Here is a 56,097-nt window from a genome sequence, read left to right on the forward strand (position 1 = left end):
CTTCGAACTCGTCGTCACTGATCTCGTCGCTGGCGGCCGGTGTCTCGGCGGCGGGAGCCGGAGCCGCCTTGGCGGGCTCCTTGGCGCCGGCGCTGAACTGGCCCTTGCCGTGCAGCTGGTCAAGCAGCGCTTCGAACTCGTCATCGGTGATGTCGTCGCCACCGCCACCAACCGGCGCGGCGGGTGTATCGGCAGCGGGTTCGAGGGCATCCATCAGTTGCTCGAACTCGGCGTCGGTGATGTCGCCATACGCCGCAGGAGCCGCCGGGGCCTCTGGCGCAACGGGTTCGGCAACGACCGGGGCGGGAGCCGGAGCTTCGGCGGGAGCAGCGTTCGGGTCAGCCAGACGCGACAGCGCGGCCAACAGCTCGGGAGTGGCCGGGGTCGGCTCCTGCGCGTCACGCACCTGCTGGAACATGACGTTGACGGTATCCAGCGCCTGCAGCATCACGTCCATCAGCTCGGCATCCACGCGGCGTTCGCCCTTGCGCAGCATGTCGAAGACGTTCTCGGCGATGTGGCAGCACTCCACCAGCGCGTTCAGCTGGAGGAAGCCCGCCCCACCCTTGACGGTGTGGAAGCCACGGAAGATGGCATTGAGCAGGTCCATGTCTTCCGGGCGGCTTTCCAGCTCGACCAGTTGTTCGGACAGTAGCTCGAGGATCTCGCCGGCCTCCACCAGGAAGTCCTGGAGGATTTCGTCATCGGCGTCGAAGCTCATTCGGGTGCTCCCTCTACAGCGTCAGCGGACGCTTAAAAACCAAGGCTGGACAACAGATCGTCGACATCGTCCTGACCGGACACGACGTCCTTTCTTGTATCGGCAGCAATCTGCGGACCTTCACCCTTGGACGATCTTTCTTTTTCCACCGCGTCGCGCATGCCGTCGTGGTCATGCTCGATGCCGGCGTAGCGATCGACCTGCCCCGCCATCCAGACCAGCTTGACCAGGTTCGATTCGACCTCGGTCACCAGCTTGGTGACGCGCTTGATCACCTGCCCGGTAAGGTCCTGGAAGTCCTGCGCCAGCAGGATGTCGTTCAGGTGCGCGGAAAGCTTGCGGCTGTCCTGGGCGCTGAGGTAGAGGAACTGCTCGACGCGCTTGGCCAGGTCACGGAAGGCCTCGGGGCCCAGCTCGCGGCGCATGAAGCGCGACCAGTCTTCCTGCAGCTCCTTGGCCTGGGTCTCGATGTGCATCACCACCGGCGTGCACTCTTCCACCAGATCCATGGTGCGATTGGCCGCTTTCTCGGTCATCGTCACCACGTAGGACAGGCGATCAGTCGCGTCAGCGATCTGCGAAACTTCCTGGGCGCGGGGGGAACTGGGGTCGATCTGGAAGTTGACGATGGCGTTGTGCAGCTCACGGGTGAGCTTGCCCACTTCCTGGTAAAGACCGCGATCGCGCGCCTGGTTGAGCTCGGAGATCAGTTGCACGGCAGTCTGGACTTCGCCGCGTTCGAGGCAGTCGACCAATTCGCGCGCGTGTTTTTTCAGGGTCGACTCGAAGTCACCCGCGGATTCGTTGAAATCCATGACGCCCTCTTGGCCAGCCTCAGCTGCCGACCCGCTCGAAAATCTTCTCGATCTTTTCTTTCAGCACCTGGGCGGTGAAAGGCTTGACCACATAGCCGTTGACCCCGGCCTGGGCAGCTTCGATGATCTGGTCGCGCTTGGCTTCGGCGGTGACCATCAGAACCGGCAGGTGCTTCAGGCGCTCGTCGGCGCGGACCGCACGCAGCAGGTCGATGCCGGTCATGCCGGGCATGTTCCAGTCGGTCACGAGGAAGTCGAAGTTGCCGCTGTGCAGCATCGGCAGCGCAGTGGTGCCGTCATCGGCTTCTGCGGTGTTGGTGAACCCCAGGTCCCGCAGGAGGTTCTTGATGATGCGCCTCATCGTGGAAAAGTCGTCCACGATGAGAATTTTCATGTTCTTGTCCAAACCTGCCTCCATCGATACCAAACGCGCCCTGGCGGGCGTGCCGTCAATTCATTGAACGCCGAGCGCTCTTTGCTGTGGGCGCGTCAAGGGAACGTCACCCAAAAAATTCGTAAGCCTCTAACTTGCCGAAGGAAAATACCTTCAGCCTTTTCGCTAGGAACAAGCAGGCGCGAAACTACCCGATGCTCAGCGAGCGCGCCACTCCGCCAGTCGCGAACGCAGGCGCGCGGCGCACTGGCTGTGCAGCTGGCTGACGCGCGATTCGCTGACGCCCAGCACCTCGCCGATCTCCTTGAGGTTGAGTTCCTCGTCGTAGTACAGGGCCAGCACCAGCCGCTCGCGCTCGGGCAGCTTGGTGATGGCATCGGCCAGGGCCGCCTGGAAGCGTTCATCTTCCAGCCCGTGGGACGGCTCGTTGTCGTGGTGCGAAGCGTCTTCGGCAAGGCCGCTACCCTGTTCACCGTCCTGCAACATGTCATCGAAGCTGTACAGACGGCTGCCCTGGGTGTCGCTGAGGATGCCGTAATAATCTTCGAGGCTCATATTGAGTTCGGCAGCAACCTCCTGATCTTTAGCGTCGCGTCCGGTGCGCGCCTCGACGGCACGGATGGCGTCACTGACCATGCGGGTGTTGCGGTGCACCGAACGCGGGGCCCAGTCGCCCTTGCGCACTTCGTCGAGCATGGCGCCGCGGATGCGGATGCCGGCGTAGGTTTCGAAGCTCGCGCCCTTGCCCGAATCGTATTTCTTCGCTGCCTCCAGCAGGCCGATCATGCCGGCCTGCATCAGGTCCTCCACCTGCACGCTGGCCGGCAGGCGGCCCAGCAGGTGGTAGGCGATGCGCTTGACCAGCGGGGCGTGTCGCTGGATCAGCAGTTCCTGGGAGTTGTGCGCCTGTGCCTTGCTGTACATACGCGCTCCGGAGGCCGCGATCATACGGCCGAACCCGTGGGATGTTGCACCAGGCGCTCGACGAAGAACTCCAGGTGCCCTCGTGGGTTGGCCGGCAGCGGCCAGCTGTCGACCTTCTGCGCCACCGCACGGAAGGCCAGGGACGCCTTGCTGCGCGGGAACGCCTCATACACCGAGCGCTGCTTCTGCACCGCCTTGCGCACCGACTCGTCGTAGGGGATGGCGCCGACGTACTGCAGCGCCACGTCGAGGAAGCGGTCGGTGACCTTGGTCAGCTTGGCGAACAGGTTGCGCCCCTCCTGGGGGCTGTGCGCCATGTTTGCCAGTACGCGGAAACGGGTCATGCCGTAGTCGCGATTGAGCAGCTTGATCAAAGCGTAGGCATCGGTGATGGACGTGGGTTCATCACAGACGACCAGCAGCACTTCCTGGGCAGCGCGGACGAAGCTCACCACCGAGTCGCCGATGCCGGCGGCGGTGTCCACCACCAGCACGTCGATGTTGTCGCTGATGTCGCTGAACGCCTGGATCAGCCCGGCATGCTGCATCGGCGTGAGGTGCACCATGCTCTGGGTGCCCGAGGCCGCGGGGACGATGCGGATGCCGCCGGGCCCCTGGAGGATCACGTCGCGCAGGTCGCATTCGCCTTCGATCACGTCGGCCAGCGTGCGCTTGGGCGACAGACCCAGCAGCACGTCGACGTTGGCCAGGCCCAGGTCGGCGTCCAGCAGCATGACGCGGCGGCCCAGATCGGCCAGCGCCAGCGACAGATTCACCGACACATTGGTCTTGCCCACGCCACCCTTGCCACCGGTGACTGCGATTACCTGAACCGGATGCATACCCATATCAATACCTTGTCTCGTCGTTCGACCGTTGCGCATCAAACGCTTCGGCTAATCCGGCTGCGGTGCTCCACCGCCTCCGGTGCTCGCGGATCGTCTAGCAGAGCATCCGCATCGCTTGGGCGGCTCAACCGGCCACCCCACGCCCCACCCGGGGCTCACAATCTTCAGCTGGCGCGACGCACCGGCTGCTGGTAAAGGCCGGCGAACATGTCGGCCATGGCGTCTTCACTGGGCTCTTCCGGCGACTGCAGGCTCACCGCACGGCTGACCAGTTGGTGCGCGCGTGCCACTTGCAGGTCATCCGGAATCTTCGGTCCATCAGCCAGATAGGCTACCGGGAGATGCTGGCTGATAGCCAGAGCCAGAGCTTCGCCGAGGCTTCCCGCTTCGTCCAGCTTGGTCAGGATGCACCCGGCCAGCCCACAGGAACGATAGTTCTGCCAGGCGGCCTTGAGCACCTGGGCCTGGCTGGTCGCGGCCAGCACCAGGTAATTCTTCACGTTCAGGCTCAGCGACGACAGCGCTTCGAGCTGCATGCGCAGCGCCGGATCGGTGGCCGGCAGGCCTGCGGTGTCGATCAGCACCAGACGCTTGCGCGCCAGCGGGGCCATGGCCTGGATCAGCGACTGGCCCGGATCGACCAGGGTCACCGGCACGTTGAGGATACGGCCCAGGGTCTTGATCTGCTCCTGCGCGCCGATGCGGAAGCTGTCCATCGACACCAGGGCGATGCTCTGCGCGCCGTACTTCAGCACGTAGCGGGCGGCGAGCTTGGCCAGGGTGGTGGTCTTGCCCATGCCGGCCGGGCCGACCAGGGCAATCACGCCGCCCTGCTCCAGCAGGTCGGTTTCCGGGGTGTTGATCGAGCGCGCCAGGTGCGCCAGCAGCATGCGCCAGGCCTGCTTCGGATCGGCGATGGAGGCCACGCGCTCCAGCAGGCTGCGCGACAGGTCGGCCGGCAGGCCCATGCGCTGCAGGCGACGCCACAGGTTGGCCTGTTTCGGACGCTGGTTCTGCAATTGGTTCCAGGCGATCGAGCCAAGCTGCACTTCGATCAGCTCGCGCAGGCCGTTGAGTTCGAAGCGCATGGCTTCCAGGGCCTGCTGGCCGACACTGGCCGCCGCCGGGGCGACGGGCGCGGCCATGGCTTCGGCCAGGGTCTCGGCAGCGCTGCGCCGTGGCTTCTCGGTGCCGTACATTTGACGGTCCTTGCGCACGCCATCGCTCGCGCGGGTCGGTGCCGACAGATCGGCCTTGGCCTGGGCGATCTTCGCCTGGGTCTTGCGCAGCTCGGCTTCCAGCGCCGGGTTCGGCTTGCTGGCCGCCACCGGGGCCTGGTAATCCAGCGCCGCGGTCAGCTCCACGCCGCCGGCGACACGGCGATTGCCGATGATCGCGGCGTCCGGGCCCAGCTCGTCACGCACCAGTTTCATGGCCTGACGCATATCAGCGGCGAAGAAGCGTTTTACCTGCATGGCCTGCGACCTCAATCAATTCTGCCCAACGGTGGCAACAATCGTGACTTGTTTGTTGTCCGGGATTTCCTGGTACGCCAGCACGTGCATGGTGGGGACCGCCATCCGCGCGAATCGGGACATCATCGCGCGGACCGGGCCGGCCACCAGCAGGATCGCCGGCTTGCCAAGCATCTCCTGGCGCTGCGCCGCTTCGATCATCGAGCGTTGCAGCTTTTCGGCCATTCCGGGCTCCAGCAACATACCGTCTTCGGAGCCCTGTCCGGCCTTCTGAAGACTATTGAGCAATATCTGTTCCAACCTCGGTTCCAGAGTGATCACAGGCAGCTCCGGCTCTAGTCCCACAATGGTTTGCACGATTGCGCGGGACAGCGCGACGCGTACCGCCGCCACCATTGCGGCGGGATCTTGACTCTTCACCGCGACGTTGGCGATGGCTTCGGCGATGGTACGGATGTCACGCACCGGCACCTGCTCCTGCAGCAGCGCCTGCAGCACCTTGAGCAGGGTCGACAGGGAAATCATCCCCGGCACCAGCTCCTCGGCGAGCTTGGGCGAGGTCTTGGCCAGCAGTTGCATCAACTGCTGGACTTCCTCGTGGCCGAGCAGCTCGTGGGCATGCTTGTGCAGCACCTGGTTCAGATGGGTGGCGACCACGGTACTGGCGTCCACCACGGTGTAGCCCAGGGACTGCGCCTGATCACGCTGCGAGGCCTCGATCCAGACGGCTTCCAGACCGAACGCCGGGTCCTTGCCGGCGATGCCGTTGAGGGTGCCGAACACCTGGCCGGGGTTGATGGCGAGGTCGCGGTCCGGGTAGATCTCGGCTTCCGCCACGCTGACGCCCATGAGCGTCAGGCGATAGGCGTTGGGCAGCAGGTCGAGGTTGTCGCGGATGTGCACCGACGGCATGAGGAAGCCCAGATCCTGGGACAGCTTCTTGCGTACGCCCTTGATCCGCGCCAGCAACTGGCCGCCCTGGTTGCGGTCCACCAGCGGAATCAGGCGGTAGCCGACTTCCAGGCCGACCATGTCGACCGGTGTCACGTCGTCCCAGCCCAGCTCCTTGGTCTGCTCGGCGCGCTGCGCCGGCAGCAGCTCCTGCTGGCTCTGCGCTTCCTGCTCGGCCTTCTGGCTGGCCTGGCGCTGGCGGTGCCAGATCAGGTAGGCGCCGGCGGCAGCCAGGCCACCCAGGCCGATGAAGGAGACGTGCGGCATGCCGGGGACCAGGCCCATGGCGATCAGGATGGCCGCGGAAATCGCCAGCGCCTTGGGCGAGGCGAACATCTGGCGGTTGACCTGGGCGCCCATGTCCTCGGAGCTGGAGACGCGGGTCACCATGATCGCAGCGGCAGTGGACAGCAGCAACGAGGGCAACTGCGCCACCAGGCCGTCACCGATGGTCAGCAGGGCGTAGACCTTGCCGGCGTCGGCGAAGCTCATCGAGTGCTGGATCATGCCGATGGCCACGCCACCGATGAGGTTGATGAAGAGGATCAGCAGGCCGGCGACGGCGTCACCGCGGACGAACTTGCTGGCACCGTCCATGGAGCCGTAGAAGTCGGCTTCCTGGGCCACTTCGGCGCGGCGCTTCTTCGCCTCGCCCTGCTCGATCAGGCCGGCATTGAGGTCGGCGTCGATGGCCATCTGCTTGCCGGGCATGGCGTCGAGGGTGAACCGCGCGCTCACCTCGGAGATACGCCCGGCGCCCTTGGTGACCACCACGAAGTTGATGATCATGAGGATCGCGAAGACCACGATACCGACCACGTAGTTGCCGCCGATCACCACCTCGCCGAAGGCCTGGATCACCTTGCCCGCGGCCGCATGGCCGTCGTGGCCGTGGAGCAGCACGACGCGGGTGGACGCGACGTTCAGCGCCAGGCGCAACAGGGTGGCGACCAGCAGGATGGTCGGGAACACGGCGAAGTCCAGCGGGCGCAGGGCGTACACGCTGACCAGCAGGACGACGATGGACAGGGCGATGTTGAAGGTGAACAGCACATCCAGCAGGAACGGCGGGATCGGCAGGGTCATCATCGCCAGCATGGCCAGCAACAGCAGCGGCACGCCGAGGTTGCCCCGGCTGAGCCCTACCAGATTGCTGCGAACAGTGCCGATCAGTTGCGTACGATCCACCCGAAATCCCCTGCAAATGAGTGACCGAGGCGGCCACCGGATCAAACTTTTGACGCCCAACGGGCATCCGCACAGGGTTTTGCAGGAAGCGTTCCAACTTTTTCGAAGTGGCGCAAATGGCCGTTGCAGAGAGTCCCGATCACCAGCGCCCGGAGGCGCCGCCACCCCCGCTGGAACCACCACCGCCGGAATAACTGCTGCCACCACCGGACGACGATCCGCCGCCCGAGGTCCCGGAACCGGAGCCAGAACCACCGCCGCTCATGAAGGCGATCAGGAACGGGAAATACAGCATGGGAATCAGCGCCAGCGAATCGGGAAGCTCCCAGGGCCGCTGCAGGACTCCCGTCGAATAGATAACGAAACCGGCAATCCCCGTGGCTAACGCCAGGCGCACGAAGAATTCCACGCGGCTGCGCTTCCAGGCACCGTAGGCGAGAAAGAACGGCAGGCACAGAAATACCAAGCCGATAGCCGCGGCAAAGGGCAGCGCCAGGCCAAACAGCGGAACATCGCTGCCGAATTGCGCCGCGCCCAGCGCGATGGCGGTCAGGTAAAGGACTATCCCGCCCACTTTCATCGCCGCCTTGCCCGATGACGCCGCCAAGGCGCCGACACCGCCACCCATCAGCAGGCAGAACGACAGGGCAAACAACATCGCCGGAGCGCTCTGCAGGCCACAACCGAGCGCCAGCACCAGCGCCACACCCGCAGCGCCCGGAGTGACTATCTTCACGCCAAGCCAGCGGCGGCGCAGTGCGGCTCCCGCCAGTGCGCCGACTCCCAGGCCGATCAACAGCGCCCAGCCCTCCGCCGTCAGATGGAAATCGCGACTTTCTTCCGGGAGGGTCTCGCCGTCGATCAGCCGCTCCAGCACATCCACCGCATTCTCGAGGCCGCCGGAGAAGTCACCGTTACGGAAGGCCGGAACCATCTCTTCCCGGATGATGCGCCCGGCGATCACATCGGGAATCGCCCCTTCCAGGCCGTAGCCGACTTCGATGCGCATGCTCCGGTCGTCCTTCGCCACCAGCACCAGCACACCGTCATCCACGCCCTGGCGCCCCAGGCGCCATTGTTCGAAGACGCGGGTGGCGTACTGCTCGATGCTGTCCTCGCCGGTGCTGGGCACCATCAGGATGGCGAGCTGCGAGCCCTTGCGCTGCTGCAATGCCAGCAGCCGCTGCTGCATGGCCGCGATCCAGTCGCTGCCGAGGGTGCCGGTGAGGTCGGTGACCGGGCTCTTCAGCTCCGGCACCTCGAGGGATTGTGCAGGCTCGCCTTCGGCATCCGCGTCATAGGGCACAGCTACCAGCCCGTCCTGGGCAGGGCGGACTGCATCAGTCGGAACCTCTGCCCGCACACCAACCGAGCCGAGCAAGAGGAAGACGTACAGAGCGCAATGAATCCAGAGGGTCATGCCTTCTTTCCCTGAAGGTGTGGGCTTGGCAGCCAGGCGAGTCAAGGGATTATGCCGTCACCAGCTCCCTGACGCACCGCCGCCGCCACTGGAGCCGCCGCCACCGGAAAATCCACCACCGCCCGAACTGCCGCCGGACGAACCACCGCCCGAGCCAGAGCTCCCTGCCGAACCGCCCTGCCCTGCGGCGAACACCAGCAAGCCCGGCAGGCACATGAAGGGCAGCACCAGCAGCCAGTTCAAGGGAGCCTTCGGCGCCCCGACGAAGAAGCCGACCAGCAGGTACAGGCCGAAGAGGATCAGCAGTCGCGCGTAGAAACCCTTGCGACCAGGCTTAGCCATGTTCGCCTTGCGCCCTTTCCGACCTTTGCGGGCCTTGCGTTCGCCACGCCACGCATCGCGCATCATCGAGATCAGCAACCACCACAGGCCGATGATGGCCAACACCGCGACCGGCGCGGCCAGCGCATACAACCAGAGGATGGCGCCGAAGCGTGGCGTCAGGAGGCCGAGCAGAACGCAGTAGGCGATCAGCCCGAGCACGCTGTAGAACACCGCTCGAACCGTCCACAGCGCGCCGAAGGTAGCGCCGCCGATCAGCAGGCAGAGCGGCGCGATGGCTATGGTCGCCAGGCGGTCCGTGCCGCTGGCCAGTAGCGCTACCAGCGCGACGCCCACTGCGCCCAGCGCCAGTGCGCCACGCCAACCGATGCGCCGCGCCGCGAGCAGCACACCGCCCACACCGCCGGCGACGAACGAGGCCAGCAGCAACCAGGCTTCCAGCGGAATATTCAACGGCTCAGGCGCCGGCTCCGGCAACGCCTCACCATCGACCAGGGCGATCAGCGCATCCACCGCCGACTCGATACCGCCGGCATAGTCGCCCGCACGGAACGCCGGCGCCATGCGCTCACGGATAATGCGCCCGGCGACGACATCGGGAATCACCCCTTCGAGGCCATAGCCAACCTCGATGCGCATCCGATGGTCATCCTTGGCCACCACCAGCAGTACGCCGTCGTCCACGCCCTTGCGGCCGAGCTTCCAGAGGTTGAAGAGCTTCTCGGAGAACGCCTCGATACCCATCGGCCCCACAGTGGGCAGCATCACCACGGCGATCTGCGCGCCGCGCCGGTCTTCCAGGGCCTTGAGCTTGCCGATCAGGCGTTCCCTGGCGGAGGAGTCGAGGGTGCCGGTGACGTCCACCACGCGCTCACCCAGCGGCAGCAGCACTCCGCCATCAGAGGCCGGAGCCGCCCAGACGTGCTGGACGCAGAGCAGGCAGAGCAGTAACCAGAGCGCAGAGCACCATCCGGTGGAGAATCCAAAGAACATCGGGCAGTCCCTTCGCTTTCCGTGCAGTTGAGGTCTTGTACGTTGTCATTAACAAGACAATCTTACTGCGCCGGCAAAAGCCTCACAAAGCGAAGGCTCTCCACGATCATCTACCCAATCGCGCCCCGTAACGACTGGAGGGTTTCAACTGTGGCGAGCAAGCACTCAAACGTTCCCAACGAGCAGGCCAATACACGAAATCTGGCAGTGTATTGAGTGAGGAGCACTGAAACGATACAGCCTGATCCGAGGACCTACATTCTTTTCATACACCAGAAACTACTAACTTCTGCAACTTTTCCCCTGTTTTTACACCTGACTAAGCACAGGCCATCCGGACTTTTCCGACAGCCTCAAATCATGCCTATTGATAGGGTCACCTCTCGCCTGAGTTTCTGGCGACAGGGAATCAACGCCACCATCAATCAGGAATAGAAGATGAGCAATGTATATGACATGGGCAGCACGACTGTCGTTGCAACGGATCACGGACAATACTCTTTCTATACACCACCAAAAACATCCAACAATCCATTTCCCATTTATATCCTGCGCCCACCGATTACCAGCTTCGAGCTCCCCCCCGGCTCCAGCATCAAAGATGCCATTCGCCGTTATGGTTACGAACAAGCCGCCCCTCAGATCACCTTCATAGTCAAGGTTGCACAGGAAGAAACTAAAAAATCAGTTAATGCAGCATTGGAAAATGTCGTCAACATCATAGACAGCGGCATATACAGCAGTCTCAACCAAAAATTACTGACCATCGACCCTGCGCAAGTTACCCCTCTGGTAACGGCCAGCCTTGAGAAGACAGCGACCCTCGAAACACTTGCCGCCAAAAGGAACGAGTTAGCCAATGCACACAGCATTGCAAACTCTTACTTCGGCAAATCGCCACTCAACGTAAACCATGTCGAGGTCACTAACGATCTTTATCGCCGCTCAGGTGACAAAGACGTCAATTTCGCAAACTGGTCAAAATCATACTCTGCCGCACAGAACATACGTCTCATCGAGGCGGAAATTGTATATTTGGAGAATAGACTCAAAGGACTCGATGCAAAGATCGCTGAACTAGCCAGTATCCAGCAGGCGCAGGAAGCACAGCGCGCCGTCATGGCCGAGCAGGACCGAAAAGCGGAAGAACAACGTTTGGCCGAAGAGCGAAAAAGGTCAGAGGAGGCCCGCCGACGGGAACAGGAAGAGGCTCAACGAATAGCGCGTGAAGCACTAATCGCCGAGGCCCAGCGACGTCTTGAAGAGGCACTTAAACGACAGCAAGAGGTTAATAAGCTGCTCGAGGAGGCGCTAAAATCCGAAGAGGCAGCCCGCCGCGCAGAAGAAGTCTACGCTCGTATCGCCGACCTTGATCAGCCCAGCCAAGTGGCCCCAACCCCTGTCCCCACTAATCCCGGCTCCGGCACTGTACCTAACTTCGAACCAACAACCCCAACCGTCACTCCGCCCATCGAGCGTGACACGGACCTGCCAGTGACCCCGCCCATTCGGGATTTCACCATTCCCGACCAGCAACCCGCCCCAAGTGCACCGGGCATCTCGGATATTCCGTCCACCCCTGGCGTCAGCCTCCCCGTATTTCCAGGCTTCCCGGGCTTCAACAAGCCCGCCGTTCTTGCCAGCGCCCGTGCAGGCGCCACAGTTACGGCGAACCTGCAGACGGCAGTGAGGTTGTTTGAGGTTTATCGCAAATCGCCGACTGCACTGATCGGACAAGCCATCGCGGTCTTCGGTCTACTGGGAATATCCGCATTACTGCCGAAGCTGAAGAACGGCGAGTTACAGCCGATGTTTGGCATTCCCGTTTCAGAACTCGACCCGCCAAAGAACATCGACTGGCAAGCCCTGGCTGCCTCAGGGGGCAGCGTCAATCTCCCGCTGCGACTGGGAACCTCAAAGTCCGGTCAATACATGCAGATCGGCGCAATGCCTACCGAGACGTGGAACTCGGCAGTACCGGTCAGGCCACTAACCTTCGACGCGGCCACGGGGAACTACCAGTACGTCAACACCGGCCCGGGAGGAGGCACCATCCTGATCAGCCCGGACAGTGCCCCCGGAGCCGGCAATCCCTCGTCTGAAACACCCGCCACACCGGTCCTTCCCTTGATCCTGAGCGGAGGCAACCTGATTCCGCGAGCTCCCATGATCGAGTCCTACCCGGACATGGGGGAGAGAAGCGTCAATGACGGGATTTATGTCTTCCCCTCGGAAACTGGCTTACCGCCTATCTATATTGTCTACCGAGACAGGCGCGATGATCCTGGGGTCGCATCGGGGTATGGGCAACCGATCAGTGGGCAATGGCTTGGGGGCAATCATGGGGAAAGCGGTGCTCCGATCCCGAGCCAGATAGCCGATAAACTGAGAGGCAAGGAGTTCAAGTCCTGGAGAGATTTTCGTGAGCAATTTTGGACGGCAGTTTCAAACGATCCAGAGCTACTCGCCCAATTCCGCACTCAAAGCCAAACCCGAATTAAAGCTGGTTATGCACCATGGCCCCCTGCACACGAGCATGTGGGAGGTCTGAACAAATATGAAATACATCACATAGAATACATATCTAATGGAGGTTCCGTTTACGACATAGAGAACCTTCGAATAATGACCCCAAAACAGCACAAAGAAACACACCAGCAAAATTAAAACAGGAGAATTACATGTTTCCTTTTACTGTAAAAAACAGCATCAGCGAATACACAGAACAAGAGTTCCTAGAAATCGCCAAGGAAGTGTGCGCTGCAGATTATGGGAGTGAGCAAGTCGCAGACCAAGCAGTAGTTGAATTTGTTCGCCTCGCTGAACACCCTGACAAGTCAGATATTTTATTCTATCCACCGGAAGGGTCTGACGATAGCCCAGAAGGAATTGTAAAACGAATTAAAGACTGGCGAGCCGCTAACGGGTTACCAGGATTTAAAAAGGAATAACCAACAGAAAGAAAGGGACTCTCTCTAGGAGTCCCTTCCCACAAGCGGAATGCGGACCAAACCAAATCCTATAAAGGATCATTTAGGCCATGTTTCCCTTCACGACAAAAACAGCATCAGTGAATACACAGAAGCAGAATTCCTAGAAATTGCTCGAGATGTATGCACGGCAAACTTCAAACCTGAAGAGCTCTGCAGACTTGCAGCCAGAGAATTCGTTAGACTATCTGAACATCCAGACGGCACAGATATTATATTTTACCCACCCAAAGGATCAGCACATGATCCCGAAGCAATTATAAATAAAATCAAAGAATGGCGAGCCGCTAACGGACTGCCTGGATTTAAAGCATCTTGAATAACAACATCACGATAAAAATCCCAATCGCTCTTTTTTGTGGATCGCAGTGCCCGTCAGAGCCGTCATTCCAGTGCAACTTAGCAGTATTAAACTTTCCACCGATACAGGCCTGCGGTCGACCGTACCGCTCTTCGCTACCACGACAACCTCACTCGTCGCGGCGCAAATCCGGCGGGATCGGCAGATCCGGCATCGGTCCCGGGCGCTTGCCCTTGCCGGCGCGGTATTGCTTGAGCTGGTAGACGTAGGCCAGTACCTGGGCCACGGCGAGGTATAGGCCGGCAGGAATCTCGTGGTCCAGTTCGGTGGAGTAGTAGACCGCCCGCGCCAGCGCTGGCGATTCGAGCACCGTGACCTTGTGCTCCTGGGCGATCTCGCGAATCTTCAGGGCCATGAAGTCGTTACCCTTGGCCAGCAGCTTGGGCGCGCCGGTGGCGGCCGGGTCGTACTGCAGGGCCACGGCGAAGTGGGTCGGGTTGGTGATGACCACATCGGCCTGGGGCACCGCCTGCATCATCCGCCGGTTGGCCATCTCGCGCTGCATCTGGCGCACCTTGGCCTTGACCTCCGGCTTGCCCTCGGAGTCCTTGTACTCGTCCTTGACCTCCTGCTTGGTCATCATCAGCTTCTGGCGGTTGTCCCAGAGCTGGTAGGGCACGTCGAAGGCGGCAATCAGCATCAGGCTGCAGGCCAGCCAGAAGGCGCTCCAGCCCACCACCCTGGCGCAGTGGATCAGCGCCTGCTCCATGGGTTCATGGGACATCGCCAGCAGGTCGTCCTGGTCGGACCTGAGCACCAGGATCGCCACCGCCAGCACGACCGCGAACTTCACCAGCGCCTTGGACAGCTCCACCACCGAGCGCACGGAGAACATGCGCTTGAGCCCTTCCAGCGGATTCATCCGGCTGAACTTGGGCGCCAGCGCTTCGGCCGAGAACAGCCAGCCGCCCAACGATACCGGCCCGATCAGCGCTGCCGCGAGCAGCACGGCGAGGATTGGCCAGACACCATCCCCGGCGATTTTCGCGGCGGCCACCAGCAGGTTGAGCATGCTCTCGCTGTTCATCACCGTGGCGCGGTCCAGCTCGAAGCTGCCGCGCATCAGGCGCATCAGCGCATCGGCCAGGCTGGCGCCGTACATCAGCAGCGCGCCGGCGCCGGCCACGAGCACGGCCAGGGTGTTCAGCTCCTTGGATCGCGGCAGCTGCCCTTTCTCGCGCGCCTCTCGGCGCCGTTTCTCTGTGGGTTCCTCTGACTTGTCTTCGCTGCTGTCGTTCTCGGCCATCAGCGGGCCCTCACGAGTTCGCGAAGCAGTTGCAGCCCCTCGCTGGCGAGCGACTGGTACTGCGACAGGATGTCGGCGCTGCCGATCCAGACGATGATGAAGCCCATCACCAGGGTCAGCGGGAAGCCGATGGAGAAGATGTTCAGCTGCGGCGCGGCGCGGGTCATGGCGCCGAAGGCAAGGTTGACCACCAGCAGCGCGGTGACCGCCGGCAGCGCCAGGATCAGCCCGGCGCCGATCACCCAGCCGAGCTTGCCGGCGACGGTGATCAGGTGGTTGCCCGACAGCCCCTCCCCCACCGGCAGGGTGACGAAGCTCTCGGCGAGCACCTCGAACACCACCAGGTGGCCATTCATGGAGAGGAACAGCAAGGTCACCAGCATGGTGAAGAACTGCCCCAGCACCGGCACCGAAATGCCGTTGGTGGGGTCGATCATCGAGGCGAAGCCCAGGCCCATCTGCATCGAGATGATCTGCCCGGCGATGACGTAGGCGTGGAACATCAACTGCAGGGTGAAGCCGAGCATGGCGCCAATGAGGATCTGCTCGCCGACCAGGAACATGGCCTTCATGCTCAGCGCATCGACCTGCGGCATCGGCGGCAGGCCGGGCACCAGCACCACGGCGATTGCCAGGGACAGGTAGAGGCGCACGCGGGTGGGCACCAGCTGGGTGCCGAAGATCGGCATGACCATCAACAGGCTGGCGACACGGAACAGCGGGAACAGGAAGGACCCGATCCAGCTGCCGATCTGCGCATTGCTGAGCTCGAGCATCAGCCGATCAGCGTGGGAATGCTGGTGATCAGGTTCTGGGTGTACTCCATCAGCTGCCGCAGCAGCCAGGGGCCCAGGACGATGAGCGTGACCAGCACCACCAGCAGGCGCGGCAGAAAGCTCAGGGTCTGTTCGTTGATCTGCGTGGCGGCCTGGAACATCGCCACCACCAGCCCCACCAGCAGGCTCGGCACGACCAGGATGCCAACGATCATGGCGGTCAGCCAGAGCGCTTCACGAAACAGGTCCAGCGCGACTTCGGGGGTCATGGTGACTCCGTTCTTTCAGGCTTGGGCAGGAGCGAGGGGGACGCCCAGTCCTTGCTCGCGAACCGCAGCCGCTCAAGAGCTTCGCGAGCAAGCTCGCTCCTACAGGGAAAATGAACCATCGCTAGACCGTCCCGAAACTGCCGGCGAGCGTGCCGATGATCAGCGCCCAGCCGTCCACCAGGACGAACAGCATGATCTTGAAGGGCAATGAAATGATCAGCGGCGAAAGCATCATCATGCCCATCGCCATCAGCACGCTGGACACCACCAGGTCGATGATCAGGAACGGAATGAAGATCATGAAACCGATCTGGAACGCGGTCTTCAACTCCGAGGTGACGAACGCCGGGACCAGGATGGTCAGGGGCGTGGCGTCGGCGCTCGGGATGTCGGTGCGCTTGGACAGGCGCACGAACAGCTCCAGGTCCGACTGCCGGGTCTGCGCCAGCATGAAGGCCTTCATCGGCCCTTCGGCGCGACTGATCGCTTCCTGGGCGGGAATCTGCTCATTCAGGTAAGGCTGCAGTGCCGTGCTGTTGATCTTGTCGAACACCGGCGCCATCACGAACATCGTCAGGAACAGCGCCAGCCCCACCAGAATCTGGTTCGACGGCGTGCTCTGCAGGCCCAGCGCCTGGCGCAGGATCGAGAAGACGATGATGATCCGGGTGAAACTGGTCATCAGCATGACGAACGCCGGGATGAAGCTCAGCGCGGTCATGATCAGCAGGATCTGCAGGCTGACCGAATACTCCTGCTGCCCCTGCGGGTTGGTGGTCACCGTGATCGCCGTCAGCTGCGTCGGATCGGCGGCGAAGGCCTGCGGCGCCATCAGCGCCAGCAGGGCCAGTAGCAGCGGCGCGCAACGCTTGAGCGCGCCGAGCAGAACGGAAGTCGTCGGCGAACGGGTCACTGCGGGCGGCCCTTGTCCTTGTTCAGCAATTCCAGCAGGCGCTGGGCGAATTCCGGCTGTGCCGGCTCCGACTCGGCGGCATGCACCGGCTGGCGCATGACGTGCAGCGGGGTGATGCGGCCGGGGGTCAGGCCCAGCAGCACCTGCTCTTCGCCCACCTGCACCAGTACCAGACGGTCACGCGGGCCGAGGGCCTGGCTGGAAATCAGGCGGATCGCCTGGTTGCTTCGCGGGCTCACCTGCTGCACGCGGCGTACCAGCCAGGCGAGCAGGAAGATCAGGCCGACCACCAGCACCAGGCCCAGCAGCAGCTGCATCAGCTGTGCGCCGGCGCTGCCGGTGATGATGCTCGGCGTGGAGCTGGCGTGGACGATGGCCGGGTTCGACGCCGGCGCCTTGGCCTCCTCGCCCAGGGCGAAGAAGGACAGCCCCAGCAGCGGCAGGGCACAGAGATGTGCGAGCAGGCGGGCCATGTCAGCGCAGCTTCTTGATGCGTTCGCTGGGGCTGATCACGTCGGTGAGGCGGATGCCGAACTTCTCGTTCACCACCACCACTTCACCGTGGGCGATCAGGGTGCCGTTGACCAGCACGTCGAGCGGCTCGCCGGCCAGGCGATCGAGCTCGATCACCGACCCCTGGTTGAGCTGCAGCAGGTTGCGGATGCTGATGTCGGTGTGGCCGACCTCCATGGAAATGGTCACCGGAATATCCAGGATCACGTCCAGGTTCGGCCCTTCCAGGCCAGCGATGGTCGGCGCCTTGGGCGCCATGCCGAACTCTTCCATCGGCGCGCGCGGTGCCGCCGGGGCCACCGGCGTGGCGCCGCCCTGGGCCATCAGCGCGTCGATATCGTCCTGGCTGGCATCTCCCGATTCGGAGAGCGCCGCGGCCCACTCGTCGGCCAGCGCCTGTTCTTCGGGGGTCACGTTTTCTTCATCTGACATGGTGGGTCCTCTTGGGATTCGCTCAGCGCGGACGCACGAGCGGATCGAGAATCTGCAAGGCCAGGTTGCCCTTGTGCGAACCCAGCTTGACCTTGAAGGAAGGCACGCCGTTGGCGCGCATGATCATGTGCTCCGGCAGCTCCACCGGAATCACGTCGCCCGGCTGCATGTGCAGGATGTCGCGCAGCTTGAGCTGGCGACGCACGACGGTGGCGCCCAGCGGAACGTTGACGTCGAGGATGTCCTCGCGCAGGGCGTTGATCCAGCGCTCGTCCTGGTCGTCCACGTCGGACTGGAAGCCGGCATCGAGCATCTCGCGGATCGGCTCGATCATCGCGTAAGGCAGGGTGATGTGCAGGTCGCCGCCGCCGCCGTCCAGTTCGATGTGGAAGGTGGAGACCACCACCACTTCGCTGGGGCTGACGATGTTGGCCATCGCCGGGTTCACTTCCGAGTTGACGTACTCGAAGGTGATCGGCATCACCGCGTGCCAGGCCTCGGCGAGGTCAACGAAGGCCTGCTCGATGACCATGCGCACCACGCGCAACTCGGTCGGAGTGAACTCGCGGCCTTCGATCTTGGCGTGGCGTCCGTCACCGCCGAAGAAGTTGTCCACCAGCTTGAACACCAGCTTGGCGTCGAGGATGAACAGCGCGGTACCGCGCAGCGGCTTCATTTTCACCAGGTTGAGGCTGGTGGGCACGTACAGCGAGTGCACGTATTCACCGAACTTCATCACCTGCACGCCGCCCACGGCGACATCCGCCGAGCGGCGCAGCAGGTTGAACATGCTGATGCGGGTGTAGCGCGCGAAACGCTCGTTGATCATCTCCAGGGTCGGCATGCGGCCCCGGACGATGCGGTCCTGACTGGTCAGGTCGTAGGACTTGATCGCCCCCGGCTCGACGTCGGACTCGGTTTCCACCAGGCCGTCGTCGACGCCGTGCAACAGCGCGTCGATCTCGTCCTGGGAAAGTAGATCCTGCATGGCCATGGCGGGTACCTACTGCAATACGAAATTGGTGAAAAGCACTTGCTCCACGGTCAACTGACCGGTCGCCTTCTTCGCCAGTTCCTGAAGGCTGCTGGTCGCCTGCTGGCGGAGCATCTCCTTGCCGACCGGCGTCACCAGGGTGTCGAAATTCTGGCTGGAGAACAGCATCACCAACTGGTTGCGCACCAGCGGCATCTGTTCACGCAGGGCATCCATCTGCGCCTGGTCGCGGCCCATCAGCGCAACGGCGACCTGGAGGTAACGCTGGCGGCCGTTCTGGTTGAAGTTGACCACGAAGGACGGCGCGAGAATCTCGTACACCGCCTGCTTCTTCGTCGGCTCGGCGTGTTCCGCGGCCTTGGCCTCGGCTTCTTCAGGCTTGGCGTTCTTGTGCAGGAAGAACCAGGTCCCGCCCACCGACGCGCCCACCGCCAGCAGGAAGGCCAGCGCGATGATGATGATGAGCTTCAGCTTGCCCTTGCCGGGCGCCTGGCCATCAGGGAGAGAAGGCGTCTGTTCTTTCTTGGCCATGCCAATAATCCGTCACTATTGCGGCGTAAAGCGCTGATACAGAGAGTGTCAGCAAGGGCTGTGCCAGTTCCACTGGCGCCGCCGCGGATATTACAGGCTAGACGGAGGATGTCACGGGGGGCGTAAGAATTTTCCTGTGAGCCAGGGAGATCAAGCGTCGGGACGGTTCGCGAGCAAGCTCGCTCCTACGAAAGGCCGACTCGGCGAACCGACCAGGCTGTAGGAGCGAGCTTGCTCGCGAACAACAGGGGAACTCGGGGGTTCGGGCAATTCCCTCACCCCAGCCCTCTCCCAGAGGGAGAGGGGGCCTCCCGTGCCTTTGACAGTGCCGGATGACTGCAGACTGCCGAAACGCTCAGGACAGTCCCCTATCCCCTTGGCAGAGGGTCAGGGCGAGGGCGCTCCCGGGGAGCCTCACAGCACAACGAAAGCGCCCTCGCCGGAATCACGCGTAGTAATCCACCAGGCCCCTGCCCTGCGCCGCCGATTGCGGGCGGATCTCGGACACGCCGCTGATCATCGGCTCGTCGTCAGCGCCGTCGGCGCCGGCCACGCGCCGCGAACCGCCGCGTTCATCACCCTGCTGCTGTTGCTGCCAGCCACGGGCCGACTGGTCGGAGACGTTGACGTCCAACTGCCCCATGCCCTGCTGGCTGAACATCTCGCGCAGGCGATGCTGCTGGCTGTCCAGCGCTTCACGCACGCCGGCGTTGGCGCTGATGAAGTTCACCTGGGTCTGCTCGGCGCTCATGTGGATGCGTACTTCCAGGCGGCCAAGGTCAGCCGGGTCCATCTGGATCTCGGCAGACTTGAGGTTCTGCGCGGACATCCACATCACCCGGTCCACCACCTGGTCAGTCCAGCCGTTCTGCTGCACCGACACCGGCTGCCCCGGCACCAGCGGGTTGACCGGGCGATTGGTCATGGCCTGGGGAGTGTTCAACGCCTGGGTCAGCGATTCCAGGCGGGTGGCGAAGGCGTCGTTGCGCGGCGTCTCCGGCTTGGCTTCGACCTGCAACTCCGGCAACTGCTGGGTCAGGTCGCCACCAGCCTGCAGCGCCCCCTCGGCCAGTTTGCCTTCGGCGCCCTTGGCGGTGGCGTCCGGATTCAGCGCAGCCAGTGCCGCGGAAAGGTCCGGCTTGGCCTTGCCGTCCGCCGGCAGCTCACCGGCCTTGGCCGCCAGGTCGCCGGCAACCTGTGTCTGCTGGGCCTGCTGTGCCTGGTCCTGGGCTCCCTGGCCAAGCAGGGTCACGCCCGGCAAGGCGTTGAGCTTCTCCAGGTCGCCATCGGTGCTGGCCGCCGTCTGCTGGCCGATACCGCTGCTGATCACCAGCGGCGGTGCTTCGGTGGCCGGCAATTGCCCGGTCATGCCGAGCATCAGCAACGGGTCGAGCGTCGCCTCGGGCTTCTCCTCGCCCTCGGCGACCTTGCTGCCGTCCGCCTTGTCCGCGCCATCGGCCGGCAAGGCCTTGCCGTCCCCGGCAACCGCTGGCTTGTCAGCGGCAGCGGCATCCTTCGGATCACTGGCCTTGCTGTCCTTGTCGGCACTGTCCCTGGGCTTGTCGGTCTTCGGTTTGGTGGCCTTGTCCGGGCGCTCGCTGGCAGCCGGCCGCTGCTCCTGGGCATAGACGTCAGCGAAGCTGGAACCCTTGTCGTTACTGGCGTTCGCCGAATTCTGCGCAGGCTTGGAGAGCGCCGCCTTGGGCCTGGGGTCAGGCGTGGGCGTCAATAAAATATCCGGGGCGACAGCCATCGGAGTTCTCCGTCGATGTGAATATCCAACACGGAGATAGCAAGGCGCGGGCCAACTCGAAAACGCTCAGGGGCGACCGGGCAACAGCAGGGTGCGGACGATGGAGAATTCGTGCTCGACCTTGCCGATCAGGCCCTTGGCGCTGGCCAGGTCGTTCAGCCGCGCCGCTTCTTCCAGGCGCTTGCACAGGCTGCTGAGCTGCGCCGCGCCCATGTTCCCGCAGCTGCCCTTGAAGCTGTGCGCGGCGTGGCGCAGAGCCGGCGCATCGGTGCCGGCGAAGGCTTCGCGGATGTTGCGCAGGCGTTCCTCGGAGTCGCTGAGGAAGGTCTCCACCAGGAGTGGGTACTCGTCTTCCATGATCGACAGCAAATTGCTCAGCACGGCGCCATCGAGATGCGGCTCGGACATTGGGCACTCCCTGAAGGACGGCTCGCCACCCTGCAGGGAGACAAGAAGGCCTCGATTATGCCTGAGCCGACCAGAAGAACTCCACGGAGACCGTCTTGCCGTCGCCTGACCACTGACAACGGTCGGACAACTGCCGGACCAGCGTCAGGCCGCGCCCGCAGAGGCTGCCGGCAGCCTGTTGCGAAGCCAGCACGGCGCCCACGTCGAACCCTTCGCCACTGTCCTCCACCCGTACCAGCAGGCGCCCGCCATCGCCGTGGGGAGCCAGGTCGAGGTGGAAGCGCACGAAGCCGTCGCGCAATTCTCCCAGACGCTTGCTGCGCTCCTGGTAATACTCGGCAAAGCCGGCGGCGTCGCACTTCAGCGCGGAGTCCAGGCCCATCACGCCGTGCTCCAGGGCGTTGGAGTACAACTCGGCGAGCACACTGTACAAGGCGCCGCCGCGCGGGCGCAGGTCGTGCACCTCCATCAGCAGTTGCAACAGGAACGGCAGCGGATTGAGGTTGCGCAACGTCGGCGCGCGAAATTCGAAACTGGCGGACCAGTCCAACGGGCTGCTCAGGCCATTGTCGGAGAACGCCAGCGGCGGGCGCTGCAGGGAGTCCTCGGGGACCAGGGCGATCTCCAGCATGCTGACGTCGTCCTGGGCCTCGTCGCGAAAACGCGCAACCGCCGCCTGGATGCCGTCGAACAGACGCGCCGGCGGCAGATCCTCACTGAGCACCTGGCGCAGGCGTTCTTCACCGAAGGCCTCGCCGGCGGCGTTGCGTGCCTCCAGCACACCATCGGAGAAGAGGAACACGCGGTCCCCCTCCTCCATCGCATAGACCTCGAAATGGTCGCTGAAGGCCGCGGGGTCGAGGATCCCCAGCGGCAGATGCCGCGACACCAGCGGTTGCAGTCCGCCGCCGGCGTGGCGATGCAGGAAGCCGTTGGGCAGGCCGCCGTTCCACACCTCGACCAGGCTGCGCTGGAAACTCAGGTTGAGCACCGCCGCGCAGCAGAACACGCCCACCGGGAGAATGCGCTTGAGCTTGGCATTCATCTCGCGAAGGATGTCCGCGATGGGATACCCCTTGGCGGTCATGCCGTAGAACACCTCGGCCAGCGGCATGGCGCCGATGGCCGCCGGCAAGCCGTGGCCGGTGAAGTCGCCGAGCAGCACGTGCATGCCACCCGAGGGCTTGAAGGCCGCCAGCAGCAGGTCGCCATTGAACAGTGCGAAGGGCGACTGCAGGTAACGGATGTTCGCCGCATTCAGGCAGCCCGAGTGCGCCACCTTGTCGAAGACCGCCTTGGCCACCCGCTGCTCGTTGAGCAGGTGCTCGTTGTGCCGGGCGATCAGGTCGCGCTGCTCGAGCACCATCCGCTGCAGGTTATGCAGGCGCCCCATGGCGCGGATCTTGGCTTCGAGGATGATGCGGTTGTAGGGTTTGGAGAGGAAGTCGTCGCCCCCCGCCTCCAGGCTCTGCACCAGCGCCTCGGGCTCGCTCAGCGAGGTGAGGAAGATGATCGGCACCAGCTCCTCGCCGGCCTGCCGGCGAATCCGCCGCGCCGCCTCGAAGCCATCCATCACCGGCATCAGCGCATCCATCAGCACCAGCTGCGGGCGCTCCTGGGCGAACAGCGCCAGGGCCTCCAGCCCATTGGCGGCGGTGATCACCCGATGCCCCTGGCGGCTGACGATGGTCGACAGCAGCAGGCGATCGGCAGCGTTGTCGTCGGCGATCAGGACGGTGAGGAGTTCGGACATGGCCGTTCCCACTGCGGGCAGGGCCGCGTCAGCTGATCTTGAACAGCTGCTCGAAGTTGGAGATGGCCAGCACCTTGCGCACATCCGGGTTGCAGTGCGCCAGGCTGATCTGCGCGCTTTCGCCGCCGGCATGGTCGCGCAGCAACAGGAGCATGCCCAGCGCCGAGCTGTCGAGGTAGGTGGCGCCCTTCAGGTCGACCACGTAGCGCTTGGGCGTGGTCTCGACGCGCTCGTAGGCGTTGCGAAACTCCTGGTGTGCGCCGAAATCGAAACGCCCCTGGACCACGATGGTGAGCTCCTGCCCGTCAGCGGAGGGAACGGATGTGATGGCCATGGGATTCTCCTTATCGATCGATGGTCGCGCACGAGCTTGAAGATGTAGCAGCTAGCGATGACAGCGGCAACCTCGGCGAGCAACGGGAAACCGCCTCGCCAGACTGGTCGAACGGTCACCTGGAAGGTCGATAAATGGACCACCGGTCGCCACAGGCCCGGCGAATGCCTTTACCCTTTTACGCGTGCGACGCAGGGCGAAGGCTCGCCAGAGGCCTCGGCAGGGTCGCACCCGCAAGCAGGGGGGAGCATGTACAAGTCCATTCTCATCGCGGCCAGCGTGTTGTGCGTGGTGCCGTCTGCAAGTGCCCAGGTGATGCAGCGCGAGCTGGGCGACTTCGAACTCAGGTTCGCCAACTCGCCAACGCGCAGCATGGCCCAGGGGCTGGTCCAGCCGGGCCAGGCGAACAGCGCCCAGGGCGGCCTCGACATCACCCACGACAGTGGCTGGTACGTCGGCAGCTGGACCTCGAACCTGGAGCAGGAAAAGCCCCTGGAGATCGACAGCTACGCCGGTTTCAAGCACCCGCTGGGCGACGGCAAGCTGGGCTACGAAGTGGGTACCCTGCGCTACAGCCGCCCGGAACAGCCCGACTACGACAGCCAGGCGCTGTATGGTGGTCTCTCGGTGTTCGGCAGCCGCCTGGGCGCGGCCTACAGCGCTCAGGCCGGGCGCAGCACCGCAACGCTGTTCACTGACCTTGGCATGCAGACTGACCTCGGCTTCGACGTCACCTTCAAGTATTCCGCCTACAGCCTCGCTGCGCCGGTGAGCCTGGGCAGCGGCGGCAGCGTCAGTGAGTTCGGCGACTGGTCGGTGAACTTCAGCCGCCCCTGGAATGGCATCGACCTGAACTTCTCGTACAGCGGCAGCAGCCTCACCGGCGGCGACTGCACTGCCTACTCCGGGCACAACGCCTATTGCGACTCGGCCTTCATGCTCAAGGCATCGCGGCCGTTCTTCTGAGGCTGGAACCTTCGTGGTCCCCGGAGCCCCTCAGCCCAGCCCTGGCTGCGCGCCCCGCTCCTGAGGGAGAGGGCCGGGGTGAGGGGTAAACCGAGCACCGATGGTCGGCGCGGGCGAAAGAGTCAATTTCATTCAAGAGCGCCGCGGCACAAAGAACTACTCTGCCAGTCACCACCCCACGCCTCAGGCTCTGCCCCATGCTGCACCGAGTGAACTGCACTGCCATTGCCCTGCCCGGCCTGCGCATCGTCGAGATTCTCACGCAGCGCAGCTTTCCACGGCACGCCCACGACGAATACGGCATTGGCGTAATGCTCGAGGGCGGGCACCGCTCCTGGAGCAACCGCGGCCAGGTCGAGGCGAAAGCCTGCGACATCATCACCGTGAGCCCCAACGAGCTGCACGACGGCCTCCCGCTGCACGACGCGCCGCGCCGCTGGTGGATGCTGTATGTCGAGCCGGCGCTGATCGCCCGGCTGGCCGGCGCCGAACTGGCTGGCCGTGAATTCACCCTGCCGAGCCTTGCCGACCCGCGCCTGGCCAGGCGCATCACCGACCTGTTGCAGCACCTGCCGGAAGCCGGCGCGGATGAAGCCGGCGCGGGCGTACTGGAGCTGTTCGGCGAACTGCTCGACCAGCCGCGCGAGTCGACGATCAGGGCCCTGCCCTCACGGAGCGTGGCGCGCATGCTCGAACGAATTCACGACGCCCCGCGCAACGCTCCCACGCTGGCGGAACTCGCGGGCATCGCCGGGCTGACTTCCTATGCGGCCCTGCGCCGCTTCCGCCGCGAGCTGGGCACCACACCCCACGCCTATCTGCTGCAATACCGCGTGCGCCAAGCGCACAAGGCCATCAACGAAGGCCGCACGCTGACCGAGGCGGCCCTGCTCGCCGGCTTCGCCGACCAGCCCCACCTGACCCGCGCCTTCGCCCGCCAGCTCGGGCTGACGCCGGGGCAGTGGCGCACCTCGCTCAGGCCAGCGCCAACGCCCTGAGCGCAGCAGCCGCACAACACAGCGGCGCGACCTTCGACCTCACCACGGGAAACCCTCGGGAATGAACGCAGACTTCCTGCTGACGGCGTTCGTCGTCGTTCTGCTGCCCGGCACCGGCGTGCTCTACACCCTGGCCGTCGGACTCGGGCTCGGTGCCCGCGCGGCGACCATCGCCGCGCTCGGCTGCACGCTGGGCATGCTCCCGCAGTTGCTGCTCGCCACCTTCGGCCTGGCGCTGATCCTCCAGGCCAGCGCCGCCAGCCTGCAGATCATCCGACTGCTGGGTACGGCCTACCTGCTGTTCATCGCCTGGCAGGTATTTCGCGGCAACGGCGCCCTGGCGCTGGACGCCGCCAGCGGCCCGCGCAGCACGACGCAACTGGTCGGCACCGGCCTCTGGCTCAACCTGCTCAACCCCAAGCTCGGGCTGTTCTTCCTGGCCTTCCTGCCGCAGTTCGTAGCCGCCGGCAGCGAGGACGCCAGGGCGCTTTTCCTGGTGCTGGGGCTGGTCTTCGCGCTGATGACTTTCGTCGTGTTCATCGGCTACGGGCTGCTGGCAGCCTGGGTGCGCGACTACGTGATCGGGCGTCCGGCGGTGATGCGCGTGATCCGCTGGAGCTTCACCCTGGCCTTCGTCGTGCTGGCGCTGCGCCTGGCGCTCGAGACACTGCAGGCCTGAGCGCGCCGGCTAGCCGACCAGCCCCGCGCCCATGTTGATCGCCAGGCCGAGGACCGCGGTATTGAACAGGAAGCCGACCACCGAATGGGCCAGCACCACCCGGCGCATTGCCCGCGAGGCGATCTCCACGTCGGAGGTCTGTACCGCCACGCTGAGAGTGAAGGAAAAGTAGAGGAAGTCCCAGTAGTCCGGGTTCTTCTCGCCTTCGGGGAAACGCAGCACCGGCTCCGCCGCGGCAGCCGAGTAGAACTGGCGGGCGTAGTGCATGGTGAAGATGGTGCCGATGAGGAACCAGGAACCCAGCACGGTGCTGGCGGTGAAGGCATAGCGGGCGATCTTCTCGCTGCCGCTGGCGTGCCCGGCGGTGGCCAGCTCGACGATGATGGCGCCGAGGCTGGCCACGGCGGCCACGATGACCAGCACCAGCACCGCCTCGGCGTTCTCGTCCTCGATTTCCGCCAGTCGGCGCACATCCTTCGGCGCCGCATGCAGGGCGAGCCAGCCGATCAGCAGCACATAGAGCCAGGCCATGCAGTTCCAGCCCAGCAGCACGCGGGTCATCGGCGCGAACCGGTAGCACGCCAGCGCCACCACGACACCGATGACAATGGAAGCGATCAGCCGTGGATGCGCCTGCAGCAGGGCGCGGTTCAGGCGCAGCATGGTATGCGGTCCAGTTCGGCAGCGGCGAGGTGCGCCACGCAGAGGTCGCTGTCGGCGAGCAGGCCGTCATCGAGGAACCAGGCGGCGGACAGACCGGCAAAGGCCAGTACCCACTCCAGCAGGCGGCGCCGATCGACGCCGGCGTGCTCGACGATCACGTCCAGTTGGCGGAGCAGGCGCGCGCGCTCTCGGGAGGTGGGCAGGTCCGGGTTGCAGAGCAGGTTGGCGTAGTCGAACAGACGTTCGCCATGGAGCCGCTTGGGGTCGATCGCCAGCCAGCCGCGCGGGCCGAAATCGAGGATGTTGTCGTGGTGTACGTCGCCGTGCAGCAGCGTGCGGTCGTGCTCGCTGGCCAGCAGCGCTTCGGCGGTTTCCAGGCAGCGCGGGAACAGCCCGCCGTAGCGTGTGGCAGCGGGAGCGAGGTCACGGAACCATTGACGCAGGCCGAGCAGCTGCGGCAGCGGCCTGTCGCGCGGCAGGTGCAGGCGCTGTACCACGTCGCAGGCGATTCGGCTGGCCTCGTCGTCCGCGCCGTGCAGTGCCATGTGCATCAGCGAGCGCGAACCTTCGGCGCGTTCCAGCAGGATCGCATCGCCGGCGTAGGCGAACACCTGCGCAGCACCTTCGCCGCCCCACCAGCGCATGACCTGCGCGCCGCCCTGCTCGTCGATGTCGAGAGCCACCTTGATCATCGCCGCACGCCCCTGCCAGCGGACCGGCAGCAGATGGCTGGCATGGGTAATGATGGGCTCGCCCTCCGGGACCAGGTTCCAGAGGCTCAGCAGGTGCTGGAAATCGGCAGGACGCGCGGGCGGCAGTGGCATGAATGGGTTCCAGTCAGGGTTCAGACTGGAGCCTAGCACGGCCACCCGCCGGTCAATCGGGCGCGGGCTTCAGGCGCTGGGCGAATTCGTCCAGTAGCTTCTGCTCGTACTTGTCGGCGGCCACGCGGGCTTCCTCGCGGTAGCGTTCCACCAGCTTGCGCAGGCCCTCCAGGCGGGCGTATTTCTCCTGCCAGGCAGCACGGGCCTTGTCGACGGTGCCCTGGTGCCAGTCCACCGCACGGTTCTGCTGTTCCACCGCGCCTTCGAGCTGGGAAAGGAAGCGCTGGTAGTTGATCAGCCACTGGCCGCTGACGCCCTGCTGGCCGTTGCGGATCCACTGCTGCTGGTAGTCGAAGCGATAGCGCTCGAGTTCGGCCAGCTTGCGCTGCGCCTGCTGCAACTGGTTATGCACCAGGCCGAGCTGGCGCGCCGCCTCGCGCTCGGCCTTGAGCGCCATGTCGACCACCGGGGCCAGGCGTTCGGCGCGGCGGTTCACAAGCGCTTCTCCCGCTGCGTTTTCCGTAGGATGGGTGGAGCGCAGCGATACCCATGCTGCGATTCGCCGCAAGCTGAAAGACGATGGGTATCGCAAGCTCCACCCATCCTACGAGCAGCTTCGCGGAGGCCGGGCATCAGCCGGCCTTGCCGCTGACCACCGCGTCCAGCAGGAGGCGGCTGTCGTCGAGGTTCTGGCTTTCGTCCAGACCCTGGCGGAGGAACTGGCGCATGATCGGGAAGCGCTGAATGGCCAGGTCGGTCTCGGCATCACCACCGGCCACATAGGCGCCGACGCTGATCAGATCGCGGCTCTGCTGGTAGCGCGACCACAACTGCTTGAAGCGCTGGGCGTCGCGCAGGTGCTCGGGCGTGGTGACCTGAGGCATCACCCGGCTGATCGAGGCCTCGATGTCGATGGCCGGGTAATGGCCTTCCTCGGCCAACCGCCGCGACAGCACGAAGTGGCCGTCGAGCACACCCCGCGCGGCGTCGGCGATCGGGTCCTGCTGGTCGTCGCCTTCGCTGAGCACGGTGTAGAAAGCGGTGATCGAGCCGCCGCCCTTTTCGCCATTGCCGGCGCGCTCGACCAGGCGCGGCAACTTGGCGAACACCGACGGCGGATAGCCCTTGGTCGCCGGCGGCTCGCCGATGGCCAGGGCGATCTCGCGCTGGGCCTGGGCGTAACGGGTCAGGGAGTCCATCAGCAGGAGGACATTCTTGCCCTTGTCGCGGAAGTACTCGGCGATCCGCGTGCAGTACTGCGCGGCGCGCAGGCGCATCAGCGGCGCGTCGTCCGCAGGTGAGGCGACGACCACCGAACGCTTGAGGCCTTCCTCGCCGAGGATGTGCTCGATGAACTCCTTCACCTCACGGCCCCGTTCACCGATCAGCCCGACCACGATGATGTCGGCCTTGGTGAAGCGGGTCATCATGCCCAGCAGCACGGATTTACCCACGCCGGTACCGGCGAACAGGCCCAGGCGCTGGCCGCGGCCAACGGTGAGCAGGGAGTTGATCGAACGGATGCCGACGTCCATCGGTTCATGGATCGGGTCGCGCGCCAGCGGGTTGATGATCGGGCCGTCCATCGGCACCCAGTCCTCGGCGCGCATGCCGCCCTTGCCGTCCAGCGCGCGGCCGACGCCATCGAGCACGCGGCCGAGCATGGACATGCCCATCGGCAGGCGGCCGGAGTCCGGCAGCGGCACCACGCGGGCGCCGGGGGCGATGCCGACGAGGCTGCCCACCGGCATCAGGTAGATCTTGCTGCCGGCGAAGCCCATGACTTCGGCTTCCACCTGCACCGGGTGATAGCCGCCATCGTTGATCACCTGGCAGCGGCTGCCGACGGCGGCCTGCAGCCCTTCAGCCTCCAGCGTCAGGCCGACCATGCGCAGCAGGCGGCCCTCCACCACCGGCTGGGTCGGCAGGCTCACGGCATCGCTGTAGCCCTGCAGGCGCCGGGCGAAGCTGACACGCTCAAGGCGCATCGGTGCTGTCCTGGCCGGCGTCGAGGTTCACCTGCAGGTCAGGCTCCAGTGCGTGGGTCGCCTGGTCGCGCTGCTGTTCGAAAAGCTGCTTCACGGCCTGGGCCAGGCGCGTCTCGACGCTGGCGTCGATGCGCGAGTGTTCGGTCTCGATGCGGCAGCCGCCAGGCAGCAGGCCGTCGTCCTCGATGATCTTCCAGCTTTCCTCGTGGCGATCGCGCAGGGCCTTCACCAGTTCGAAGTCCTGCGGGTTGACCTGGATGCGGATATTGCTGGCGCCCATGGGCAGCAGCTTGAGCGCCTCGCGCAGCACCAGGCGGATCTGGCTGGAATCGGTGGCCAGCTCGCGCTGCACCACCTGGCGCACCACGTGGGTCACCAGGTTGAGCATGCCCTGCTCGAGCATCTGGTCCTGCTCGGCGATGGGCTCGAGCAGGTGCGACATCAGCGTCTCGAGGTTCTGCAGGCGTGGCTGCAGCGCCGCGTCGGCTTCCTGACGCGCCTTCAGCTGGCCGGCGTGGAAGCCGTCCTTCTCGCCGGTGGAGAAGCCCTCGTTGTAGGCCTCCTGACGGATCGCCTCGAGCTCGTCGAGCGTCAGCGGCTTGACCTCTTCCTCCGGCACTTCCTCGATCTGCGGCTGTTCGTCGAGCTCCGGCTCGGGTTCCGGCTCGGGCTCGGGGACCGGCCGCGCCGGGTCGAAGCTGGGCAGCGACCAGCGGTCGAAGCCCGCGGTATCCCGCGCGCGAATCAGCTCGCTGAGCTTGTCCTCATCCTTGACCAACTTAGATCATCTCCTCGCCGCCCTTGCCACCCAGCACGATTTCGCCGGATTCGGCCATGCGCCGGGCAATGGTGAGGATTTCCTTCTGCGCGCCTTCCACTTCGCTGACGCGCACCGGGCCCTTGGCCTCGAGGTCGTCGCGCAGCAGTTCGGCGGCACGCTTGGACATGTTGCGGAAGATCTTCTCGCGGATCGCCTCGTCCGAGCCCTTGAGGGCCAGCACCAGCACGTCCGAGGAGACCTCGCGCAGCAGCGCCTGGATGCCACGGTCGTCGACATCGGCAAGGTTGTCGAAGACGAACATCAGGTCTTCGATCTGGCCCGACAGGTCTTCGTCGACTTCGCGGATGGCGTCCATCAGCGCGCCTTCGACCGAGCTGTCGAGGTAGTTCATGATGTCCGCCGCGCGCTTCACGCCGCCCATGGTGGTGCGGGTGGAGTTGGCGTTGCCGGCGAACTGCTTCTCCAGGATCAGGTTCAGTTCCTTGAGCGCGGAGGGCTGCACGGTATTCAGCGAGGACACGCGCAGGATGATGTCCAGGCGCACCTTGTGGTCGAAGTGGCTGAGCACTTCGCCGGCCTGGTCCGGGTCGAGGTAGGCGACCACGATGGCCTGGATCTGCGGGTGCTCGTAGCGGATCACGTCGGCCACGGCGCGCGGCTCCATCCACTTCAGGCTGTCTAGGCCGCTGGTATTGCCGCCCAGCAGGATGCGGTCGATGAGGTTGTTCGCCTTGTCCTCGCCCAGGGCCTGGGTGAGCATCTTGCGGATGTAGCTGTCGGCGCCGACGCCCAGGCTGGTCTGGTCACCCACGATCTCGACGAACTCGCCCATCACCTGCTCGACCTGCTCGCGGTGCACGTTGCGCATCTGCGCCATGGCCACGCCGACCTTCTGCACTTCCTTCGGGCCCATGTGGCGCAGCACCTGCGCGGCATCGGTCTCACCCAGGGAGAGCAGCAGGATGGCGGCCTTGTCGACCTTGTTCAGTTTGGCGCTCATGCGGGCTTCACTCATCGGAATTGATCCAGTCCTTCACTACCTGGGCAACGCGCCCCGGGTCCTGGGCGACCAGTGTCTTGATCGCATTCAATTGTGCATCGTACCCCTCGGAGGGGCTGGGCAGCAGGATGCTGGCCGGGCCACCGAGGCTCACGCGGTCCTCGGAGAGTTCGCCCTCCAGACCACCCAACTCGCCCAGGCCACCTTCGCCTGCGGCGCCACCGCCCACCAGGGCCTTGCTCTTGTTGCCCGACAGGTTGTTCAGTACCGGGCGTAGCACGCCCAGCACCAGCACCAGGATGAAGACGATGCCCAGCACCTGCTTGACCACATCCCAGAACCAGGGCTGCGAGTAGAACGGCGGCGCGGCAATTTCATCACCCAGCTCCGGGGCGAACGGTGCGTTGATCACGCTGACGCTGTCGCCGCGGCTGGCGTCATAGCCTACCGCGTCCTGCACCAGGCGGGTAAAGCGCCCCAGCTCGTCGGCGGTCCAGGGCTGGTGGCTGACTTCGCCGGTCTTCGGATCGGCGATCATGCGGTCATCCAGCACCACCGCGACGGAAAGCCGGCGCAGGCGACCCTGCTGCTGCTTGGTGTAACTCACCGAGCGGTCCAGTTCGTAGTTGCGGGTATTCTGCTGGCGCTTGTCGGTCGGGTACGGCGCCAGTTCCGGCTTGCCGGTCTTCGGATCGATGATCGGCTGGCCGTTGGCGTCCTTGAGCGGCTGGCCGGGCGCGACGAAATCCGCAGCGGCGTTCTGGCCAGTGGTCTGCGGTGCTGTGGCCGGGCCCGGCGGCTGGTTCGACAGCGCGCCCGGCACGCCCTGCGGGCCGTTGCTGTTCTGCCGTTCTTCGTTGTTGCTCTGCTCGCTGCGCAGGGCCGGCTGGTCCGGGTTGAACGACTCGGAGGTGGATTCCACCGCACTGAAGTCAACGTCGGCGGAGACCTCGGCCTTGTAGCGGCCATTGCCCAGCACCGGCGCCAGGATGCTGTGTACGCGCTGGGTGAAGTTGGTTTCCATGCGCCGGGTGAAGTCGAACTGCTTGCCGGCCATGGTCAGCTCGGAGAGCTCCTGCTGGTCGGAGAGCAGGTTGCCCTTCTGGTCGACCACGGTGACCTGGGACTTGTCCAGTTCCGGCACGCTGGTGGCGACCAGGTTGACGATGGCCAGCACCTGGCTCGGCTCCAGGGTGCGCCCCGGATACAGCTCGACCAGCACCGAGGCGCTGGGCTTGCGGTCGTCACGGACGAACACCGAGCTTTTCGGAATCGCCAGGTGCACGCGCGCACCCTTGACGTTGTTCAGGCTGGAAACGGTGCGCGCCAGCTCGCCTTCCAGGCCGCGACGGTAATTGGTCGCTTCCATGAACTGGCTGGTGCCCAGCGCCTGCTCCTTGTCGAGAATCTCGAAGCCGACGTTGCTGTCGGTCGGCGCGAGGCCCGCGCCGGCGACTTTCATGCGCGCCCGGCCCAGGTCGTCGGCCTTCACCAGCAGCGCGCCGGAGTTGGGCTCGATCTTGTAGCCGATGTCGGCGGCGGACAGCGCTTCGACCACCTTGTTGGCGTCGACACCATTGAGGCTGCCATACAGCGGCTTGTAGTCCGGCTGCTGCGACCACAGCACCATGCCGAAACCGATGGCGATGCTCGCGGCAAGGCCAACCAGCAGGCCGACCTGGCGCAGTACCGGCATGTCCGCGAGGTTCTCGAGGAAAGCCAGGCCCAGCAACGGCTTTTTCGGCGCGTCGGCACCGACCTTGGCCGGAACCTGACTGTCAACAACGGAGGCTTGGGACATTACCTACGATCCTCGCCGCTCAAACCGGCATCTGCATGATGTCCTGGTACGCCTGCACGAGCTTGTTGCGTACCTGGGTCATTGCCTGGAAAGAAACACCAGCCTTCTGCGAGGCGATCATCACATCGGTGAGATCGACACCGCTTTGCCCCATCTCGAAAGCGGAGGCCATGTCGGAAGCGACCTGCTGGGTAGCGTTCACCTTGTCCACCGCCTGGCCAAGCATCTGCGAGAAGCTCGGCGCCCCCGGCTCGACCGGCGCGGCCTGCGTCTTCGCCTTGGCCATGGCCTCCATTTGCATGGAACGCATTTCCAGCAACAGACGATTGAACTCGACACCCTGACTCATCACTTACCCCTCCGACTGGCCGCAGTTTTTTGACACTACGCGGCGCTTTGCAGAGGTGATTGCAACTTGGGTGCCAGGTTTTCGGGGTGCAGGAAAAATGCGAGAGATAGCTCTGGGATGGGGACTGCAGGCTGAGTGACCAGGTGATTCGGGCAGAGGTACTGGCGTACGGTCAAGGACCCCTCACCCCAGCCCTCTCCCAGAGGGAGAGGGGGCAGGTCGGCGTGGCCGGACGGGCCGCCAGCACTCAGCCAGCAAGCCAGCAAGCCGGAAATTTCGCCACAACAGAACACTGAGCGTGAAGTGCAAGACAAAATCCCCTCACCCCAACCCTCTCCCGGAGGGAGCGGGGGCAGGTCGGCGTGGCCGGTTAGACAGGCATTCCGCCGGACATCGCGCTACAGCAGAACGGACGCCAATCCCCAGCCGGCAGAGGACGGCCCCCTCTCCCTTTGGGAGAGGGCTGGGGTAAGGGTAATCATCCCGCGCCGGACTCAACCTCCAATCGAAGCGCCTCCAGCACCGAATCCATCCTCACCAGCACGTCGTGATTCCAGTACCGCAAAACACGAATCCTCTGCCCCGCCAGCCACGCATCGCGCTCGCAGTCATGAGCAGACTGCAGATGCTGCCCACCATCCAGCTCCACCGCCAATTTCAAGTCATGGCAGTAGAAATCCAGCACATAGATTCCGCACGGCACCTGCCGACGGAACTTCAGGCCGAGAAATCGCCGATCACGTAGCGCGCCCCAAAACCTCCGCTCGGCGTCGGTTTGCTGTCGCCGCATTTGGCGCGCAAATTCCACCTCGTCCATCACGATCTCCTGAGTCAGCCCAGGAGAAAAGCTCCAGCATTTCCTCACGCCTGGCAGCCAGAAGAGTTCGTCGACATATCAGCGAATACGCCGAGTCACACCAAGAAAAGGCCCGCACAAGTGCGGGCCAAGAGGGGGTTGTCGGTCAGTGCCTCAACTGGCGTAGAGATACGCCTCCACATCCATGCCCGCATCGCGCATCTGCGCGAGCTTGTAGCGCAGGGTGCGCGGGCTGATGCCCAGGCGCTCGGCGGCCTCCTTGCGCCGGCCGCGCTCGCTGCGCAGGGTGTCGATGATCATCTGGAACTCGCGGCGCTTGAGGTCTTCGCCCAGTTGCCCGGCCTCGGCGGAGACCGGCGACGGAATTTCGACGCTGCCCGGAGCCGGTGCCGCCAGTGCGGACGGAACGGCCGCCAGCAGCGGGCGCGGGGCCAGGCCGATGGGCGCGGTCAGGCACAGGTCGGCGGCCTGCACCTGGCCGCCCTGCTGGAGGATCAGCGAGCGCTGGATGGCGTTGTCCAGTTCACGCACGTTGCCTGGCCAGGGGTGCGCCAGCAAAGCGGCGCGGGCGTCGTCGGCCAGGATTACCGGCGCGTGGTTCATCTTGCGCACGTACTTGGCCAGCAGGCGCTCGGCCAGCGGCAGGATGTCGGCGGGACGCTCGCGCAGCGGGCGCCATGCCAGCGGGAAGACCGACAGGCGATAGTAGAGGTCTTCGCGGAAGCGGCCGGCGGCCACCTCGCCGAGCAGGTCGCGGTTGGTGGTGGCGAGCACGCGGATGTCCAGGCTGATCGGCTTGCGTGCGCCGACGCGTTCCACTTCGCGCTCCTGCAGTACGCGCAGCAGCTTGGCCTGCAGGGCCAGCGGCATCTCGGAGATCTCATCGAGCAGGATGGTGCCGCCATCGGCCAGTTCGAACTTGCCCGGCTGCGCGGCGATGGCGCCGGTGAAAGCACCCTTCTCGTGGCCGAACAGGGTGGCCTCGAGCATGTTGTCCGGAATCGCCGCGCAGTTGATCGCGACGAATGGCTTGCCGACGCGTGGCGACTGCTGGTGAATGTATTGCGCCAGGACTTCCTTGCCGGTACCGGACTCGCCGGAAATGAGCACGGTGGAATCGCTGCGTGCCACCCGGGCAGCCAGCTCCAGCAACTGCCGGCTGGCCGGCTCCAGTGCCACCGGGCCTTCACCGGCGCTGGCGGGCACGGCGCCCAGCGCATGGCGGGCCACCAGTTCCAGCAGCGCACGCGGCTCGAACGGTTTGACCAGGTAATCGGCAGCCCCCTGGCGCATTGCATCCACGGCACGATCGACCGCGCCATAGGCGGTCATCAGCAGCACCGGCAGGTGCGGGTAGCGCTTGCGGATCAGGCCGAGCAGCTGGTGCCCGTCCATGCCCGGCATGTTCACGTCACTGATCACCAGACTGAAGGCGTCTTTCTCCAGTGCCGGCAGCGCGGCCTCGGCACAATCGACGGCGATGAAATCATGCCCGCCGAGCGACAGGGTGTCACAGAGGGCTTCACGAAGGGCGCGGTCGTCTTCGACCAGCAGGACTTTGGCGGCCATGGAAATCACTCCTCGTGGACGACGGGTTGAGCCAGGATCAACGGCAGGATCAGGGTGGCGCAGGTACCGACTCCAGGGCGCGAGCGCAGGCTCAGCTCGCCCTGGTGGGCCTTGGCGACGGCTTTCACCACGGCCAGGCCGAGACCGGTGCCGGTGGTCTTGGTGGTGAAGAACGGTTCGCCCAGGCGCGCCAGGGTTTCGCCGCTCATGCCCGGGCCGTTGTCGCTGATGGACAGGCGCAGGCTGTTGTCACGCTGGTACAGGTGCACTTTCAGGCGCACGTCGCGGCCGGCAGCCTGGATGGCGTTCTCCACCAGGTTGAGCACGGTGCCGACCAGGGTGTCGCGATTGCACAGCAGTTCGCCCACACGGGCGTCGCACTGCCAGCGCACGTTCAGGCCGGCGACATGGGATTCGGCGGCGGCGCGCAGGCTGGCGAAGAGTTGATTGGGCAGCAGGCGATCGGGCAGCGGCAGTTCGCCCCGGGCGAACACCAGCATGTCGCGCACCTGGCTTTCCAGTTCATGCAGGCGCTCCTTGATGCGGCCGGCGAAACGCTGCTGCTGCTCGACCGGCAGCTCGCCTTCGCTCAGGTGGCCGGCATAAAGCATGGCGGCGGACAGCGGGGTGCGAATCTGGTGGGCCAGCGAGGCGACCATCCGGCCCAGCGCGGACAGGCGTTCGTGGCGGGCCAGTTGATCCTGCAGGCGACGGGTTTCCGTCAGGTCGTTGAGCAGCACCAGTTGGCCGGGCTCGCCGTTCAGCGGGCGGATGGCGATGGACACGCGACGGCCATCGCGCAGGGAAACTTCATGACCATCGTCGGCGCGCGGGGCAAAACTGCGGGAGATCACCTCGCGCCAGAGCATGCCCACCAGCGGCTTGCCGAGCAGCGCCACCGCCACCGGATTGGCGTCGCGCACGACACCCTGGCCGTCGATCACGATGACGCCGCCGGGCAGCACGTCGAGCAGGCTTTGCAGCCGGTTGGCCAGGCGCTCCTTCTCGGCCAGCTCCTGCATGCGCTGCGCGCTGACCAGGGCAAGTTCACCCTTCAGCTCGGTGACGCGGGCTTCCAGCAGGCTGTAGGACTGGTTGAGCTGGCTGGACATCTGGTTGAACAGCGCGAAGGTCTGCTCCAGATGGGCACGGCTCTGCTGCTCCACCGGCACCTGCAGTGGATCTGCAGTGAGCTGGGAAGCAAGTTCAGTCTGGCGATTGGGGGCGGGCATCATGCGGGTTTCCTCATCCGTCCGACGGCGTGAATCTGTCGGTCGGATGAGTCTTAGCAAACCCCGTGCCTAAAATTTACTCGTTATATTTCAATGACTTGAAAATACGAGCACGACGGAAGCGTCAATCCTCCGCCATTTCCTCTTCGCGACGGCTCATGCCGTACTTGCGCATCTTCTCCACCAGGGTGGTGCGGCGGATGCGCAGGCGTTCGGCGGCGCGCGCGACCACGCCACTGGCGTCGTCGAGCGCCTGCTGGATCAGGCCCTGTTCCAGGTTGGCCAGGTAATCCTTCAGGTCGATGCCTTCGGCCGGCAGCATGGCCGGCGAGTCGAGACCCGGCAGCCCGGCGGTGATCGCCGCGCGCTCTTCCAGTTCCTCGCGCAGGCTGGTCGCCAGTTGCTCGTCCTCGTCGTCGACGTGTCGGAACTTCTTCGGCAGCTCGCCCACGCCGATCACGCCATAGGGATGCATGATCGCCAGGCGCTCGACGAGGTTCGCCAGCTCGCGCACGTTGCCCGGCCAGTCGTGGCGGCAGAGCGACATGATGGCGGCGGAGTTGAAGCGGATCGAACCGCGCTTCTCGTGCTCCATGCGCGAGATCAGCTCGTTCATCAGCAGCGGGATGTCCTCCACGCGTTCACGCAGCGGAGCCATCTCGATGGGGAAGACGTTGAGGCGGTAGTACAGGTCCTCGCGGAAACTGCCGTCCTCTATCATCTTCTCGAGGTTCTTGTGGGTCGCGGCGATGATGCGCACGTCGACGTTCTGCGTCTTGTTGCTGCCCACGCGTTCGAAGGTGCGCTCCTGCAGCACGCGCAGCAGCTTGACCTGCATCGGCAGCGGCATGTCGCCGATCTCGTCGAGGAACAGGGTGCCGCCATTGGCCAGTTCGAAGCGCCCTGCCCGGCTGGTGATGGCGCCGGTGAAGGCGCCTTTCTCATGGCCGAACAGTTCGCTTTCCAGCAGCTCCGCGGGGATCGCGCCGCAGTTGACCGGTACGAAGGGCGCGTCGCGGCGCTTGGAGTGGTAGTGCAGGTTGCGCGCCACCACTTCCTTGCCGGTGCCGGACTCGCCGAGGATCAGCACGCTGGCGTCGGTGTCGGCGACCTGCTGCATCATCTGGCGCACCTGCTGGATGGCACGGCTGGTGCCGACCAGGCTGCGGAACAGGTTCGGCTCGCGCTGGCGGCCACGCTCGCGGGCCTGGTCGTACATCTCGCGATAGACCTGGGCGCGGTGCAGGGAGTCGAGCAACTTGTTGTAGCTGGGCGGCATCTCGAGGCTGGCCAGCACGCGGCGGCGCAACTCTTCGGGCCACTCATTGGGCACCGGCTCGCCCATCAGCAGGACGGGCAGGTATTCGTCCCAGGCCGCGAGCTGCTTGAGCAGCTCCAGCGCCCCACCCTTGCTCTCCACAGCGCCGACCAGCACGCAGAGTACGTCACGGCTGCCATTGGGCAGCGGCTCGACGACCTGACGCCAGTCACGGCTGTTGCACGACAGCTGGTCTTCACCCAGGAAGCTGATGATCACCGAGAGGTCCCGGCAACGGTCCTGGTTGTCATCGATCACGAGGATTTTGGTTTCGCGCCACATCTTAGCTTGTCATCCCGGGCTTGAAGGCCGACCTACGGCGGCTGACACGATCTGGCCACAGCACAATTTCCTCGTGCTAGCCAGCATTTGGCCACTAGTTAAGTCAAAATTGTGGCTCGAGTCAAATTTATGGCGTGTTTTTTTTGGTGCAGCCCGACGAAGGGTGTTGATCCCTGTCATGGCAATTGAAGTGCAGCGTAGTTCGAAGCGGAGGCGGCGGCCACCGGCACCTGGCCGATCACCGCCGAAAGAGAGCCGATCCGGATGGATCAGCCAAACATCTGATAAACCTTGGCGCCCTTGCTGGAGCGATGCACGGCGGTCAGCTCCGCGCCGATGGCGGTGCGCTGGGCGGTGCACACCTGGACCAGTTCGGCATACAGCGCCAGCAACTGTTCCATGGTTTCGCGCAGGGCTTGCTCGTCGCGCTCGGCGTCCTGCATGGCCACGTCGACCTGCTCGCGGCACTGCCGGTCGAGGTCGCCAATGGCTTCCCAGTCCTTGTTGTGCATGGCGGCGCTCAGGGCGGCGCGAGTCTCGTTGAGTTGAAGCATGGCCTGGCTCATGACTAATCCTTCCTTCAGGCGGCGATAGCGTCCCAGCCCGATTTTACCTCACGCAGCAGACCCGAGACTTCGTCGAGGATCGCCGCGTCGCCGTTGCGGTTGGCCTCCAGCAGACGCTCGGTCATGTAACCGTAGAGGCGGTCCAGATTCAGCGCCAGTTCGCCACCCGCTTCCGCGTTCAGCGCTTCGCGCAGGCCGCCGACGATACCGATGGCCTTGCTGATCAGCTCGCCGCGTTCGGCCATCTGGCCGCGCTCGATGGCGCCACGGGCCTGGGCCAGACGCTCCAGTCCGCCCTGCATGAGCAACTGGATCAGGCCGTGCGGCGAGGCTTCGGCGACGCGCGCTTCCAGGCTGACTTGCTGGTATTGCTTCATGGCTTTCATGGCGTACATGGCAGGCTCCTGCTGCAAATTCTCTTACTGACCAAGGTATCGGCCGGTATTGCAGGAGCTTTATCGTCGGAGGCAATTTTTTTTCGAGGCGGGCGCGGCGCTGCTGTTGCCGCGCCCGCTCAGGGGAATCAGCTCTTGTTGGCGAAGGGCATGCTGTTGAGCTGGGAAAGCAGTTGGTCGCCGGTCTTGCTCAGTTGCGCCACCAGGTTGTCCATGGCGGAGAACTGCTTGTTCAGGCGGTCCTGCAGCGCGGCGATGCGGGTGTCCAGGTCCTTCTGCTGCTTGTCGACGCTGCTGATGGTCTTCTGCAGCATGTCGGTCCGCTGGTCGAGGATACCGGCCGAATCGGTGTAGGGCTTCAGGCGGGTGGTCAGGCGGCTGGCCAGGCCATTGTCGCCAGTGAAGTACGCGGCCACGCCCTCGAAGTCGGTGCTGACGGCCTTGGTCAGTTTGTCGTCGTTGATCTTCAGGGTGCCGTCCTTGGGATCGGTGGTGATCCCCAGGCTGGCCAGCGTGTTGTAGGTGCCGCCGCCTTCGCCCGGAGTGGTGATCTCGCTGCGCACGGCACTGAGCAGCGAACGCACGGACGAGTCACCCACCAGCGCGCCGGTGACCGGTGTTTTATCGTCACCGACCGAAGTCACCTTGGTCTGCGTGTTGGTGAAGGAGATTAGGGTGTTGTAGGCGTCGACGAACTTCTGCACGTTCGCCTTCACCCCGGCCTCGTCGCGGGCGACGGTCAGGGTCACGGGCGTATCCGCGGCGGTCACCTTGGTGAGGTTGATGCTCACGCCCTCGATGGCCGAGGTGACGGTGTTGGTGTCGCTCACCACCGACAGGCCGTCGACGGTCAGCCTGGCGCTTTGCGCCTTGGTCACGTAGCCGCCCAGCCCGGCCGCCTTCTCGGCGTCGGTCAGCGAGGCCAGGCTCTTGGCGGTGCTCGGGTCGAAGGCCAGCTTGCTCAGGCTGGTGTCGCCGTCGCTGCCTTCGCCGGAAATCGCCACCTTGATGTCCTTGCCGTCACCGGACTTGGTGCTGTTGAGCACCAGGCGCGAACCGGAGGAGTCGGTGACGATGGTGGCCGTCACGCCGGAGGTGGAGGATTGCTTGTTGATCGCGTCGCGCACCCCGCCCAGGGTGTTGTTGCTGCTGTCGATCTGCAGGTCGAGGACTTCGGTATCACCCAGCGAGATGCTCATCTTGCCGCTGTTGAACTTGGCGTCGGCGCTGTTGGCGATCGACTGCAGGGCCACCTTGCTGCTGGCGGCCAGCTGCGAGACCTGGATCTGATAACTGCCGGCGGCGGCACTCTGGCTCGCGGTGGCCTTGAACACGCTGTCGTCGGAGGACTTGGCGGTACGCGCGAGGAACGACGAAGGGCTGTTGAGGGTGCTCAGCGCGGTCTGGAAGGCGCTGATGGCACTCTTGAGCGAACCGAGGGAGGTGAGCTTGGTGGTGGCGTTTTTCTCCAGCGTGTCCAGCTGGGTCTGCTTGGGCGCCTTTTCCAGTGCGACAATCGACGAGATCAGGCTCGAATAATCGTTGCCCGTCGCGATTCCGGTTACACCTGCCATGTTCCACCTCCGTCAAAATTCTGCGTGCAATGATCCTTGCCGGATAACCAGAGCAAGCACCATGCCAAGAGTCCTTGGCCCCGTCAGGCCTGCGCTTCGAACATCAGGCTGCGCATATCGTCGAGCTGGGCGGCAAGCTTCAGCACTTCCTCGGAAGGAATTTGCCGCACCACCTTGCCGGATTCGCCGTCGATGACCTTCACCACCACTTCGCCGGTGGAGTCGTCGATGCTGAAATTCAGGTTGCGCGTCACCGACTGAGCATAGGACTGCATGCTCTTCACGGCCGAATCGATCTGGCCACGCTTGTCGGCAGCGCTGGCCGCATCCGCAGGCTGCACTTCGCCAGCGGCGCGGGGGGTTCCCGTCGGGTTCGGCGTGGCGGTGCCGCGCGCGTTACCCAGCAGGCTGGTCGAAGCGATGTTCACGATATCCATCTTCATCCCCTCGGAAAAGGCAAAAAGGAGGAAGGGTTTCCCCCTCCTCCTGTGGCTGCCTCAGAACTCGCTCCGGTATTAACGGAGCAGGCTGAGTACCGACTGCGGCAGCTGGTTGGCCTGGGCCAGGATCGCGGTACCAGCCTGTTGCAGCACTTGGTTCTTCGACAGCGACGCGGTTTCGGCGGCGAAGTCGGTGTCCTTGATGCGGCTACGGGCGGAGGTGGCGTTTTCCGCGATGTTGGTCAGGTTGTCGATGGTGTTGGTGAAGCGGTTCTGCACGGCACCGAGGTCGGCACGCTGGGAGTCGATCGCGGCCAGGGCGTTGTCGATCACCGAGACGGCACGCTGGGCGCCATCGGCGGTGGAGATATCCACATCGGCGACGGTGGACAGGGTGGCCTTGCTGGCGCCGAACACACCGCTGGAGGTGCCGGTCAGGGCGTAGGAGGTGGAGGAGTTCAGCTGTACGTAGCCGATCGCCTTGCCGCCTGCCGCTGCCACGTTGGTGGAGGTGCCGAAGGTGCCGTCGGAGCCCTGGGAAGCCACGTCGATGGTACCGGTGGCGCCAGCGGAGTCAGCACCGAAGACGATGTTCTCGCCGGTAGCCGAAGTGATGGTCACCTTGTCGGTCTTGGCGTCGTAGTTGGCGCTGACGTTCAGTTTGCCGGCGTTGGAGTTGATCTGGTCGGCCAGGTCCTTGGTGCTGGTGACACCGACGATGGAAACCTGCTGGCTACCAACCGACAGGCTGAAGCTGGCGGCGCCGGAGGTGATGTTCACGTCAGCCTGAACCACGTTACGGGCAGTGGCGGACAGACCGGAGATGGCGCCGTCGAAGTTGCTGGCGATGTCCTTGGCGCTGTCGCCCGAGGCGACCGCAACGGTCTTGGTTTCGCCGTTGCCGACCACGGTGATGTTGGTGGCAGTGAAGCCTGCACCGCTACCGACGACGCTGGAAGTGGTGGTGGTACCAGCAGCCGAAGCACCGGTGCTGTTGGTCGAAGCGCCGCCACCGACCTGGTACGAACCCAGGGAAGTGGAAGAGGCGTTCTTCAGGGTCACGTCGATGGTTTCGTAGGCGTTGGAACCGACCTGGAAGCTGGTGGTGCCAAAGGAACCGTCGAGCAGCTTGCGACCACCGAAGGTGGTGGTGTCGGCGATACGGCTCAGTTCAGCCTGCTGGGCAGCCACTTCTTTCTGCAGGGCGGCACGGTCGGCGTCGCTGTTGGAGCCGGTGGCGGACTGGATGGACAGGTCGCGGATACGCTGCAGGATGTTGGTGGACTGCTGCAGGGCACCTTCAGCGGTCTGCGCCAGGGAGATACCGTCGTTGGCGTTGCGGGTAGCCTGGTTCAGGCCACTGATCTGGCTGGTCAGACGGTTGGAGATCTGCAGGCCGGCGGCGTCGTCCTTGGCGCTGTTGATGCGGTAGCCGGTGGACAGACGCTGCAGCGAGGTGTTCAGCGCGTTGGACGAACCGTTCAGGTTGCGCTGGGTGTTCAGAGAGGCAATGTTGGTATTGACGGTAAGGGCCATGATGGTCTCCTTCAGTGGTCCTGTTAGTTCCTGAGCTTGCGATATCTCGGCCTGCTTGCTCAGGTACCCCAAGAATTCGCATACGTCCTACTTATCGGCGCCCCTGCGAAGAGCTTTAGAAAAAAACAGGAAGTTTTTTTTCCTGTTGGTTTTCAGCTTGTTAGCTGACCTTCGCAGAGAGTTCCAGGCGCCTTCGAGGAAGATTTTCCTGCCGCTTGCGCCAGCATTTCGCGGGTCCGCGGCGGGCAGTGCCAGCACGGACTCCCAGCAAATCGGCGGGCGCGGCCATTCCTTTAGGAGATCTTCGCGACACGTCGCCAGTGGCCCGGCGTGCCGGCCAGGCAAAAAGAAAGGGCCCCCGGTCTCCCGGCGGCCCTTCTGGTCAGGCGCGTGGCCGGATCAGTCCGGCAGCCAGGCGCGCCCCCAGTTCAGCAGGTTTTCGCCTTCCAGCATCCAGTCGCGGCGCACCCTGGCTTGCAGCTCGTCGCCGATCCGCGCCGTGGCGTCGAGGTCGGACAGGTGCATGCGGATCGCGTCGACCCAGTCGCGGTAGCGGTTCTTCACCCGCGTCACCGGCAGATCGCCGCGATAGCAGAGCACATCGCTGCACACCACCGGGAAGCCGAGCACGCCGTACTCGAGCAGGCGCAGGTTGCTCTTGCAATCGTTGAAGCGGTTCTGCTCCAGCGGCGCCAGCGCCAGGTCCAGGTCCAGCGAGGCCAGGCGCTCGGGGTAGTCCGCAATGGCGACGCCCGGGTAGTACTCGCTGACATAGGGCCGCAGCTTGTCCGGACAGAGGCCGAAGAACACCCAGTCGACCTCGTCGGCCAGGTCGCGAACCACATCGGCGATGAGCTCCAGGTCACCGGTGTGCCCTACCCCACCCGCCCAGCCAACGCGCGGCTTGCGGCCAACGCGGCGGCGGCTGGTGCGGCCTTCCCACCAGTCGACCGGCAAACGGTTGGGCAGCACGCGGATGTCGCTGTGCAGATCGGCCAGGGATTCGGCCAGCGCGTCGGTGGAGACCACGAAGCGGTCGCACATCGATACCGCGCGCCGCAGCGAGCGCAGGATGTCCCTGGGCATCTCGTCGCGGTGCAGGCTCTTGAGCGGCAGGTTGGGCAGGTAGTCATCGAGTTCATAGACGCGGAAGCTGCGGTTGAACGCCTTCATCTGCTCGATGGCATCGAGCTGCGCGTCAGTCACCTGGCGCTGCAGTACCACGCTGTCGGCGTCGAAACGCTGCAGTTCCACCGGGTCCAGCAGGTTGCTGCTCAGCGCACCTTCCAGCAGACCTTGCCGCTGCATCGCCAGGAACGGTTGCCGCACGCGGTAGTGACCGCAGCCAGTGGCGTCGGCCGGATAGGCCACCACGCGCGGCATCAGCGGCTGCACGAAGGGCTGCCAGGCGACGCCTCGGGCGACGTCCAGTTCGAAGCCGGCACGCTGCAGGCTCAGGTTCGGGTTGTAGGCCGGGTCCTGCGCCAGCAGGGGCAGCCACTTGCGGTACATGGCCTGCTGCTCGCCGCGGAAGCGACGCAGCTTGGCTTCGCGCTGATCCGCGGCCAGTTCGCGCTGGCTCACGCTGCCCTCGTGCAGCAACGCGGCGTAGGGCGTCCACAGGGTCAGGTAGCCCGCCTCGCGCACCTTCAGGCAAAGGTCGACGTCGTTGTAGGAGACCTTGAAGTCCACCTCGTCCATGCCCCCGACGGCCTCGTAGACCTCACGACGGATCAGCAGGCAGGCCGCGGTGACCGCGCTGTAGTCCTGGTCCACCAGCAGCCGCTGCATATAGCCGGCAGCGTGTTGCGGATCGCCAATGAACGGATGGTCGGCCGGGCCGTTCAGGCCGAGGATCACCCCGCCATGCTGGATGCGCCCGTCCGGGTAATGCAGCTTGGCGCCGACAATCCCGACCTCGGGGCGACGACCATGGTTGAGCAACTCGTCGAGCCAGTCGGCGTCGACCACTGCCGTATCGTTGTTCAGCAGCACCAGGTACTCGCCCTTGGCTTCGCGTGCCGCGGCATTGTTGATCGCCGAGAAGTTGAACGGCCCCGGATAGCGCAGCACACGCACCTGGGCGCTGCCCATCGACTCGATGCCGGCAAGCCACTGGCGGGCTTCTTCGGTCTGGCTGTCATTGTCGATGATGAGGATCTCGAAGTGCTCGTAGCGGGTCTTCTCGAGGATGCTCTCGACGCAGCGGCGCAGGATGGCCAGCTGGTCCTTGGTCGGGATCAGGATCGAGACCAGCGGTTGCTGCGGATAGTCGTAGCGAATCCGGTTGACCCCCGGCGTCACGCCGGCCTGCAGTGTGTGCGGCACGCCCAGCCGTGCCAGGTGGGCGGCGATCAGCGCCGCGCCATGCTGGCGAACCTCGTCGCTGACCAGCCACTCGGCGAACGGCACGGCGGCGTGGCAGAGCACTTCGGCGACGTGGCCAACGCTGTCCAGGCCGAAGGTTTCCGCGGCGCGCAGTTGCAGGTCCTGTACACAGAGCCCGGCGAACTCGGCGCGCAGGCCGCCCAGCTCGTCCAGGCATTCGCGCGCTACGCAGAGATTGCGCCCGGTGTAGGGGTAGCTGCGCAGCAGGTCGAGGTTGAAGTCCGGCTTGAAGATCGGCGTATGGCTCTGGTCACCCTCCAGCCGGTCCTCGTCGACGTAGTAGCAGCGCGCCGGCAGGCCCGAGAGGATACGATCGGCCAGCAACAGCAACGCGTGCTCGGCCAGGCGGTCACCCGCCGGCAACAGGTAGAACCACTCTGCGTCACTGCCGGCGAGGTGCCGGGCGACACGCTCCCAGAACTGCTGGGAGGTTTCCCCCGCCTCACCAGGCAGCCAGGTGGAGGGCGCCGCCAACTGCTGTGCGGCGACACTGGCAAGGCTGCTCTGCGCGGCCGCCTCTGCCCCTCCCAGCACCACGACTTCGAAGCGCGGGCCGGGGTGATCGCCCAGGCGCCGCTGGAAAGCGCTCAACTGCTGCGCGCTCAGGCGGTGGCAATAGCGGAACTCCACCGGCGTGACGGGGCCGGCGCCAGCACCGGCGCGCTCGCGATCCAGCTCGGCGAGAAATTCCGCACGCGCCTGCTGCACGCTGCCATCGGTCTCGATGGCATGCCGCTCATAGAGGCGACGGAACAAGGCGGGGAAGTTCTTGCGCTCGCGCGCGCTCATGCGCTGCTCGGGGTTTTCCTGACGAACATGAACCTGCACGGTTTCTTCGGCGACATGGCTGAAGCGGCGGCCGACGGACAGGCGCAGGAGCATGTCCCAATCCTCCAGCGCGCTGAGGCCTTCATCGAAACCACCGACCTCGTCGATCCAGCTGCGCGGGTGGGTCCAGGCATTCACCGGGATGAAGTTCTGCACCTGCAGGCGGGCCAGGTCGAACTCGCCATGGACCGGCGAAGACTGCCGGGACAGCTCCTGGCGGCGTCCGCCCTCCAGGCTTTCGAGCACGTAGCGGGTGTCGGTATAGACCAGGCACTCGGCATCGGCATGGGCCGCGGCGTGCCGCTGGAAGTGCTGCGGCAGCAGCGTGTCGTCGTCGTCCAGGTAGGCCAGGTAACGCCCGCGGGCCTGGCGGATCGCGGCATTGCGGGCGGCGGAAAGGCCACTGTTGCGCCCCAGCCGCAGGTAGCTGATGGGGAATTCGTAGCCCTGCAGCAACTGCTCCACCGGCTCGCCGCAATCATTGACCAGTACCACCTCGAAGTCCTGGAAGGTCTGTGCTGCCAGGCTTGCCAGGGCATCGCGAAGGAGCTCGGGACGGTTGAAGGTGGTCAGGATCACCGAGAACAACGGCTCCGCCCCGGCAGCGGCGGCCGGCGTGTCGAAGAGCTGGCGACGAATCGCCGCGCTGCGCTCGCGCACCTGTTCGCGAACCTCGCTCGAGGCACCGTTCAGGCGCTGCTGGAAGAGATTCCAGATGGGCTCGGCAGCCGCCCGCAGGCGCGGCAGCAGGTCGGGCTGCGCGAGGCAGTATTCGAGCAGGAAGGCATGCTCGAGCGTCGGCCCATCACCGCCGTAGAACGTCTGGGAAATCTGCCCGGAGTGCACCCGGTAGCCCACGGTCGGGCGCCGCACGAAGACGAAATCCGGCGCCACCCGGGCAATGCGAATCCAGAACTCCCAGTCGCCGGCGATCATGCCCTCGTGCAGCAGGCGGCCGTTCTCCAGGCGAATCCGCTCGTACACCGAACGGCGCAGCATGACCGCGGAGGGGGTGATGTAGTTGTCGTGGCGAAGCAGGTCGACCACCTCGTCGCGGCCGCCCACATAGGACCGCGTGGCATGCGCGGGATGCTCGGCATAGCGCACCAGGTTGCCGTGCTCGTCGATCCAGTTGCACTGGCTGTAGGCAAGCGCGGCTTGCGGGTGGTCTTCCAGCGCCTGGAACAGCGACTGCAGGTGACCCGGATAGAGGAAATCGTCGGAGCCCAGCACCACGACGTAGCGGCCGCGGCCCGACTCGAAACAGCGGGTGGCGTTGCCGACCACGCCGAGGTTCTGCGGGTTGACCTCGAAGTGATAGTGCTCGCGCCCTTCGTAGCTGCGCAGGATGTCCAGGCTGTCATCTTTCGAGCAGTCGTCGAAGACCAGTACCTCGAAGCTCACGCCACGCTGGGCAAAGATCGAGTCGAGCGTCTGCCGCAGGTAAGCCGCGTTGTTGTAGGACATCACGGCAACGGTGATATCGGGGACCGACTGTGGGTTCATTGACTTCCTCTCACGCCCGCCGCATCGATGCGGCGGGACCAGAATGACTCACGCCCGGCCACCGCCAGGGCGAAGGTAACGTGCTGTTCAGGCCGACTCGAAGCGACGGATCTGCAGGCCGACACGGTCGATATCGTCCAGCGTCAGGTGCGGCCCGATGGGCAGGCTCAGTACCTCGCTGTGCATCTGTTCGCTGATCGGCAGGCTCAGCTGCCGCTCGGCATACGCCTGCTGCCGATGGGGTGCGATCGGGTAATGGATCAGCGCACCAATTCCGCCGTCGGCCAACCACTGCAGCAAGGCGTCGCGGCGGGCATGGCGGATCACGAAAAGATGCCAGACCGGCTCACACTCGGGCAGTACTTCCGGCAGCCGTACGCCCGCCACATCGGCGAGCAGCTCGCGATAGCGCGCGGCCTGGGCACGGCGCTGCCGGTTCCAGCCATCCAGGTGCGGCAGCTTGATGTTGAGCAATGCCGCCTGCAGTTCGTCCAGGCGATGGTTGAAGCCGATGCGCTGATGCACGTAGCGCTGCGGCGAGCCGTAGTTGCGCAGCAGGCGGATCGCCTCGTCCAGCGCGCTGTCATCGGTGACCACCGCTCCCGCATCGCCCAGCGCGCCGAGATTCTTGCCCGGGTAGAAGCTGAAGGCCGCTGCATCGCCCAGCGTGCCGGCACGCCGCCCGGCATGACGCGCGCCATGGGCCTGAGCGGCATCCTCGATCAGTTTCAGGCCATGCCGCCGGGCAATCGCCGACAGCGCCGGCATGTCGGCGGTCTGCCCGTAGAGGTGCACGGCGATGATCGCCCGGGTGCGCGGCGTAATCGCCTGTTCGACGCGGGCAGGATCGATGTTGCAGGTGGCCGGATCAGGCTCCACCGGCACCGGCGTCGCGCCGCAATGCGACACCGCCAGCCAGGTGGCGATGAAGGTGTTGGCCGGTACCAGCACCTCGTCCCCCGGGCCGATGCCGAAGGCCTGGAGGATCAGCTGCAGGGCATCCAGGCCATTGCTCACGCCAATGCAATGGCGTGCGCCGCAATAGTCGGCGAAGTTGCGTTCGAAAGCCTCGACCTGCGGCCCCAGCATGTACTGACCGGAGGCCAGGAAGCTGGCGAATGCCGCCTGCATCTCAGCGGCCAGAGGCTCATGCACGGCCACCAGATCGAGGAAGGGAACCTTGTCGCTCACTTGGCGCCACCCCGGACAGTGTCGATGAACTCCTGGTAGTCATAGATGTAGTCCTTCGGACTGTAGTGCGCCGAGGCCAGCACCATGCACACCGAGCCGGAGGAGAAGTTGTCGATCTCGCGCCAGATCATCTTCGGCAGGTAGAGCCCGTAGTACGAGCGGTTCATGTGGACCTTGCGGCGGTTGTAGCCGTCATCGAGAGTGATGTCGAAACTGCCGGACATCGCGATGATCATCTGCTCCAGCTCGAAATGCGCATGGCCACCCCGGCTGGCGCCACCTGGCACGTCGTAGAGGTAGTAGACGCGCTGGATGTCGAACGGCGTGTGCTTGCCACCCTCGATGAAGCTGAGATTGCCACGGATGTCGTGAACGATGGGCAAGTCCTGCAGCTGGCATTTTTCCAGGGACATAGGGGCTCTCCGTCGCTCAGCGGCGATCGATCATTCGGGCACGCACGCCCAGGTTGGCCATCAGGGCGGCGGGCAGTTGCTCGCTCAGGCGGTTCAGGCCATCGATGAGTTGCGGGCTGTAGTCGAGCATCATCGAGTTGGGCAGGGTCTTGAGGAAGAAGCCCTTCTCTTCGAGCACTTCGAAACCCGCTCGCTGCAGATGTTCACGCAGCGTCGGCAGGTCGTAGACCCGCTGGTGGCCGACGAGATGGTCGCGCGGGCTCAGCGAATCGAGCTGTGGCTGCAGCCCCATGAGGACCGCGAGACGACGGTGCAGCGACTCGCGGTTGGGTACGACGACGATCAGCTCGCCGTCCGCACCCAGCCAGCCGCGCATGTGTTCGAGCAGCGCCACCGGGTCGTCGACATGCTCCAGCACATGCAGCGCCAGCACCTTCTGGTAGGGCTGTGGCGCTTCGTAGTGCTCGAACAGACTGTGGATTGCCTCGACACCGGGGTAGTCCGCACGCACTCGCTGCACCAGGCTGGCCGCGCCCTCGAGCACGGCGTAGTGAGCGGCCTGGCCACTCAGTCGCGACAGGGTGATGCCGTCGCCGTAGCCCAGTTCGAGCACGCGGTCGTCGTCGCTCAGCAGGCTTGCCAGCCAGTCGCAGCAGTATTCCTGGCAGGCGCTCTCGATGAACTTGTCAGGCACCGCGTCGTTGAGGTGGTAATCCCTGGCGATGCGCTCGAGCTCTTCAGGGGTGACAGTGGCGGAATTCTGGCTCGGCATGGCTAGCTCCATTGCTCGGCAAGCTTGAGGCCCTGGATGATCTGGTCGTTCAGCGAGGCAACCCCCAGGCCCAGCAGGCTGCCGGTAAGCGCGAAGCGGGCATCGCCGGCAATCGCTCGCTGCAGGCTGGCGCAAACCTCCTGCGCGGCGGCGTTGGGCAAGGCCAGCGCATTGCGCGCCTGCAGGTGGCGCAGTACGACGAAATCATCGGGATGACGGATAACCCCCAGCTCGGCCAGTTCGCCGAGCAGTTGGGGAAGCGGGTGCCCCGCATCGGCCGCCGGATAGCGACGGCTGAAGTAGTCGGGGTTGCACTCCAGGCTCACTCGGTGCCATTGCGGGTCGAGCCCGGCGACGGCATCGTGGTCGGTGACGCGGAACAGCGCGAACTGTGCGTCGGCCACCAGCAGGCAGGTGGTTTTCTGCGGCAGGTGCTCGCGGGCCACCCGGCCCAGCACCAGGCTCACCGATGCGGCCGGCGGTGGCTCGGCGGCAGGTTGCCCGAGCAGCTCGGCGGCGCGTTGCGGCGCCACGCCCAGGGCCACGCGGTCGGCGGCCATGCTCTGGCCGGCAAGCCGGGCAACCAGGCCCTCCGGCGTGCGCTCAAGGCCTTCCAGCGGCGCCGCATCGATGCTCACCCCGCTCGCCTGCAGGGCCTCCAGCAGGCCCTCGACCAGAGCCCCCGAGTAGCCCTCGCGGGCAGCGCGGAAGCGGTATTCGGGCAGCCCGTGGTCCTCGCCGGCAAAGGCCTTGCTCAAGGTCTGCGGGTAGTACAGCGGCAGCCAGCCCAGGCGGTGATAGCGCGCCAGGATCTGCGCCGAGGGAACGCCGAGGATCTTCTCGCACAGCGGCTCGAACACCTGCCGGTGCAGGGTCGCCCCGTGGTTGACCAGGGAGGCTTCGGCATAGCTGGCACGATCGTAGGCAGGATGAGTGATCTTGCCGGCAGCATGCAGCGGGTGGTGGCTATCGACCTGCGCGAGTTCATCCAGCACCTTGCCGGCTTCGGGCCAGTCGGCGAAGCGCTCCAGCCGATTGGCCATGATGAAGTCCGGATGCCGGGCGCCACCGCTGTGAACCTGCGGCGTCGGCACGTCCAGCGTGGCGACGAAGCGCTCGAGATAGTCCCCGGCCAGTGCCGTGAAGCGCGCGCAATCGTTGCGCCGCGCGGGGTCGTAGCCCTGCACGTCGGCGCTCTGCGGCACGCGCGAGTCGTGCTCGAACAGCACCATGCCGATATCGAAGCCCTGCCCGTCCAGGCGCATGCCGGCGAAATGCCCCCCGGCCGGCTTGCCGTCCAGCAGCAGGCGCACCGGGCGCCCGCGCTCCGCCAGTTGCAGCGCCGCCACCAGCAGCGCCAGGTTGTTGCCGATCAGCAGGGTCTCAGACATGGGCCAGCCTCGCATTGACAAAGATTTCCGAACCACAGCCCGGCAACCTCCGCGCCAGTCCGTAGAGTCCTTCCAGATGCGCCGGGGTGAGGAAACCGCTGTCGCACAAGGTCTGCATCTGCGCGTGGGTGAAGGGCTTGATGAAGTAGCTGCCGCTGTCCTGCACTTGGAACCCGGCACTGGCCACCAGGGCACCCAGGCTGGCCAGGTCGAAGGTGGAGTGCTGCTGCATCCGTTGCTGGGTCGCGGAGCGCTCGAAGGGGTCCTCGATCAGCCCCATTTCCACCGCCAGCAAGCGATGCAGGGAGTAGGCGTTGGGCACGTTGACATGCACCAGGGTGTCGGCATGGCAGTGCCGGCGCACGGCTTGCAGCAACGCCTGCGGGTCAGCCACTTCATGCAGAAGACTGCTGAGCACGATGAAGTCGAAGCCGCCTTCACGCAAAGGCTCCGGCACGTCCTCGAGAAAGCCCTGGACGACCTCGACGCCCTGGCGTGCGCCCGCCAGCTCACGGGCGTGCGCGGCGAACTCGGCGGACGGCTCGACCACCGTCACCTCCAGCGCGGCTGGCAGGTCCTGGAACAGCGGGCGCAGGCCGCAGCCGATTTCCAGCAGGGTCGAGGGTGCCTGCAGGGATACCTGCTCCAGCACGAGGCGGCGGCGGAACGCCAGTTGCGTCGCCTCGAACGGCAGGGCGTGGTACTCACGGCTGTAGGATTCGATATCACGCATCGAAGGTTTTCTCCAGACGGAACTTGAGCGACTCCTCGAAGCCCAGGCCGCGCTTGAAAGCGATCAGACCGGGGTTGAGTTGCAGATCCAGCGTCGAAGTGCCGGCGTCCAGCAGCGCAATGCCGCGACGCTGGCAATCCTCGTAGATGCTCTGCGCCAGCAGGGCTACCGGGCTGTACTGGGCAAAGCCGGGGCGATCGCCCCAGTAGAAGACGTAGAGGACCTGCGGCGTGAGCTGCAGGCAGATCGCCGCGGCGACCAGCTCCTGCTGCCGATGGCAGCCGTAGAGCGCCACGGCATCAGGGAACAGCGCCTGCATCTGCTCCAGCTGCGCGAGTTGCATGGTGACGGGAAACCCACGCGCCGCGCGGTTCTCGGCAATCACCGCATAGGCTGCCGGAAGTTCCCCGGCGGGCAGCGCAGCTGCGCTGAAACCTTCGCGCTGGCATTTGTTCAGGCGTTTGCGATTGGCGTGATTGAGGCGTTCGGGGAACGGCCGTTGGTCCACCGGCAGGCCGTAATTGAGGTCCACCAGCGACTCGCGAAAGCCCAGCGAGCGCAGCAGGAAATACTCCACCGCGCCATCGGCCATGGCGTGCTGGGCCGGCGGCAGAAGCACTTCGAGCGTCCGCGCGCCCTGCTCGGCGAGGCAGGCGGTAACCTCTGCAAGGAACTCGGCCAGGACCTCCGGGCGTATGCCGTGGCTGCAGCTCAAGCCGCCAAAGGTGCCACGCGCGGGGCTGCGCCAGACCTGCTCGCGTACCCGGGTGAAATGCAGCGTGGCGCAGGCCCGGCCGTCGACCACCCACTGGAAGTAGTGGCCGTCGCCTTCGGCGTGCAGGCGGAAGAACTCTGCACGGTTGAAGAGATGCAGGCCTTCCTGGGGGAGAAACCGATCGATGACGAGCAAGCTGTGATCTCCAGGCGGCAGGCTGGGCAATGCGTCGCCCGGCATGACCGCTGCTGAACCCTGGAGCCCGTCGCCATGCGGCTGAAGCCAGCCGGTTTTTTGACGAGAGCCCCGATGTCCAGGCTATGGAGCAAGAACCAAGCCAAGCCGCCGGTGGATCAGTTGAGGTAGTTGAACAGGCTCAGCCCGCTGATCTTCACGTAGCTCTGCTGCGCCGCCTGGAGGATGGTCGACTGCATCGACAGGCGCGACAGCGCCTCGGGGAAGTCCAGGTCCTGCAGGTCGGAGATGACGCCGGTGTTCACCAGTTTCACGTCATCGATGAAGGTCTCGGTGGAGTCGATCACATTCAGCCGCGCGCCGATCTTGCCCTGGCCCGAAAGCACCTGGGTATTCACCGAGTCGAGGTTGGAAAGGGCGATGGCCGTGGCGTCGCGGATCCGGTAGTTGCCTTCCTGGTCGTCAGTGGCGCTGGACAGCGCCTTGCGCAGGTCGGCCACGACATTCAGCAGGCCCTTCTTCTCGGTGGACGGGTCGCGGTTGATGGTGAAGGTATCCCCCGCCGCCGGCTTGCCGTCGATCTGCACCTTGACCCCACCGTATTCGATGAAATCGTTGGTCTGGGTGTTGTCGTCGATGGCGCCGGACTTCAGCGCGGTGTAGCTGCCCGGCAGCGCCGGGTCGTTGAGGTCGTAGACCTCGTAATTCTTGTCGTCGATGAAGCGGATGCCGATGCCGTCGGTGGCGGCCGGCGGAGTGCTCGAGGGGAAGGTGCCGTCGTAGGCCTGCTTGTCGGTGACCAGGCCCAGCGAGACCCGTCCGGTGCCGGTGTTGGTGGCGGCCGCGCCGGTGGTCACGCGATTGGCGTTGGTGGCGCTGTCGAACAGCAGCTTGCCGCTGTCGCTGATGCCCAGGAAGGTGCTGCTGGCGATCTGCAACTGACGCTGGCTCTCGTCGCCCTGGTAGGTGTACGTGCCGTCCGGGTTGCGCACGAAGGGCTGGGTGTCGCCCTGGCTGCCGGAGAACAGGTACTTGCCGCTGGCGTCCTTGCTGTTGAGCAGGTTCATCAGCTCGTCTTCGCGCTGCGAGAGTTCGGTGGCCAGGGAGTTCTTGTCGGTGGAGTCCAGCGCGCCACTGCCCGCCTCGACGGCGATCTCGCGGATACGCTGGATGACGTTGCCGACGGAGCTGAGGATCGACTCCTCGGAGGTCAGGCTGTTCTTGGCCGAGGTGATGTTGCTCTTGTACTGGTCATTCAGCGACTGCTCCTGGCTCAGCTGCAGCAGGCGCACCGAGGCCACCGGGTCGTCCGCCGGGGTGAGGATGCGCTTGCCGGTGCTGATCTGCTCCTGGGTGCGGGTGACGCTGGAGTAGTTCTTCTGCAACCCGCCGACGGAGTTGTTGTACGCCTGGATAGTGGAGATGCGCATGGTCGATTCCTTCGTCAGCTATCAGCGGAACGCGCCGATCAGGGTGTCGAACAACGAACGGGCCACCTGGATGACCTGGGCCGAAGCGCTGTAGTACTGCTGGAACTGGATGAGGTTGGCGGCCTCTTCGTCCAGGTTCACACCCGACAGCGAGTCGCGGTTGTCCTGCGCCTGCTTGAGCACGGTGGCGCTGGCGTCGGCATTGTTGCGCACCTGTGCGGTCAGGGTGCCGATGCGCTCCACCAGGCCGCCGTAGGCGTCGTTGTAGGTCGCCCCGCTGCTGCCGGTGCCGCCGACGGTGGCCTTGCTCTGCAGGCCGGACAGCGCCAGGGCGTTGCTGTTGTCGGAGATGCCCTTGGTGTTCATGCCCAGGGTGAAGCTGTCGCCAGCCTGCGGCACGCCACTGAGGGTGAATTCGTAGCTGTAGCTGTTGCCGGTGCCCGGGTCGGTGTAGTCCAGGCGCACGGTATTGGTCTGCCCGGAGGTGAGGCCGGTGGTCGAGGGCGACACGTAGCTCAGGGTCGCTCCCGCCGGCAGGGTGCCGGTCAGGCTGTTGCTGGTCGCGTCGAAGCTCAGCTTCAGGCCGTTGGCGCCGAACAGGTTCTGCAGGTCGCCGGTGTTGATCGGCGACGGGCCGCCGGTGAGCTTGGGCTGGCCGATGGCGCCGGTGCCGCGGTTGTTGGTGGTCGATTCGCTGCGTGCGGTACCGGCGAAGGCCAGCTGGTCGGCCTTGGTCAGCACCGTGCTGATGTCGGCGGCGCCACGGCGGGTCGGCTGCAGGGTGAAGCCATCGCCAGCCGGCGGCAGCGTCGGCATGGTCACGCTGAAGCCCTGGTCGGTCCCGCTGCCGTCGGCGAAGCTCAGGGTGTAGGGGCCGGTGCCGGTGACCGTGACGTTGACCTGCGCGTTGTCGGAGAGACGCCGCGCCGTGAAGTTGTTGCCGTCATATTCCAGGCGATAGTCGCTGGCACCCAGCTTGCTGGTGTCGGTGATTTGCAACTGGGCATCCACCGTGCCGCTGTTGGTCGACTGCGCCAGCACGCGCAGGCGCGCGATGCTCGGGTCGTTGATGTTGCCGAACAGGTTGCTGCCGGCATTGCCGGAGAGGTCCAGGCCCTGGCCGAGCTGTTTGTTGACGGTGTCGGCGAAGGTCAGGGCGATCTGCCCCAGCTTGTTGTACGAGGCGTCCAGCGCGGTGTCGCGATAGGCGATCAATCCGCCCATCTGGCCACCGGAAATCTGCGAGGTGATGGTCTGGGTGGCGCTGCCGCTGACCAGTTGCACTTCATAGCGGTTCGGGTCGTTGGTCCCCGGCACGACCTGCAGCGACGAGGTGGTGGTGCCCACCACCAGCGGCTGGCCGGTGCCGATGAACAGGTTGACCGAGCTGTCGTCCTGGGGCACAGCCTGCAC

Annotated in this window: 53 protein-coding genes (2 of these 53 cut by a window edge); 6 read left to right on the forward strand and 47 right to left on the reverse strand. The window is 65.0% G+C overall.

Annotated elements, in window-relative coordinates:
* From N5C91_RS21645 to N5C91_RS21685, 9 genes are all read right to left on the reverse strand, one after another.
* Window positions 1-721, reverse strand: partial view of a chemotaxis protein CheA gene (locus tag N5C91_RS21645; RefSeq protein ID WP_279831899.1) — the beginning only. 1,490 nt of this gene lie to the left of the window's left edge; 721 of the gene's 2,211 nt are visible here — the first part of the coding sequence; its start codon is at window positions 719-721; its stop codon lies off the left edge, out of view.
* Between the two features lie 32 nt (window positions 722-753).
* Window positions 754-1,536 carry a protein phosphatase CheZ gene (locus N5C91_RS21650; RefSeq protein WP_279831900.1) on the reverse strand — a complete coding sequence of 261 codons (783 nt, stop codon included), beginning with the start codon at window positions 1,534-1,536 and terminating at the stop codon, window positions 754-756.
* Between the two features lie 19 nt (window positions 1,537-1,555).
* A complete protein-coding gene (locus N5C91_RS21655; protein ID WP_085988857.1) occupies window positions 1,556-1,930 on the reverse strand; it encodes a chemotaxis response regulator CheY in 375 nt (124 codons plus the stop codon).
* Window positions 1,931-2,128: 198 nt separating this feature from the next.
* Entirely contained in the window at window positions 2,129-2,878 is a 750-nt protein-coding gene (gene fliA / locus N5C91_RS21660; RefSeq protein ID WP_236173948.1) for an RNA polymerase sigma factor FliA, read from the reverse strand.
* On the reverse strand, window positions 2,875-3,702 hold the full coding sequence (gene fleN / locus N5C91_RS21665) for a flagellar synthesis regulator FleN (RefSeq protein WP_017520297.1): 828 nt from the start codon (window positions 3,700-3,702) through the stop codon (window positions 2,875-2,877). Before fleN ends, fliA begins: the two co-directional genes overlap by 4 nt.
* 164 nt (window positions 3,703-3,866) lie before the next feature.
* Entirely contained in the window at window positions 3,867-5,177 is a 1,311-nt protein-coding gene (gene flhF, locus N5C91_RS21670; RefSeq protein ID WP_236201149.1) for a flagellar biosynthesis protein FlhF, read from the reverse strand.
* A 15-nt stretch (window positions 5,178-5,192) separates the two neighbouring features.
* A complete protein-coding gene (gene flhA / locus N5C91_RS21675; protein ID WP_236201148.1) occupies window positions 5,193-7,316 on the reverse strand; it encodes a flagellar biosynthesis protein FlhA in 2,124 nt (707 codons plus the stop codon).
* A gap of 139 nt (window positions 7,317-7,455) precedes the next feature.
* Window positions 7,456-8,736, reverse strand: coding sequence for a TPM domain-containing protein (locus tag N5C91_RS21680; protein WP_279831904.1), 1,281 nt, complete (start codon window positions 8,734-8,736; stop codon window positions 7,456-7,458).
* Between the two features lie 57 nt (window positions 8,737-8,793).
* On the reverse strand, window positions 8,794-10,071 hold the full coding sequence (locus N5C91_RS21685; RefSeq protein WP_279831905.1) for a TPM domain-containing protein: 1,278 nt from the start codon (window positions 10,069-10,071) through the stop codon (window positions 8,794-8,796).
* A 438-nt stretch (window positions 10,072-10,509) separates the two neighbouring features.
* On the opposite strand from N5C91_RS21685, the gene N5C91_RS21690 reads away from it, so the two are divergent.
* From N5C91_RS21690 to N5C91_RS21700, 3 genes are read left to right on the forward strand one after another with little or no spacing between them, the layout of a single operon-like run.
* Window positions 10,510-12,738 carry an S-type pyocin domain-containing protein gene (locus N5C91_RS21690; RefSeq protein WP_279831906.1) on the forward strand — a complete coding sequence of 743 codons (2,229 nt, stop codon included), beginning with the start codon at window positions 10,510-10,512 and terminating at the stop codon, window positions 12,736-12,738.
* 14 nt (window positions 12,739-12,752) lie between these two features.
* The gene (locus N5C91_RS21695; RefSeq protein WP_279831907.1) at window positions 12,753-13,022 is read left to right on the forward strand and encodes a bacteriocin immunity protein; all 270 of its coding nucleotides are present in this window, start codon (window positions 12,753-12,755) and stop codon (window positions 13,020-13,022) included.
* A 49-nt stretch (window positions 13,023-13,071) separates the two neighbouring features.
* The gene (locus N5C91_RS21700; RefSeq protein ID WP_279831909.1) at window positions 13,072-13,380 is read left to right on the forward strand and encodes a bacteriocin immunity protein; all 309 of its coding nucleotides are present in this window, start codon (window positions 13,072-13,074) and stop codon (window positions 13,378-13,380) included.
* Between the two features lie 151 nt (window positions 13,381-13,531).
* Here the strand turns inward: N5C91_RS21700 and flhB are convergent, their stop codons facing one another.
* From flhB to N5C91_RS21760, 12 genes are all read right to left on the reverse strand, one after another.
* Window positions 13,532-14,668: a flagellar biosynthesis protein FlhB gene (flhB, locus tag N5C91_RS21705; RefSeq protein ID WP_236173936.1), complete on the reverse strand. Its 1,137-nt coding sequence runs from the start codon at window positions 14,666-14,668 to the stop codon at window positions 13,532-13,534.
* Window positions 14,668-15,444, reverse strand: a complete 777-nt coding sequence (fliR, locus tag N5C91_RS21710) for a flagellar biosynthetic protein FliR (RefSeq protein ID WP_236173934.1) — start codon at window positions 15,442-15,444, stop codon at window positions 14,668-14,670. The genes flhB and fliR overlap by 1 nt, the downstream gene beginning before the upstream one ends.
* Window positions 15,444-15,713, reverse strand: a complete 270-nt coding sequence (gene fliQ, locus N5C91_RS21715; protein WP_236173932.1) for a flagellar biosynthesis protein FliQ — start codon at window positions 15,711-15,713, stop codon at window positions 15,444-15,446. Before fliQ ends, fliR begins: the two co-directional genes overlap by 1 nt.
* Before the next feature lie 121 nt (window positions 15,714-15,834).
* A complete protein-coding gene (fliP, locus tag N5C91_RS21720) occupies window positions 15,835-16,545 on the reverse strand; it encodes a flagellar type III secretion system pore protein FliP (protein WP_236174017.1) in 711 nt (236 codons plus the stop codon).
* Between the two features lie 77 nt (window positions 16,546-16,622).
* Window positions 16,623-17,099: a flagellar biosynthetic protein FliO gene (gene fliO, locus N5C91_RS21725; RefSeq protein ID WP_236173930.1), complete on the reverse strand. Its 477-nt coding sequence runs from the start codon at window positions 17,097-17,099 to the stop codon at window positions 16,623-16,625.
* A 1-nt stretch (window position 17,100) separates the two neighbouring features.
* Window positions 17,101-17,571 (reverse strand): flagellar motor switch protein FliN, encoded by a 471-nt coding sequence (gene fliN / locus N5C91_RS21730; RefSeq protein WP_236173928.1) that lies wholly within the window; start codon window positions 17,569-17,571, stop codon window positions 17,101-17,103.
* 22 nt (window positions 17,572-17,593) lie between these two features.
* A complete protein-coding gene (fliM, locus tag N5C91_RS21735; RefSeq protein ID WP_236173927.1) occupies window positions 17,594-18,565 on the reverse strand; it encodes a flagellar motor switch protein FliM in 972 nt (323 codons plus the stop codon).
* Between the two features lie 9 nt (window positions 18,566-18,574).
* The gene (gene fliL, locus N5C91_RS21740; protein WP_236201146.1) at window positions 18,575-19,096 is read right to left on the reverse strand and encodes a flagellar basal body-associated protein FliL; all 522 of its coding nucleotides are present in this window, start codon (window positions 19,094-19,096) and stop codon (window positions 18,575-18,577) included.
* A gap of 445 nt (window positions 19,097-19,541) precedes the next feature.
* Window positions 19,542-20,849 (reverse strand): flagellar hook-length control protein FliK, encoded by a 1,308-nt coding sequence (locus N5C91_RS21745; protein WP_279831913.1) that lies wholly within the window; start codon window positions 20,847-20,849, stop codon window positions 19,542-19,544.
* 66 nt (window positions 20,850-20,915) lie between these two features.
* Window positions 20,916-21,257 (reverse strand): Hpt domain-containing protein, encoded by a 342-nt coding sequence (locus tag N5C91_RS21750; protein ID WP_279831915.1) that lies wholly within the window; start codon window positions 21,255-21,257, stop codon window positions 20,916-20,918.
* A 55-nt stretch (window positions 21,258-21,312) separates the two neighbouring features.
* On the reverse strand, window positions 21,313-23,010 hold the full coding sequence (locus N5C91_RS21755) for a SpoIIE family protein phosphatase (RefSeq protein ID WP_279831917.1): 1,698 nt from the start codon (window positions 23,008-23,010) through the stop codon (window positions 21,313-21,315).
* A gap of 28 nt (window positions 23,011-23,038) precedes the next feature.
* Window positions 23,039-23,344, reverse strand: a complete 306-nt coding sequence (locus N5C91_RS21760) for an STAS domain-containing protein (protein ID WP_236173919.1) — start codon at window positions 23,342-23,344, stop codon at window positions 23,039-23,041.
* 249 nt (window positions 23,345-23,593) lie between these two features.
* On the opposite strand from N5C91_RS21760, the gene N5C91_RS21765 reads away from it, so the two are divergent.
* From N5C91_RS21765 to N5C91_RS21775, 3 genes are all read left to right on the forward strand, one after another.
* Window positions 23,594-24,310 carry a TorF family putative porin gene (locus N5C91_RS21765; RefSeq protein ID WP_279831918.1) on the forward strand — a complete coding sequence of 239 codons (717 nt, stop codon included), beginning with the start codon at window positions 23,594-23,596 and terminating at the stop codon, window positions 24,308-24,310.
* 197 nt (window positions 24,311-24,507) lie between these two features.
* Window positions 24,508-25,308 (forward strand): AraC family transcriptional regulator, encoded by an 801-nt coding sequence (locus N5C91_RS21770; RefSeq protein ID WP_279831920.1) that lies wholly within the window; start codon window positions 24,508-24,510, stop codon window positions 25,306-25,308.
* A gap of 61 nt (window positions 25,309-25,369) precedes the next feature.
* Window positions 25,370-25,987, forward strand: coding sequence for a LysE family translocator (locus N5C91_RS21775; RefSeq protein ID WP_236173916.1), 618 nt, complete (start codon window positions 25,370-25,372; stop codon window positions 25,985-25,987).
* Window positions 25,988-25,996: 9 nt separating this feature from the next.
* On the opposite strand, the gene N5C91_RS21780 is transcribed toward N5C91_RS21775, so the two are convergent.
* The 26 genes from N5C91_RS21780 to flgK all read right to left on the reverse strand — a co-directional run.
* A complete protein-coding gene (locus tag N5C91_RS21780; RefSeq protein WP_236173915.1) occupies window positions 25,997-26,650 on the reverse strand; it encodes a DUF1345 domain-containing protein in 654 nt (217 codons plus the stop codon).
* Window positions 26,638-27,474: an aminoglycoside phosphotransferase family protein gene (locus N5C91_RS21785; protein ID WP_279831923.1), complete on the reverse strand. Its 837-nt coding sequence runs from the start codon at window positions 27,472-27,474 to the stop codon at window positions 26,638-26,640. Before N5C91_RS21785 ends, N5C91_RS21780 begins: the two co-directional genes overlap by 13 nt.
* A 52-nt stretch (window positions 27,475-27,526) precedes the next feature.
* On the reverse strand, window positions 27,527-27,970 hold the full coding sequence (fliJ, locus tag N5C91_RS21790; RefSeq protein WP_236173913.1) for a flagellar export protein FliJ: 444 nt from the start codon (window positions 27,968-27,970) through the stop codon (window positions 27,527-27,529).
* Window positions 27,971-28,106: 136 nt separating this feature from the next.
* Window positions 28,107-29,462, reverse strand: coding sequence for a flagellar protein export ATPase FliI (gene fliI, locus N5C91_RS21795; RefSeq protein WP_236173911.1), 1,356 nt, complete (start codon window positions 29,460-29,462; stop codon window positions 28,107-28,109).
* On the reverse strand, window positions 29,452-30,240 hold the full coding sequence (gene fliH / locus N5C91_RS21800; RefSeq protein ID WP_279831925.1) for a flagellar assembly protein FliH: 789 nt from the start codon (window positions 30,238-30,240) through the stop codon (window positions 29,452-29,454). The genes fliI and fliH overlap by 11 nt, the downstream gene beginning before the upstream one ends.
* 1 nt (window position 30,241) lies before the next feature.
* Entirely contained in the window at window positions 30,242-31,258 is a 1,017-nt protein-coding gene (gene fliG, locus N5C91_RS21805) for a flagellar motor switch protein FliG (protein WP_017520274.1), read from the reverse strand.
* Window positions 31,251-33,044, reverse strand: a complete 1,794-nt coding sequence (gene fliF, locus N5C91_RS21810; protein ID WP_236201138.1) for a flagellar basal-body MS-ring/collar protein FliF — start codon at window positions 33,042-33,044, stop codon at window positions 31,251-31,253. The genes fliG and fliF overlap by 8 nt, the downstream gene beginning before the upstream one ends.
* Window positions 33,045-33,063: 19 nt before the next feature.
* Window positions 33,064-33,393 carry a flagellar hook-basal body complex protein FliE gene (gene fliE / locus N5C91_RS21815; protein WP_236173905.1) on the reverse strand — a complete coding sequence of 110 codons (330 nt, stop codon included), beginning with the start codon at window positions 33,391-33,393 and terminating at the stop codon, window positions 33,064-33,066.
* A gap of 478 nt (window positions 33,394-33,871) precedes the next feature.
* Window positions 33,872-34,210: a DUF559 domain-containing protein gene (locus tag N5C91_RS21820; protein WP_279831931.1), complete on the reverse strand. Its 339-nt coding sequence runs from the start codon at window positions 34,208-34,210 to the stop codon at window positions 33,872-33,874.
* 153 nt (window positions 34,211-34,363) lie between these two features.
* Window positions 34,364-35,779: a sigma-54-dependent response regulator transcription factor FleR gene (gene fleR / locus N5C91_RS21825; RefSeq protein WP_279831932.1), complete on the reverse strand. Its 1,416-nt coding sequence runs from the start codon at window positions 35,777-35,779 to the stop codon at window positions 34,364-34,366.
* 5 nt (window positions 35,780-35,784) lie between these two features.
* A complete protein-coding gene (locus tag N5C91_RS21830; RefSeq protein ID WP_279831933.1) occupies window positions 35,785-37,014 on the reverse strand; it encodes an ATP-binding protein in 1,230 nt (409 codons plus the stop codon).
* A 121-nt stretch (window positions 37,015-37,135) separates the two neighbouring features.
* Window positions 37,136-38,611 carry a sigma-54 dependent transcriptional regulator gene (locus N5C91_RS21835; protein ID WP_236173901.1) on the reverse strand — a complete coding sequence of 492 codons (1,476 nt, stop codon included), beginning with the start codon at window positions 38,609-38,611 and terminating at the stop codon, window positions 37,136-37,138.
* Window positions 38,612-38,880: 269 nt separating this feature from the next.
* Window positions 38,881-39,177 carry a flagellar protein FliT gene (locus N5C91_RS21840; protein ID WP_236173899.1) on the reverse strand — a complete coding sequence of 99 codons (297 nt, stop codon included), beginning with the start codon at window positions 39,175-39,177 and terminating at the stop codon, window positions 38,881-38,883.
* Between the two features lie 14 nt (window positions 39,178-39,191).
* Window positions 39,192-39,572: a flagellar export chaperone FliS gene (fliS, locus tag N5C91_RS21845; RefSeq protein ID WP_236173897.1), complete on the reverse strand. Its 381-nt coding sequence runs from the start codon at window positions 39,570-39,572 to the stop codon at window positions 39,192-39,194.
* 128 nt (window positions 39,573-39,700) lie between these two features.
* Window positions 39,701-41,146, reverse strand: coding sequence for a flagellar filament capping protein FliD (fliD, locus tag N5C91_RS21850; RefSeq protein WP_279831936.1), 1,446 nt, complete (start codon window positions 41,144-41,146; stop codon window positions 39,701-39,703).
* 83 nt (window positions 41,147-41,229) lie between these two features.
* Entirely contained in the window at window positions 41,230-41,583 is a 354-nt protein-coding gene (locus N5C91_RS21855; protein ID WP_236173893.1) for a flagellar protein FlaG, read from the reverse strand.
* Between the two features lie 78 nt (window positions 41,584-41,661).
* Complete coding sequence (locus N5C91_RS21860; protein WP_236173891.1) at window positions 41,662-43,122, reverse strand: flagellin; 1,461 nt, start codon at window positions 43,120-43,122, stop codon at window positions 41,662-41,664.
* A 399-nt stretch (window positions 43,123-43,521) separates the two neighbouring features.
* Window positions 43,522-47,844 (reverse strand): glycosyltransferase, encoded by a 4,323-nt coding sequence (locus N5C91_RS21865; RefSeq protein WP_279831938.1) that lies wholly within the window; start codon window positions 47,842-47,844, stop codon window positions 43,522-43,524.
* 87 nt (window positions 47,845-47,931) lie between these two features.
* Window positions 47,932-49,035 (reverse strand): DegT/DnrJ/EryC1/StrS family aminotransferase, encoded by a 1,104-nt coding sequence (locus N5C91_RS21870; RefSeq protein ID WP_279831940.1) that lies wholly within the window; start codon window positions 49,033-49,035, stop codon window positions 47,932-47,934.
* A complete protein-coding gene (locus N5C91_RS21875) occupies window positions 49,032-49,448 on the reverse strand; it encodes an FdtA/QdtA family cupin domain-containing protein (RefSeq protein WP_236173886.1) in 417 nt (138 codons plus the stop codon). The genes N5C91_RS21870 and N5C91_RS21875 overlap by 4 nt, the downstream gene beginning before the upstream one ends.
* Before the next feature lie 16 nt (window positions 49,449-49,464).
* Window positions 49,465-50,220 carry a class I SAM-dependent methyltransferase gene (locus tag N5C91_RS21880; protein ID WP_236173884.1) on the reverse strand — a complete coding sequence of 252 codons (756 nt, stop codon included), beginning with the start codon at window positions 50,218-50,220 and terminating at the stop codon, window positions 49,465-49,467.
* A gap of 2 nt (window positions 50,221-50,222) precedes the next feature.
* Window positions 50,223-51,611, reverse strand: a complete 1,389-nt coding sequence (locus N5C91_RS21885; protein ID WP_236201133.1) for a hypothetical protein — start codon at window positions 51,609-51,611, stop codon at window positions 50,223-50,225.
* Complete coding sequence (locus N5C91_RS21890) at window positions 51,604-52,344, reverse strand: class I SAM-dependent methyltransferase (RefSeq protein ID WP_279831943.1); 741 nt, start codon at window positions 52,342-52,344, stop codon at window positions 51,604-51,606. The genes N5C91_RS21885 and N5C91_RS21890 overlap by 8 nt, the downstream gene beginning before the upstream one ends.
* Window positions 52,337-53,254, reverse strand: coding sequence for a GNAT family N-acetyltransferase (locus N5C91_RS21895; protein WP_279831945.1), 918 nt, complete (start codon window positions 53,252-53,254; stop codon window positions 52,337-52,339). Before N5C91_RS21895 ends, N5C91_RS21890 begins: the two co-directional genes overlap by 8 nt.
* Window positions 53,255-53,412: 158 nt before the next feature.
* Window positions 53,413-54,684 carry a flagellar hook-associated protein FlgL gene (flgL, locus tag N5C91_RS21900; RefSeq protein WP_279831947.1) on the reverse strand — a complete coding sequence of 424 codons (1,272 nt, stop codon included), beginning with the start codon at window positions 54,682-54,684 and terminating at the stop codon, window positions 53,413-53,415.
* 21 nt (window positions 54,685-54,705) lie between these two features.
* On the reverse strand, window positions 54,706-56,097 hold the 3' portion of the coding sequence (gene flgK / locus N5C91_RS21905; protein WP_236173875.1) for a flagellar hook-associated protein FlgK. 636 nt of this gene lie beyond the right edge of the window; only the last 1,392 of its 2,028 coding nucleotides appear in the window; its start codon lies beyond the right edge, outside the window; the stop codon is at window positions 54,706-54,708.

Origin of the sequence: Pseudomonas sp. GD03903 (assembly GCF_029840045.1) — a bacterium.
Classification (GTDB): Bacteria; Pseudomonadota; Gammaproteobacteria; order Pseudomonadales; family Pseudomonadaceae; genus Pseudomonas; species Pseudomonas pseudonitroreducens.

Excerpts from the sequence above, each read along its gene's own strand:
- N5C91_RS21650 (WP_279831900.1), bottom strand. The coding sequence starts at position 1,536 with ATGGATTTCAACGAATCCGCGGGTGACTTCGAGTCGACCCTGAAAAAA.
- N5C91_RS21655 (WP_085988857.1), bottom strand. The coding sequence starts at position 1,930 with ATGAAAATTCTCATCGTGGACGACTTTTCCACGATGAGGCGCATCATC.
- fliA (WP_236173948.1), bottom strand. The coding sequence starts at position 2,878 with ATGATCGCGGCCTCCGGAGCGCGTATGTACAGCAAGGCACAGGCGCAC.
- fleN (WP_017520297.1), bottom strand. The coding sequence starts at position 3,702 with ATGGGTATGCATCCGGTTCAGGTAATCGCAGTCACCGGTGGCAAGGGT.
- flhF (WP_236201149.1), bottom strand. The coding sequence starts at position 5,177 with ATGCAGGTAAAACGCTTCTTCGCCGCTGATATGCGTCAGGCCATGAAA.
- N5C91_RS21680 (WP_279831904.1), bottom strand. The coding sequence starts at position 8,736 with ATGACCCTCTGGATTCATTGCGCTCTGTACGTCTTCCTCTTGCTCGGC.
- N5C91_RS21685 (WP_279831905.1), bottom strand. The coding sequence starts at position 10,071 with ATGTTCTTTGGATTCTCCACCGGATGGTGCTCTGCGCTCTGGTTACTG.
- N5C91_RS21690 (WP_279831906.1), top strand. The coding sequence starts at position 10,510 with ATGAGCAATGTATATGACATGGGCAGCACGACTGTCGTTGCAACGGAT.
- N5C91_RS21695 (WP_279831907.1), top strand. The coding sequence starts at position 12,753 with ATGTTTCCTTTTACTGTAAAAAACAGCATCAGCGAATACACAGAACAA.
- N5C91_RS21700 (WP_279831909.1), top strand. The coding sequence starts at position 13,072 with ATGCGGACCAAACCAAATCCTATAAAGGATCATTTAGGCCATGTTTCC.
- flhB (WP_236173936.1), bottom strand. The coding sequence starts at position 14,668 with ATGGCCGAGAACGACAGCAGCGAAGACAAGTCAGAGGAACCCACAGAG.
- fliR (WP_236173934.1), bottom strand. The coding sequence starts at position 15,444 with ATGCTCGAGCTCAGCAATGCGCAGATCGGCAGCTGGATCGGGTCCTTC.
- fliQ (WP_236173932.1), bottom strand. The coding sequence starts at position 15,713 with ATGACCCCCGAAGTCGCGCTGGACCTGTTTCGTGAAGCGCTCTGGCTG.
- fliP (WP_236174017.1), bottom strand. The coding sequence starts at position 16,545 with ATGGCGCCGCAGGCCTTCGCCGCCGATCCGACGCAGCTGACGGCGATC.
- fliO (WP_236173930.1), bottom strand. The coding sequence starts at position 17,099 with ATGGCCCGCCTGCTCGCACATCTCTGTGCCCTGCCGCTGCTGGGGCTG.
- fliN (WP_236173928.1), bottom strand. The coding sequence starts at position 17,571 with ATGTCAGATGAAGAAAACGTGACCCCCGAAGAACAGGCGCTGGCCGAC.
- fliM (WP_236173927.1), bottom strand. The coding sequence starts at position 18,565 with ATGGCCATGCAGGATCTACTTTCCCAGGACGAGATCGACGCGCTGTTG.
- fliL (WP_236201146.1), bottom strand. The coding sequence starts at position 19,096 with ATGGCCAAGAAAGAACAGACGCCTTCTCTCCCTGATGGCCAGGCGCCC.
- N5C91_RS21745 (WP_279831913.1), bottom strand. The coding sequence starts at position 20,849 with ATGGCTGTCGCCCCGGATATTTTATTGACGCCCACGCCTGACCCCAGG.
- N5C91_RS21750 (WP_279831915.1), bottom strand. The coding sequence starts at position 21,257 with ATGTCCGAGCCGCATCTCGATGGCGCCGTGCTGAGCAATTTGCTGTCG.
- N5C91_RS21755 (WP_279831917.1), bottom strand. The coding sequence starts at position 23,010 with ATGTCCGAACTCCTCACCGTCCTGATCGCCGACGACAACGCTGCCGAT.
- N5C91_RS21760 (WP_236173919.1), bottom strand. The coding sequence starts at position 23,344 with ATGGCCATCACATCCGTTCCCTCCGCTGACGGGCAGGAGCTCACCATC.
- N5C91_RS21765 (WP_279831918.1), top strand. The coding sequence starts at position 23,594 with ATGTACAAGTCCATTCTCATCGCGGCCAGCGTGTTGTGCGTGGTGCCG.
- N5C91_RS21770 (WP_279831920.1), top strand. The coding sequence starts at position 24,508 with ATGCTGCACCGAGTGAACTGCACTGCCATTGCCCTGCCCGGCCTGCGC.
- N5C91_RS21775 (WP_236173916.1), top strand. The coding sequence starts at position 25,370 with ATGAACGCAGACTTCCTGCTGACGGCGTTCGTCGTCGTTCTGCTGCCC.
- N5C91_RS21780 (WP_236173915.1), bottom strand. The coding sequence starts at position 26,650 with ATGCTGCGCCTGAACCGCGCCCTGCTGCAGGCGCATCCACGGCTGATC.
- N5C91_RS21785 (WP_279831923.1), bottom strand. The coding sequence starts at position 27,474 with ATGCCACTGCCGCCCGCGCGTCCTGCCGATTTCCAGCACCTGCTGAGC.
- fliI (WP_236173911.1), bottom strand. The coding sequence starts at position 29,462 with ATGCGCCTTGAGCGTGTCAGCTTCGCCCGGCGCCTGCAGGGCTACAGC.
- fliG (WP_017520274.1), bottom strand. The coding sequence starts at position 31,258 with ATGAGTGAAGCCCGCATGAGCGCCAAACTGAACAAGGTCGACAAGGCC.
- fliF (WP_236201138.1), bottom strand. The coding sequence starts at position 33,044 with ATGTCCCAAGCCTCCGTTGTTGACAGTCAGGTTCCGGCCAAGGTCGGT.
- fliE (WP_236173905.1), bottom strand. The coding sequence starts at position 33,393 with ATGAGTCAGGGTGTCGAGTTCAATCGTCTGTTGCTGGAAATGCGTTCC.
- N5C91_RS21820 (WP_279831931.1), bottom strand. The coding sequence starts at position 34,210 with ATGGACGAGGTGGAATTTGCGCGCCAAATGCGGCGACAGCAAACCGAC.
- fleR (WP_279831932.1), bottom strand. The coding sequence starts at position 35,779 with ATGGCCGCCAAAGTCCTGCTGGTCGAAGACGACCGCGCCCTTCGTGAA.
- N5C91_RS21830 (WP_279831933.1), bottom strand. The coding sequence starts at position 37,014 with ATGATGCCCGCCCCCAATCGCCAGACTGAACTTGCTTCCCAGCTCACT.
- N5C91_RS21835 (WP_236173901.1), bottom strand. The coding sequence starts at position 38,611 with ATGTGGCGCGAAACCAAAATCCTCGTGATCGATGACAACCAGGACCGT.
- N5C91_RS21840 (WP_236173899.1), bottom strand. The coding sequence starts at position 39,177 with ATGAGCCAGGCCATGCTTCAACTCAACGAGACTCGCGCCGCCCTGAGC.
- fliS (WP_236173897.1), bottom strand. The coding sequence starts at position 39,572 with ATGTACGCCATGAAAGCCATGAAGCAATACCAGCAAGTCAGCCTGGAA.
- fliD (WP_279831936.1), bottom strand. The coding sequence starts at position 41,146 with ATGGCAGGTGTAACCGGAATCGCGACGGGCAACGATTATTCGAGCCTG.
- N5C91_RS21855 (WP_236173893.1), bottom strand. The coding sequence starts at position 41,583 with ATGGATATCGTGAACATCGCTTCGACCAGCCTGCTGGGTAACGCGCGC.
- N5C91_RS21860 (WP_236173891.1), bottom strand. The coding sequence starts at position 43,122 with ATGGCCCTTACCGTCAATACCAACATTGCCTCTCTGAACACCCAGCGC.
- N5C91_RS21865 (WP_279831938.1), bottom strand. The coding sequence starts at position 47,844 with ATGAACCCACAGTCGGTCCCCGATATCACCGTTGCCGTGATGTCCTAC.
- N5C91_RS21875 (WP_236173886.1), bottom strand. The coding sequence starts at position 49,448 with ATGTCCCTGGAAAAATGCCAGCTGCAGGACTTGCCCATCGTTCACGAC.
- N5C91_RS21880 (WP_236173884.1), bottom strand. The coding sequence starts at position 50,220 with ATGCCGAGCCAGAATTCCGCCACTGTCACCCCTGAAGAGCTCGAGCGC.
- N5C91_RS21885 (WP_236201133.1), bottom strand. The coding sequence starts at position 51,611 with ATGTCTGAGACCCTGCTGATCGGCAACAACCTGGCGCTGCTGGTGGCG.
- N5C91_RS21890 (WP_279831943.1), bottom strand. The coding sequence starts at position 52,344 with ATGCGTGATATCGAATCCTACAGCCGTGAGTACCACGCCCTGCCGTTC.
- flgL (WP_279831947.1), bottom strand. The coding sequence starts at position 54,684 with ATGCGCATCTCCACTATCCAGGCGTACAACAACTCCGTCGGCGGGTTG.